The following is a 57,671-nucleotide window of genomic DNA, read 5'->3' as shown; positions in this document are numbered from 1 at the left end:
TCAACTCAAGTCAAAAGTGCTTATCTTCTCATAAACAATCTCTAACTATCCTGTATTCTTACTTGATATTAATACTGACTAATGAGTAAATAGCATCATATTATTAATCTCCAGAAATTTATAGAAATCCTATTTGATTTACAAACTACCCTTTGAGGCAGGAAACAGGGAACTCTTAACAGGGAACATATTTGTTTGGCTCTCATTTAGGATTGCTATATATGATTATCAAAGCTAATTTTGATTAATTTATGTAGCTAATATGATGCTACTAACATCAAATCAAAATTAGAATGCAATTATCAAGCACTCAAAAACTGATTTTAAAATGTATACAATAATTCTATTGGGAAAGTATAAATACTAAGTATAATATCTATATACAAATTAATCAAGAAAAATTTTTCATAAAATCACAGGATATTACTTTAATATAATTAAAAAAATCTAGAGTGTCTTGGATGTAATATATTAATCTATATTAATTTAATTATTAATAATTAATCTTAATCTGTGATTAAAAAGTTTGATGCTGCTTTACCTACAAATAGCTTTTATATCATATCAGAGGAGTTCTAGATGAGAGTTTAAGCTATCTGAAATATTTAATGAACAGTAAACTCGTATTACTTAGAAATATTCATTTAACAACCATAATTAAAAACATCTCAGTATTATTGTATTGTAATAGCATGGTAAGCCTAAATATGTGCAATATAAAAATAGTTATGTGTCTGACATATCAATAGCTGAGATATTTTTAATGCACTATTTTAGCCTTGCCACGCCACTAAGCGTATTTTAAAAATAAAATACTAGCCCTACAGCTTCTGGTTAATACTTAATCACAATTCCTCTCCTCTAAAAATATGTAAGTTAAATGTTCATCAGCCGTTCGCGGTATTTTTTAGTTTTTTGTTAATCAATAGGTACTGGTGCCAATGGCAGGAAAGATTCTTATTGTGAGACACTTCCAAGCTCCACGTAAACCCCCTGTTCTTTGCTGGCTGATAGATATTGCAAAAAAACACATTTTGTGAATTAAAGGTTGGACTTGATTTTAGTCAGTTCAATGCTAATTCTGCCACCAAAGTCTGGAATAGGTGCGGCAGGTTTGCTGAGAGTGACTTGGACTTTTGTTACACGATCGCACTCTTGGAGGATAGAATCTGCGATCGTTGTTACCAATTTCTCCACCAAAACAAATTTAGACGTTTTGATCAGATGTTGTGTCAAGCTAATGACGCTGCGATAATCTAAAGTGTCTTCGATCGCGTCAGTCTTGGCCGCTGTGGAGATATCCAACCATAACCTCACATCCACCTCAAACCATTGTCCTAGCACCTGTTCTTCTGGTAGATACCCAGTGTAGCCATAGCCGCGAATTCCCGTTAAATGAATGCAGTCCATAAAAGTTTGAGAGCAAATTGTGCATTTTGTAGAAAGTTCAGCAAGTTTGCTTGGAGATTTTCTTTCCCAGAAACTCGCGTGGCGGTGATGGAACTCAACACCGCATTGATGGATTTTAAATTGAATTTCCCTAGACAAAATCTAAAATTTAAGATTGTTTTATAGCTATGTTTGATTTAATGCCGATCGCTTATACGAATGTTAATCAACTTTGGGCTTATATTTTAACAGAGACGCTAAAGCGGTTGGGATTGACTTGTGCCATCATTTGTCCGGGATCGCGCTCTACACCCTTAGCGATCGCCTTTGCTCAACAAGCACCTGAGATTGAAGCAATTTCCATTCTTGATGAACGTTCCGCCGCCTTTTTTGCTTTGGGACAAGCGAAAGCAACCGAACGTCCTGTGGTAATTGTTTGCACCTCTGGTACAGCAGGAGCAAATTTTTATTCAGCAGTCATTGAAGCCTCGTATAGTCGCGTACCACTGTTGATATTAACTACCGATAGGCCCCCAGAATTGCGAGATTGTCACTCTGGGCAAACTGTAGATCAATTGAGATTATATGGAAACTACCCAAATTGGCAAACAGAGTTAGCTTTACCCTGTGCCGATCTGGGAATGCTAGCTTACCTGCGACAAACAGTAATTCATAGCTGGGAAAGAGCGCAAACTCCTACAAAGGGGCCAGTACATTTGAATATTCCCTTTCGCGATCCCTTAGCACCTGTTCCTGATGGAACCGACTTGAGTTATTTGCGATCGCACTTGGAATCAGAAGACTTCTTCGCAAGAATAGCAAACCCATGCCCCATACCCTATGCCCCATTCCCCATTCCCAAAGAATGGAAAGAATGCGATCGCGGTATTATTATCGCAGGTGTTGCCCAACCACAGCAACCAGAGGAATATTGTAGAGCGATCGCGCACCTTTCCCAAACTCTCAAATGGCCTGTGCTAGCAGAGGGACTCTCCCCAGTCAGAAATTATGCCGAACTCAACCCTTATCTGATTTCCACTTATGACCTGATTTTGCGAAATCAGCAACTAGCAAAGCAGCTAGCGCCGGAAATGGTGATTCAGGTGGGTGAAATGCCTACGAGTAAAGAACTACGTACCTGGATAGATGCAACCCAACCGCGACGCTGGGTAATTGACCCTAGCGACCAAAACCTCGACCCTTTGCACGGGAGAACGACGCATTTACGAATATCTGTAGAAGGAATAAAAGTAGAGGAGAGAAATTTATCTTTATCCTCAGATTATGTGCAGGAATGGTGTAGTGCAGAAGCTAAAGTCAGGTTAGTTGTTGACCAGACGATGGGGAAAATAGATGAAATAATTGAGAGTAAAGCAGCTTGGTTAATTTCTCAGATTTTACCGCCAGAAACGCCTCTGTTTATTGCCAATAGTATGCCTGTGCGGGATGTGGAATATTTCTGGAAACCGAATAATTTGGGGGTGCGATCGTACTTTAACCGGGGTGCAAATGGCATCGATGGCACATTATCCACAGCTTTAGGAATTGCTCATCGCCAGCAAAGTAGTGTGATGTTAACGGGAGATTTGGCTCTGTTACATGATACCAATGGTTTTTTAATCCGCAATAAGTTTGTCGGACATCTCACGATCGTATTAATCAATAACAATGGCGGTGGAATTTTTGAAATGTTACCCATCGCCAAATTTGAGCCACCCTTTGAAGAGTTTTTTGGCACTCCCCAGGATATTGATTTTGCTCAGTTGTGCGCTACTTATAATGTGCAGCATGAATTGATTACTTCATGGGAGCAATTGCAGCAAAAATTAAACCCGCTTCCAACTAAAGGGATATGGGTTTTAGAGTTGCGGACAAATCGTAAAGCTGATGCCAAGTGGCGACAGGATAATTTACGTAAATTTAGCGAAGTGACTTGTAATCCTTCGTAAGTTTTGTTAAGCGTTCGATCTTTCTATTTGCATCCCTCGATAGAGGAATATATAGTCCAGTAGAGAACAGTCCAGTTACTGCTGTAACATTAGCTTGAGTAGCGTTGCCTGACAGCATAAGAAAACCAGCTAATAAACTCATGCTAATGGAAGCAGTAATCGCTACACAAGATAAAATGTAGCTCAATCGAGCTTGATAGTGATGTTCTTGATAGGTTGACCATTGCATCTTGTCGTAGCTAGACATAATTTACTCCTAATTTTGCTAATACCTAGTTAAAAAATAACCTAAATTATTTTAGGCTTATTTCTTTAGGTATAAACATAATTTAGCCTAAAACTGACACCTTAACAAGTATGCCTAAGCTTTTTTAGGGAAAAGTGCTAAAATAGGAGTTGTAAGCACAATAGGTAAGTGTATGGAACACATGAAAGCAGTCTCACGACTAGCTATACTCCGTGAGAAAGAAAACTTAACCCAACGCCAACTAGCTGACCTTTTAGAGATTACTGAGAATACGGTCGCCAATTGGGAAACAGGCAGGAGTAGCGTGGAATGGATTGATAGAGTAGTCAAACTGTGCAAAATTTTTGCTTGTACACCAGAAGAGCTTATTGAGTATGTCGCAGATACCAAACCAGTAAAAACAGATTCTTTGGCAGAAATACGCGCCCGCTTAAATCCTCCTAAATCAGTCTCAGTAAACCAACAAAACCGTGACCAATCTTGGGAGTCGAGGGCGCACTAATGATGAAGGTGATACTTGATGCTGACTTGCTAATAGATTATTTACTACTACAACGAGAAGAAGCAGAAGAGTTAGGGAATATTATCGAAAATCAACAATGTCAATTTTTTATCACACTATCCGGGCTTGATAAAATTATTTCATTAGCAGAGAATATATATTCCCCAGAGATAGCTAAAAAATTGATATCTGCCATATACAAAAAGATCACAATATGCCCTATAAACTATGAATTAAGCGAGCAAGCAAACTCATTCAATCTGATAGACTTTGAATCTGCGTTAGAGATTGCCTGTGCAACATCTATAAGGGCCAGTGCAGTCCTCACACGCAACCCTCAAAATTTTGATGGGATAGACTTTCCTATCTGGTTATTAGAGAATTTTCCAACACGCTTACAGTTGGATAAATGTCTACATTTATCCTTAAGAGTTAATTATTTAGAGAGTCAATATTTATCGAATTTAGATACACCTTCGTTCCATCCTTTGGAGGTTGTAGGTATTATGGAATATAGAATTAGAAACTCAATAACTACAGTAATGGATTTTTTTGAGCTTTTAAAAAAAGAAGGTTATCAAGATATAATGTATAAAAACTTTGAAAAAAAATATAAATATTCTGAAAGCAAAATTATTAATATACTGTCAGATTTGCAATTTTTTAAAATGGTGGTAGTTAAAGATGGAAAAGCCAGCATACTACAAAACTTAGCAAATTCAGACAACATGATTATAGCTAATTATTTGGCTAAGTCTCTCACTCAACATATTGTAGTACAAAAACTTTATAAACAACTTAAACCAAATGAGGCTTTTAGTAGAGAATATTTGAAGACTTTAATAAAGGAAGTCTATCCTGAAGATAAGTATAAAAGTAAGCCAATTAAAAATTCTTTCCCACTCCTATTTGAGATATATCCTGATTCAATTGCCACGAAGTCAGCAGGAGATTATGTCAGCAGAATGCTAGGGTGGTTATTATTTACGGGGATACTAGAAAAAAACAATAAAGAGACAGTCACAATACCAATAAAGGTAAATGAAGGGAATCAGAAAGGAAAGTTATTAGAAGAAAATGCAATTCAACAGCTAGAGCTAGATATGTCTATCCAGCAGTTAAATCTGTTTTAGAATTAGGTTAAAAGTTAGGTTCAAAGTTTGGCTATTAAACAGTGTGATCGCTTTGAACCTTCTAATTGATGTTGCAACCACCCTTTCAAGTTCGCGCTCGCAATCTCAATTCCAACGTTCCTCAGCAATTTCACTAAATAGTCGTTTTAACAGTCAGAGGACGAGCGATCGCACTCTTTTTTCCACGATTTCCTGATATACCCGTGTGTCTTCCAGTCTCAGATTTGTAGCTTTGAGAATTTTAACGGGTGCGATCGCCTTTTTGCTGTGCGTGAAACTTACCCGCTTACTTCACTTTGTAACCACCCTTCCAAATCAGCAAGAGTAGAGAAATCCAACAAAGCATCACCTAAAGCTTCCAACTGTTCCACCGATAACCCTTGAATCTGGGACAGAAGCGCATCAGGAATTGTACCCACAAGTCGCTTTAACTGTCGTAAAACGACCTTTCTTTCTCCTTCTTCCTTCGCTTCCCGAATCGCCCGTGGTTCTTCCAAATTCAGTCCCAACATCGTTGCAATCTCCTCTCGACTAAGCTTAGAAAACTTGTAGACAATAATCGTCGTCACTAAATCAATTATCGCTTGCTCCGACTGTTGCCGTGCTTGCTCTAACAAAAACCGCGCCCCTTCCATTGCTTCTGTTTCAGAAGTAACATTTGTCAGCAACATCAAACCCAATCCCAAAGGTTGTTCTCGCAAATCCCCCAACTCATCCAGATAAACCCGCCTGACTTGGCCACTTTCCAACAAAGCGCGGTGAATTGTTGAGTTAGAAGGTTCTAGGCTGCGAGAAGCAAAAATTATTACACCAAACCAGTCATCGTAACGAATAGAGTTGCGGTAGAGAAACAAAAACAATTCGCTGAAGAAGCGGTGATATAAGTCTTCATCCTTCTGAAACTGCACTTCTGCAAAAAATACGGTTTTGGAAACTGCATCAGTTGGAGGTAAAAATACTCCATCAATCCGAAACGCCGTTTCTTTCACTTCAACTGATTCAAACTGGTAATTTTCTGCTTCTGGAGGTGGTTCATCTACTAATTCAAACAGCAAACCCGGAAATTGCTTAAATAATTTATAGAAAATGGTGTCGCGCCGCATTTTTATTCCTCAACACCCAGACAATTACCAGATTGTAAAGGCTTGAGACACCAATTTTAGCGTAGGCGTAGCCCACACTTCGACTTAGCTCAGTGACCACCGCAGGTATCGCTTGTCCCTACGTCCGCGATAAAATTCTTGAAGCAACAGCGCACTCCATACCAATGCAAATTAACTGGCAAACTGCCAAAACCTACGAAGATATTCTGTATCAAAAAACTGATGGCATTGCGAAAATCACCATCAACCGTCCCCATAAACGCAATGCTTTTCGTCCTGAAACCGTCTTTGAACTGTACGACGCTTTCTGTAATGCTCGTGAAGATACTACTATTGGTGTTGTTCTATTTACTGGTTATGGCCCCCACACTGATGGTAAATATGCCTTCTGTTCTGGTGGCGATCAAAGTGTGAGGGGACATGCAGGCTATGTGGATGATACTGGCATCCCTCGCTTGAATGTGCTGGACTTACAACGGCTGATTCGTTCGATGCCGAAAGTGGTGATTGCTTTAGTGGCTGGATATGCGATCGGTGGTGGACATGTCCTACACTTAATTTGCGACCTTACCATCGCTGCCGATAATGCCATTTTCGGACAGACGGGCCCGAAAGTCGGCAGTTTTGACGGTGGTTTTGGAGCCAGCTATCTTGCCCGCATCGTGGGGCAAAAAAAAGCTAGAGAAATTTGGTTTCTCTGCCGCCAATATGATGCACAACAAGCTCTAGAAATGGGTTTAATTAATTGCGTCGTTCCAGTGGAACAACTAGAAGCCGAAGGTATTCAATGGGCGCAAGAGATTTTAGAAAAAAGTCCGATCGCAATTCGATGTCTTAAAGCTGCTTTTAACGCTGATTGTGATGGACAAGCTGGTTTACAAGAACTCGCTGGCAATGCCACCCTACTTTATTACATGACAGAAGAAGGAACTGAGGGCAAACAAGCCTTTCTCGAAAAGCGTCCACCAGATTTTCGCTCTTTTCCTTGGCTACCTTAGAATTGCAAAAATCGCCCCCCTTAAATGAGGTGCGATTTTTGTAGATATCAACTTTTACAGCACTAAAAATCTTAAAAACAAATCTTATTTTAAGCAGACTACAAACTCAGTCCAGTAATAATGGATGACTAAATAACCACTGCTTTAGTTTTTACCTGTTCAGATATGGAGGCAGCTATTTCCTCTAGAGGGGCAAGAGCAGCATTATCGAAATCTGAAGCTAAAGATTGACAAGATGTTAAAACTGGAGCTGCATCTGGTAAACCCCAAGCATCTTCTAAGGTTTCCCAAGAAGGTGCAAAAGGTGGAAGCGCCAAAGAGCAAGCTTTCCAAGTCGCTTGAACTGGTGCGCCCAACTGCTGGCACGTTCCACCACGGCGACCTTCTGGCTGGTAATGACGACAATATCTACAGGCAGATGCTAAAACTTTAATGGGTTTCATTCGGATTCATCTTTAGTGTTGTTTCTGGCTGAATTTCATCTTTATATTCTGCTTCTATATATAAAGACAGAGAAAAGCCAAAAAGTCATTATTTTCCATAGGTTTCAGCGATCCCAAGTAAAAAATAAACTTCAGGATATTTTTATAATCTTGTTATATATTTAAATAATTCCTAAAGCAGTTACATATACGTATCGTCTAAAACTTATTAGGGATCAAGAGTAAAAGTAAAGCTTTTGATTTATTCAACCTTTTAAATTCCTCCTTAAGCCATCCTTAAGGCATAGAATTTCACATAAATAGTCTGCTTTACATACCACATTTGGCATATTTTAGCGGCAAATTATACTTTTTCTCAAGAATCAGAAAGATTTGATGTAATGACAGCAAGTTATTTCAGGATAAACTCTGCTCAACAAATAATCGCTCAACTATTTTGCTTTGAAAACTGTTTAGCAGCACAGACAGAACAGACTTCCCAGCGCTGGAGTTCACCGGGAGGGGTGGGAGATTGACACTGGGGACAAAGAGGTAAGCCATGCGATCGCGATCGCACAATCTTCGTCCAATGTCCAAAAGCCGCATTTACATCCTTGGTGGGTGTATCATCAGGGCGGCTAATCTCATCGCCAAGGTAACTGGGATGCTCATGAGGCGAAACCGTTTGTTGCTGTTTTCTTTCCACCGACGGATTCTGCCAGCCAGCAGTAGAGAAGCGAATATCAACCAAAGGCGTTGGCAGCTTTTTATTCAACTTTAAAAGTAGAGATGTGCGACCAAAAGTCAGGTTTTGCGCCCAAGCAGCACTAGAAGTTGCTACCGACAAAACATCACGCTGAATTGATAATGGTCTAGTATTTGCGGCAACTACTGGCCCAACAACTTCTGCCCAACACTTGAGCAGGCGTTGAAATGGTTGCTCCTGCCATTTCGACTGCTTTTCCAGAATCCTTAAAACATCATTAATTGATTTCAACGACATTATTCAAAGTGGGGAGTAGGGATTGGAAAGTGGGGGAGCAAGGGAGCAGCACTTCGGCTACGCTCAGTGACCGAGGAGAAGTTGCAGTAAGTCTTTCCCCTCTGCCTCTTGTGCCCAATGCCCCATATCCAATGCCCAATGCCCACTCTATCTATTTAAATAATTTCCGCTACTATTATCACAAAATATATCTATCTAAAAGTTGATTCCAGTAATCTACGTTTGAGGCAAAAAGGCAATGACTCAAAACTCCCTGAACGACTCCAGTACTCATCAATCGTCTAAAACACCTGGGTTGAAACCAGTACTAGCAGCAGCACTAGCAAGTTTAGAGGTGCCGCTAGATCAAGAGTTAGCTCGATACCGACGCACGCGAACTGGTTTGGTGTCATCTAAGCAGTCCCGTGTTGCAAGTTACATCAGCAAACAACCCCAACCCTTAACTACCATTTCGACAATATTGGGCGCAACTCAGTCATCAGCAACGGAAATTAAAACCAACGTATCGCCTGCATCTGTACCCGTGAATCCTGAGATGAATCCAGCGCCAGCTACGGCAAAAATTGATGTCTCACCCGCATCTGTAGCTGTGAATACTGAGATGAACCCAGCACCAACTACGGCAAAAACTGAGGAACTGAATAATCTTAATCTGCCCTCCACCGCCAATGCAGCTAAAACACAAACTCAACTTCCACCACCTCCACCCAACTTTAATAGCAGCATTGTGCCAGCGATCGTTAAAAATACTAAAAGCGAAAATCACTTGCAGACAGATGATAGCCCCAAGCACCCAGATGACTATTTAGAATCTAGTGAAGCACTGCTGCGAAGTCTGACAGAAGAACAACCAGAAACCAAGAAACCAAGCAATTCTAGCGACAGTCTGCTATCACCTTTGGGTATTGGCTCGATGTTGCTGCTATTGGTGGCTAGTCTGATCTTGGGTTATGCAGTCTTCAATCCCAAAAGCTTGCCACAATGGAATTTAGGCAACTTATTTAACGGCAACTCCTCTCCCACACCAGAAAATACTGAGGAAGTTGGGAGTAATGTCCAACCTCAAATTCAACCACCAAGCACATCTATACCCAAATATCCCAATCTAGCTACTGAAGAGTTTCCTGAAGTAAGAGATCCCAATGATGTAGTAGGCTTAAAACCCAAAGTCCAACCAACCCCCGCAGTAGTGCCCAATCCAGTTGTTCCCCAAAATCCCGTAAATCCTCAAGGGGCATTGTCTAACCCCAATACAGCCCAACAGACTAACCCGATCGCCTTAGCACCAGTACCGAGACTACAATCCTTGCCTCCTCTTTCTTTACCTTCCACTTCACCGACAAAAACCTCGCCCAAGCCAATCGCAACCTCACCAAAACCAGATGCAGAAATGAAACTAGGAATAGATGGGTTTTATCATGTAGTGATAGATAATAAAGGCGCAGCTTTTGCCTCAGCACGGCAGGTAATTCCTGATGCTTATTTATCGCCTAACAAAGAATTGATTTATCTGGGTGCTTTTAAAACTAAAGAGCAAGTAAAACAACAGATGAAACTGTTAGAAGCGAAAGGAATCAAGGCACGAGTTCAGTAACTATGAATTGCAAAAATCTACGATACCATGAAATAACAGTCCTGAGTCAATAAGTGCTGAGTTGTGTTAGCGGATAGCTAAGGTTTAGCCCGTGCTGAGTGGTAGAGACAAAATATTGTTTGTTTGCGACCCCACAACAAAAAATATTATACTCAAAACTTTTATTAGGCACTCAGCACTCCATAACTACCCTATGACAAAAAATATTACTATACTCAGGACTTTAACTAGGCACTCAGCACTCTATAACTAAATTCATTACTCAGCACGGGCTAAACGCCCTGCTAACAGCACTCAGAACTGGATTTCGTTGGAGAGCCGATATGGAATTAATCAAGCGTATCCTGCGGGTGATTCGCGCTAATCTCAATAGTTTGATCGGTGGTGCAGAAGATCCAGAAAAAATTTTGGAGCAAGCTGTTTTGGAAATGCAGGAAAATCTGGTGCAGTTGCGGCAGGGTGTAGCACAAGCGATCGCTACCCAGAAACGCACCGAACGACAAGCAGCGGCCGCTCAATCTCAAACAGAAGAATGGTATCGCCGCGCCCAATTAGCGCTGCAACAAGGCAATGAACCTCTAGCACGTGAAGCTTTGACTAAGCGCCAAGCCTATAAAGAAACCACTACAGCCCTCTTTTCGCAGATAGAGCAGCAAAACGAGATAGTTGCTAGGCTAAAAAAGGATATGCGATCGCTAGAGTTAAAAATTTCCGAGGCGAAAACTAAAAAAGATATGTATATTGCCCGCGCCCGTTCTGCTGAAGCGTCTTATCGCCTCCAAGAAATGCTCGGTGGAGTTTCTGCTACTAGCAGTCTGAGTGCCTTTGAGCGCATGGAAGAAAAAGTTTCACAGATAGAAGCTCAATCAGAAGCCATAGCTCAACTTAGTAGCGACGACTTGGAAACACAATTTACTTCTTTGGAATCTAATAATGTAGATACCGAATTGGCGGCGATGAAGGTACAGGTTTTCAAGCAGTCAGAAAACACACAGCACAAAATCCTAACTGAGGAGAGTCAAAAGACAGAGCAGCCTCCCCAACAGCAGTTACCCAAAACTCAGGATTCTTGAAGTTCTACTAATTACCCCAGTTTGGCGATATCTTAACAATTAAGAGTTGTTAGGAGGTACTGATTCAAACTGGAAAGATTACATTGAAATAGGTAGCTATAAAAAAGTAAAAAAGCTAACTGTCCAAGAAAAAGCGTAAATCACACAAGGAAAAACAAAGTTATGGGATTATTCGATCGCATTAAGCGAGTAGTTAGTTCTAACCTCAACGATCTGGTTAACAAAGCCGAAGACCCCGAAAAAATGCTAGAGCAAGCCATCCTGGAAATGCAGGAAGACTTGGTACAGCTGCGTCAGGGAGTAGCCCAAGCGATCGCCGCCCAAAAACGCAGTGAAAAACAGTATAATGATGCCCAAAATGAAATCAATAAATGGCAACGCAATGCTCAACTAGCGCTACAAAAAGGTGATGAAAACTTAGCACGACAAGCTTTAGAGCGTAAAAAAACTTATACGGATACCAGCACAGCCCTCAAAGCTAGTTTAGATACCCAAAGCACCCAAGTTGATACCCTCAAACGCAATTTAATCCAACTGGAAAGCAAAATTTCTGAGGCTAAGACCAAGAAAGAAATGCTCAGAGCGAGAATCACCACTGCCAAAGCCCAAGAGCAACTCCAAGGCATGGTGCGTGGGATGAATACCAGCAGTGCAATGTCTGCCTTCGAGCGGATGGAAGAAAAGGTCTTGATGCAAGAAGCCAGGGCCCAGGCACAAGGAGAGTTAGCGGGTGCTGATTTAGAAAGCCAATTTGCTCGATTGGAAGGTAGTAGCGATGTTGATGATGAATTGGCAGCCTTGAAAGCCCAGATGCTACCACCTGCCGCTCCACAAAATCAAGCCCAACTGCCACCGCAACAAGAAGCCACTGCTCCTAAATCTAATGAGGTGGTTGATGCTGAGTTAGATTCCTTACGCAAGCAATTGGATCAACTGTAAAATTGACAGAAAACTTATTTAAGCTAGTCCCACACCTGTTGGCTGTGGGATTTTACGTCATTAGTCAATAGTTAACAATCCTAATCACTATAAATTATTAACTATGGACTATTGACGACTTTGGGATAAAGTATTGTGTGTGCCAACTTCGATCGCCACCTGATGGAGACTGCAATGAGTAAGGCTGTAATCACCATAACCGATGCTGAGTTTGAAACCGAAGTGTTAAAAGCCGAGCAGCCTGTATTAGTTTATTTTTGGGCTTCCTGGTGTGGGCCTTGTCAATTGATGTCGCCCCTGATTAACTCAGCTGCTACCAAATATAGCGATCGCCTCAAAGTCGTTAAAATGGAAATTGACCCCAACCCACTGACTGTTAAGCAGTATCAAGTGGAAGGCGTACCCGCCCTCAGATTATTTCAAGGCCAGGAAGTTTTGATATCCACCGAGGGAGTCATCGGCAAAGATAAATTACTCGAACTCTTAGATACGTACTTAAATAGTAATTAGTCATTGGTCATTAGTCATTGGTCATTGGTCACTTGTACTGAGCGTTGCCCTTGGCGCAGCCTCTGGTAGAGAAGTATTGGTCATTCGATCAAAGGACAAAGGACAAAGGACAAAGGACAAATGACAAAGGACAAATGACAAAGGACAAATGACTAACATACAGTTTGCAAAACGTTTACAACCCCTAAAATCTAATGTATTTGCTGATATGGACAGAGCCAAGGCTGTCGCTTTGGCCGCTGGCCGAGAAGTAATTGATTTGTCCTTGGGGTCTTCCGATTTACCAGCCGAGGCCCACGTTCTTGAGGCGATCGCCCAATCTCTTGGCGATCGCAGTACCCACGGTTATCTATTATTTAACGGTACCCTTGGATTCCGCGAAGCCGCAGCCAACTGGTACGAACAAAAATTTGGGATCGAAGTCGATCCTCAAACTGAGGTACTACCTTTAATTGGTTCTCAAGAAGGCACAGCCCATTTACCCCTAGCAATACTTAATCCAGGAGATTTTGCCCTGTTGCTCGATCCAGGTTATCCATCCCATGCGGGGGGAGTCTATCTAGCCAGCGGTCAAATCTACCCGATGCCACTACTGGCAGAAAATGGTTTTTTACCAGTTTTTGCTGATATTCCTGCCCCAGTTCTGGCCCAGTCGCGGATGATGGTATTAAGTTATCCTCATAATCCTACCGCTGCGATCGCACCTTTATCTTTTTTCCAAGAAGCTGTCGCCTTCTGCCAACAACATAATCTCGTGTTGGTTCACGATTTCCCCTACGTAGATTTGGTATTTGGAGAGAGTGGGGACTGGGGACTGGGGACTGGGAGACAAGGAGACAAGGACACAAGGGGAATCATTAATTTCCAATCCCCGATACCCAATCCCCAGTACCCAATACCCAATACCCAGTCCCTAGTCCCTTCAATTCTGCAAGCCGATCCAGAAAAAAGCGTCTCGATTGAATTTTTCACCCTTTCCAAGTCCTACAATATGGGTGGCTTCCGCATTGGCTATGCCATCGGTAATGCTCAGTTAATTAACGCCTTACGCCAAGTAAAAGCCGCCGTTGATTTTAACCAGTATCGGGGAATTTTGAATGGTGCGATCGCAGCCTTAACTGGCCCTCAATCTGGCGTAAAATCTGCTGCGATCGCCTTCCAGAGGCGGCGTGATGCTTTTATCAATGCTTTACACCGTATTGGCTGGAATGTTCCTACTCCCGAAGCCACAATGTACATCTGGGCAAAATTGCCCTCACCTTGGAGTGAAAACTCCGTAGAATTTTGTACCCAGCTAGTCAAACAAACTGGTGTAGCAGTTTCTCCAGGTGCTGGCTTTGGCAAATCTGGAGAAGGGTATGTCCGTTTTGCCTTGGTGCATGAGCCACCTTTGTTAGAAATTGCTGTAGAAAGAATGGCTGAGTTTCTTCATTAAATTTCTTCTCAAGCTGAACGCCAAGGATTTTTAGTGGCAAAGTTTATCAATGGAACACGCGCTAGGGCACACATTTGTGCATTGGTGTCAACTTCAGGTAAAAGTTAGGTTTAGCAAACGTTTTGGAGTTGCCCTCATCCCCTAACCCTTTCTTCCAATTTGGGAGAAGGGGAGCTGGAGAATTTCCTCCCCCGTTCCAAATGGGGAGAATATCTGGGGGTGAGGGCAAAACTCATACAGTCAGGAGATTTCAGCATTAGTTGGCACTAATGCACATTTGTACATCTCTAATAATCACCGTATTGTACTGATCTGAAAAAGATGATACTGTATTTTTTGCAACTATATCTATCAATATAAAATACGTAATTAAACGTATAAAACTATCAAAACATTCTTCATCTTTTTATTGATAATCAGCGTTAACTTTACCCAATCAGGTCTCCTCGTTTCTTAAACTGGGTTTGTACGCTCAGATACCAAAGACGGCTAACAATGCAGGTAAGCATCTGTATAGCCAAAAAACCTGTGGTCAAGAAAGCCTAAGCCTAAAAACGACAGTAGTTTAAAACTTAACTTCCAAACTGACAGAGACTTGAAAACAATGAAAACGACTTTTCAGACACTTATAATTGGTGCCTCAATGGCTATTGGTGTGAGCGCTCTTGCCACCGCCCCAGCACACGCTACATCTTTTAGTTTCGATAATAATGGAGAAATTAACACTTACACTGGTGGCTCAAATGGTACCTTCATTAAAGGGAATGCCCAAGGTGGTACTAAAGCTGCGATCAAAGCTTTGACAGATAACGACTCCAGTTCTAACGTTGAGCTCTGGTATAGTAGCGAAACCCCAGATTCTAACGTTGGCTTCACCGCCACAAAAGGAAACTACAGTGCCACCGTTAGTAGTGTCACTGCTAATGACTGGAATAGTTTTGGTTCCCAATGGCTAGGCGATTTATTGAGTAGCTACACACCATTTCAATCAGTTTGGAACGGGTTTTCAGCCGACAGCAAATCACTAATAACTAGTTATTTTCCTTCCTTGGGAATGGGAGATCCGAACATTGGTGGTTTCCAATTCGGTCAGAATGGCGGTGTGGAACTGAAATTAGTTGGTCACTTGGATGTAAAGACTAAACTTGCAACAACTATTTCTACTAAGGTTGATGAAAAGTGGAATGCAATTAAATCACAGTTTCCTCAACAAACAACTCAACCAACCCTTTCACAACTTGAAAGTTCAATTCCACAACTACAAACACAACTGAGCGCAATTCCAGGACAGATTACAACACTACAAACACAACTCAACGCAATTCCAGGACAGATTACAACACTGCAAACACAACTCAACGCAATTCCAGGACAGATTACCACACTGCAAACACAACTCAACGCAATTCCTAATATTCCAGCCAATCAAACAAAAAGGCAACAACTGACAAGTCAAATCTCTCAACTGAATACTCTCAAAAATCAAACACTACCAGGTCAAATTTCTCAACTGAATACTCTCAAAAATCAAACACTACCAGGTCAAATTTCTCAACTGAATACTCTCAAAAATCAGCTACCAGGTCAAATCTCTCAACTCACATCATTTAAAGATGTACTGACTCTGCAAGCTGCATTAAATGCATATCAAGGTGAAATTGCGGCTAGTGAAATTGCTAAGGTAGTTACTGGTGGTCAAACTTACTATGCCTATAGCTTTAACCCCACTGCATCCGGTATTACTGCTTCTGATGATGGTGTATCCTATAGTGCAATTTATACTTGGTCGACACCTAAGTATGTCTCTCCATCCTCTGTACCAGAACCCTCAGTAGTATTTGGGATTTTAGGTGTTGCTGGTATCTTTGTTACACAACGCAAGTTAAAAAAAGTATCTGGTTGAAACTCCGGTTTCCATTCCAAAAAATAACTAAGGGAGCTAACAGCTCCCTTTTTTGATGAATAATTCTTTGCAGCTATAATAAATTTAATCTTCTAGGTTATACTATTTCTAAAAATACTTGCAACAAATGAATCGGTTGCAAAATTCTACATCTGTATGTCCCTAGAAAGTTAATTTATTTATAATATGGATTTTGCACAATAGTATTGCTTACCCTCACGGCTTCAGGAAGGACTATTACTATAATATAAGTACCAGTATTACTTAAGTAGTTTTACTCATAAAATTTAGGCAACTAAATTTGTAAAAACAGAAGTTAACTTAATACTCTAGATTATAAAAAAATTAGTAAAAAAAAGATTAATTTTTGATTTAACTACATTTAATAATACTATCATTTTAATATTGTAGTGCAGCTAAATTTAATTGATTGATATTTTTGATTTAGATTACATAAGTACAATTTATATTTGTTTCACTCTTTAAATGCCCTACTGTTTTAGTTTATGGTAATAATGACTAGCTTTTAATTAAGATAATCAGATAATAGGTTAGCAATGACAGTACAATTACTCAATATAAATCAGCCATTGCAGTCACACAAAGTTAGACGAATTTTACTAGTTGAAGACCATTACCTCAATCGGATGTTACTTAGTGACTATCTAAGTTACTGTGGTTATGAAGTCCAAAGTTTATCAGAAGGTTCTGCTTTTTTCTCAACCATAGAGAAATTCGAGCCAGATTTAATGTTATTGGACTTGAAATTGCCAGATGTTGACGGTTATTCACTCTTAAAACAAGTCCAGCAAAAACCTGATTTGTCAAAAATACCTATCATTGTGGTTTCAGCCTTTGCTTTTAAAGCAGATCGAGAACTAGCTCTGAGTTTGGGCGCACGTAACTATTTTGTCAAACCTTTAAAACTCAAGGATCTCATTCTTGCAATTGAAGAACAGTTTACTTGTCGCAACAGATAATTTTTTTGTTATGTGTGTCTTTATTCTGCTTTTTGACCAGCAATAAATTCTTCAACGCACTCACTAAGAGTTTGTACAGAACTGCCGATTGTTGAAATTTTCTGTTGTACTTGCGCTAATAACAAAACTGCTGTTTGCAATTCATTGAGAGTCTCAGCCATAGCCTCACGATACTGGACTTCAAAATCTTGTAAATTCATAGTTTAGCTCTTGTCCAAAATTATTATAATAACTATATTATCAATCATAATCGTAAATTTAACTGACTAAATCCGTTAATTCGCTTAAGGTTATAAATTCAACAAATAAACACAAATAGTATCAATAGATAAAATTTTAATTGAATATTTATTTAACCAATATACAAGTATATTCTTTATTAAGAAAAACACAAATTAATCCAAGATATTATCATCTAATCTAAAATATAAAATTTCAGATAATAAAGTATTATCAATTGAAAAATGTTAATTATAGATTCAAAAAGCAAAGTTTTTATTCTGACAGTAGCAGCCAATGACTAAGAATTGCAGTCACTTTTCTAGCAAGGCTCTAGCTTAGAAGCCGACGACCCTGCGAGAAGGCAAGGAACTAGCTACAGCAGACTTATGTTTGTGCAAACTAAAAGCCTACCTGACTTGAGAGTGCTGTTAATGGATAGCTAGGGTTTAGCTCGTGCTGAGTTAGGAGTTATATCATGTCCGCCTAATCAGTTATAATTCGCGCATCTGTGCAAAAACCAGGAAATCCTCTTTCCCCCAGCTAAGAGCTCCCAGCAAGAACTGCGGTCTTAATGATAAGTCTTTAACCGGACACGATATTATTATTTTCCCCAGTCCCTCATGACTGCTACTTTGTATTTACTTGATAAATAATTTATTAAATCGGCACGAAAAAATAATTTTTCTTAAAATAGAGAAAGATTACCTAATTTTGGTTGTGACAATATCTACTCAAATATTACCACTGGTTAAAGAGCCAGAACGACTAGAAAACCGTCTAGCCGAAATTCCACCGGAACCGGGGGTTTATTTCATGCGGGACAGGAGCGATCGCATTATCTATATAGGTAAATCGCGTAAGTTGCGATCGCGTGTCCGTTCCTATTTCCGGGATGGCTACAACAAGACTGAACGTATCGCCACGATGGTCAAGTTGGTGACAGAAATTGAATTCATCGTCACTGATACTGAAGCCGAAGCTTTAGCGCTAGAAGCCAATTTGATCAAGCAGCACCAGCCATACTTTAACGTGTTGCTCAAAGATGATAAAAAATATCCTTATCTCTGCATTACTTGGTCAGAAGATTATCCGCGAATTTTTATTACCCGTAAACGCCAATTCGGTAAAGAAAAGGATAAATTTTACGGGCCTTATACTGATGCTGGTTTATTGCGAGAAATTGTCCGCATCTGCAAGCGCATTTTTCCCCAGCGACAACGACCCCAACCACTTTTTAAAGATCGCCCTTGCTTGAATTTTGATTTAGGGCGTTGTCCTGGTGTGTGTCAACAGATGATTTCACCAGAAGAATATCGCAAAATTGTCCAAAAAATAGCGATGGTTTTTCAAGGTCGAACCCAGGAACTGATTGATATTTTGACCCAACAGATGAATGCAGCCGCTGAGAACTTGAATTTTGAGTCAGCGGCGCGGATTCGCGATCAAATTTCTGGGTTAAAGTCGCTGACAGCTGACCAGAAAGTTTCCTTACCAGATGATACTGTTTCGCGGGATGCGATCGCACTGGCAGCCGACGAACAGCACGCCTGCATTCAACTATTCCAGATTCGCGCTGGGCAATTGGTAGGACGTTTAGCCTTTGTGGCGGATACTCACGCGGAACCAGGAGCTATTTTACAACGAGCTTTGGAGGAACATTATCAAACTGCTGATTCCGTAGAAATCCCTTTAGAGATTTTGGTACAGCATGATTTACCAGATACGGAAATATTGGCAGATGTTTTAACTCAACGTAAAGGCAAAAAAGTCACAATATTGACTCCTTTGCGCCAAACTAAAGCAGAATTAATTGAGATGGTAGAGCGAAATGCTCAGTATGAATTGCAAAGAATGCAAAAATTTGGCGATCGCAATCACCAAGCAATGCAAGATTTAGCCACCATTCTCGATTTACCAGATGTACCTCACCGCATCGAAGGTTATGACATTTCCCACATTCAAGGGTCAAATGCTGTAGCTTCGCAAGTCGTGTTTATCGACGGATTACCCGCAAAGCAGAACTATCGCCACTACAAAATTAAAAATCCTACGGTGACAGCAGGACATTCAGATGATTTTGCTAGTCTTGCTGAAGTCATCCAGCGGCGGTTCCGTAAATATGCGGAAGATCAGCAATTAACACGTTTGGGTAATCCTGACTGGCCTGATTTAATCATGATCGATGGTGGTAAAGGTCAGTTATCATCAGTTGTCGCTGTCTTGCAAGAAATGAATTTATTAGAAGACTTGCGAGTGGTAAGTTTAGCAAAGCAGCGAGAAGAGATTTTTTTACCAGGAGAATCTAAACCCTTAACAACTGATGCAGAACAACCAGGGGTACAGCTGTTACGGCGGCTGCGGGATGAAGCGCATCGGTTTGCAGTCAGTTTCCATCGTCAACAGCGTAGTGATAAATTGAAGCGATCGCGTTTAGATGAAATTCCTGGCTTAGGACATCATCGACAAAAGCAGCTACTAGGGCATTTTCGCTCAGTTGATTATATTCGCCAAGCGACAACCCCACAACTTGCTGAGGTTCCAGGAATCGGGCCGCGTTTGGCTCAAGAAATTTACGATTATTTTCATCCTGCTTGAGGAGATTAGTAGTCTGTCAAATTTCAATTTATGTATGAATAAACAAGTTTGTAGTAAGAGCTAAAGTCCTTACTACACACACTTAAAACTAGCTTGAAAAAGTATTATTTCCACTCTCACAGAGGATTCTGTTAAGTTTGTCTGCGAGAATTTAAGATGTGTATATACCGTAAATTTACGGGATCTCGTAACTATATCTCGTAACTATGGTAATTTTGATTAAATTTTCACACCAGAATTCCACCTCATAAATCTTGCCAGCAAAAATTAACTAATCCTTAAGATAACTATTTTGTTACTAAATATACAGTATTTTCTGTAGTTTAACTTTTGAATACAAGAACGGCTATTTTTTGTATCTGTCCAAGATGACTATAAATAAGCCTCTCTCAAAGCATTCGTCATAGGGATCAGTAAATATCTAAGCGTCATTTAATTAAAAAAGAATTTATGTACCTAAAGTAAGAGGGTAAAATCACTTAAATTATAGGATAGTATAGAGAGAAATCGAAGTTTTTTCAAATCTGAAATTTTGTTTAAAATAATTAGCCAATATTAAAGTCGTTTGTTAAGTTGGGTCAAACCAAAATCTTTTCTACTTTAACTGGCAGTTTTCTCAAATAAAAAATAAATTACAACCAGGGGTTTTAAAATGCAGACAGTACAAAAAATTTACTGCCCAAATTGCGGCAGCCAAGCAGAACGTTATTATATTTCTGATAGTCAATTAACTCGAACACAATGCTCTAGTTGTGACTACTTGATGATTAGTTGCACTCGCACTGGCAAAGTAATTGAGGCTTATGCACCAGGAATTTATGCACAGCGCTAAATAATAAAAATCAAAAAAAATTAGAGAATATATTCTCTAATTTCTAATAATAAATTTACTTGTCATAAATTTTCAAGACTTTACAGATTATTCTGTTGTCTGAGTTGTTGCTGTCGGATCTGTTCTTGTAACCTAAATTGTTGCTGTTGTCTAATTTGTTGATCTTGTCTAAGTTGTTGCTGTTGTATTCTCAGTTGTTGCTGTTGTGAAAAGTCCTGCTGTTGTAGTCTTGTTTCTTCCTGTTGTAGTCTCAATTGTTGCTGACGCAACATTTCTTGCCGTTGTCGTGTAAATTCTTGTTGTTGGATTATCTGTTGTTGTTGTAGTTGTTGTGGTTGTTGAAAATTTTGCCGTAGCCATGTTTCGTTCATTCGTTCTTGTGTTTGCTGATTTTGCTGTTCTTGTTGTTGTCTGATTCTTTCTTGAAGCGAATCTTGTGTCTGGGGATTCGTCCGAATTATTTGTTGGGGATTTGTCCGAATTATTTGTTGGGGATTCGTCTGAATTATTTGTGCAGATGCAGGAAAATTAATCGATAAAGCTTTGGCAAGCACAATCAATGGTAGCCATACTTTAACCAACGATAAGCGATTCAACATATAATTATTTCCTCAATTGTTATAGGTTGGGTTGAGCGATCGCTAAACCCTTAAAATGTCAACAGAATTTTCCTATACATCAATATAGGGGCTTGCAATAGTTAACTGAAGCTAATGTCTTATTTACCGTTATGGGCTTACGCGCTACTTACGGCTGACTACGCCAACATTCTTCAGTCGGCGACGTGTTCTAAATATTAGTGCGTTGGGAATAGCTTTCTAAATCAAGGTTATATCCAGTGCATTCTCTTGATTTTTCATAAAACTCTTGCTTCTTAGATATTCATCTTAATTAAATTATATATTTAAATTTTTTACATGATTTGCCGGATTCCCGTAAATCTACCTGCGGTAGGTAAGTTAACAAAGGGATCTCAAGCGGTTTTACGCCAGAGATAAACAGAGATGTATCTGAAGACATATCTCTGTTTATCTGCGGTTTGATATTCATTCATAGAATTGATTGCAACAAGTTTAATTTTTACTTGCTCTTAGTTGCCCGCAAGCAGCATCGGCTTCTAAACCACGGGAATAACGGACACTCACAGCAGTATTTTGTTGCTTAAGAACGTTGACAAATGCTTGAATGCGATCGCGGTTGGGACGTTTGTAGTCTACTTCTTGAATGGGGTTGTAAGGAATCAAATTCACATGACTTTGGAATCCTCGCATACATTTTGAAAGTTCTAATGCGTGTTCTGGTAAATCGTTGACACCAGCTAGAAGAACATACTCAAAAGTAACGCGGCGGCCAGTGATTTCTACATATTCTCGACATTCAGCCAGTAAATCTTCTAGAGGATAGGCGCGGGCGCTAGGGATGAGTTTTTCTCGTAGTGCTTGGTTGGGTGCGTGGAGACTTACAGCCAAAGTGATTTGCAAATTATTTTGCGCGAACTGACGGATGCGATCGCGAATCCCCACTGTAGAAACTGTAAGCGATCGCTGCCCAATACCGACATCTTGATTCAGGGATTTTAGGGCTGCTAAGACATTCTCAGTATTCAACAACGGTTCGCCTAGCCCCATAAACACCACATTGCTAACCCGTTGTTGAAAATCTTCTTGCACAGTCAACACCTGATCGACAATTTCATGCCGTGCTAGATTGCGTTTGTAGCCTCCCTTACCAGTAGCGCAGAAATCACACGCCATTGGGCAACCCACCTGAGTAGAGACGCAAACTGTCAAACGGGCTTTTGGGCCTTCTCCCCTTTCTGCAAAGGTGGGGATACCAACAGTTTCAATAATTTGCCCGTCTGTTAATCGTAAAAGATATTTCACTGTACCATCGGGAGCCTCAGAGCGGTAATGTAAAATTGAGCGCCCAATGGGAACTTCTGCTACTTCTTGCCGCCATTGCTTGGAGAAGACAGAAATATCAGCTAGCGATCGCACCCCCTTGTCATAGATCCATTCATGCAGCTGCTTTCCTCTGTAAGCAGGTTGTCCTTGTTGCTGCACCCAAGTAGTTAACTCTGCCAGAGAAGCACCTAGAAGGGGAGGGATTAATTCTGATTTTTCTGAGTTGAAGTCAACCTGAGATACAAGAGGCGTAGCAGACATAAAAAAATCGCGAGTTGATGTTGGATCTCTATCCTACACCTGCTAGATCGAGTTAGTCTTGACCAAAGAAAACAAGAAATTAACCAAAAGTTGTGCTGTTCCACCCCCACATTGCACCTTTTGCGTCTGCAAACTCTATATAAATTCGATTTTTCGGCACGCCTAGAGTTTGGTTAATCTGCTGGCAAAAGTCTTGACTCATTGCTACGGTTTGCTCTGGCTTCATCGTGCCAACGCTCTTAATTTCAATGTAGCAAACTGGGTCTGTATTCCCTGCAAAAGTCATCGGAATTCCTGATTCAAAAGCAGTCATTACATAAGATTCTGGTTTTCCCAAATGTTTCGCTAACTTGGCTGAGAGGTTTAAAAGCATTGACTCAATTTCAGCTTTTTGAGGAGCAGACGCAGAAGTTTGCACTTTAATTAAAGGCATAGTACCGAATTGGAATTTTGGATTTTATTACACTGTTAAGTTTACCGAAACGCAGAGGAAATGAGGGAATGGGGCGACAAGGGAGATGAGGAGAATAACCCATGCCCAATGCCCAATGCCCAATGCCCAATGCCCCACTATTTAGTAATGAGATGAGCGAAATAGGTGATTATGTTCGGGATGATATAAACGCGATCGCCCTTTTGGTGTCGAGGCTGTCGAGAGGGCTGGACTGATTATATAAAGTGTAGTGCGAATTAGTTTTTCTTGATGAGTGCAGTCTGCCATTTGATTTAGGGGGACAACCCTGATTTTTTCATCGGGCCATCCGATGCGAAAGCAAATCGCAATGAGGGTTTCGGCTGGATAGTGTTCGAGTAGTTTAGCTTGGGCATTTTCGACATGACGCGCACTTAAATACAGGCAGAGGCTAGCCTGATGTGCTGCAAGAGTGGCTAATTCTTCAGTGGCGGGGACTTCTGTACGTCCGCTGATGCGCGTCAAGATAATGGTTTGAACTAAACCGGGTACAGTCAGTTCTACTTTGAGTTTGGCAGCAGCAGCTTGAAAAGCGCTGATCCCAGGTATGATTTCAAAAGGAATATTTGCCTCTGCCAAGAGGTGCATTTGCTCGTGGATAGCGCTGTAGAGACTAGGATCGCCAGAATGGAGACGGACTACAGATTTGTGCTGCGATCGCACTCTATCGATCATAATTGGCAAAATCTCTTCTAAAGTCTGATTCGCAGTTCTAATTATCTCGGCATCTTTTCGGCAAAGTTCTAAAATTTCTTCAGGTACTAAAGAATCAGCAAATAAAATTACATCAGCAACAGCCAGTAATTTCTGCGCCTTCACCGTTAATAAATCAGGATCTCCAGGGCCAGCTCCGACAATATACACAGATGAGTCTATGGCATACAGTGTTTTTTTATAGCTTAGGTCTTCTGTACATTCACTTTGAAAAGAACCCACGACAATCCCTCAAAAAACTTTTTTGATATTTTCTCAGTATCTTTCCGGATTCCCCCTCTTTCCCTAGTAGAGAGTAATGGTAGATGCACCCTGGTTAAGCCCTAGAGAATACTCTGGGGCATTTTTTATTTTTTAGTCATTGGGAATTGAGCATAGGGCATAGTTATTCTCCTTGTCCCCTTGTCCCCTTGTCCCCTTGTCCCCCATTTCCTTTAGCAGTAGGAACTACATCGGGTAAAGGGCGTTTGAGTAAGTAAAGCCAAGCTAATCCAACTAATCCCAATAAAATTCCTAGACTACTGACTACTTGCGCCATCCGTAATGGCCCCAGCATCAAGCTATCAGTGCGAAAGCCTTCAATCCATAAGCGTCCTAAGCTATAGGCTGGCCAGTAAATGAGAAACAGTGTGCCTACCTTCAGACGCGGCTTACCGGATAAAGACCGGAAAAATAACGTTATTAGTAGCGTAAACACCATTAAATCCCATAGAGATTCGTAGAGGAAGGTGGGATGAAAGTAATCGAAACTAACATACTCTAAAGGACGATGGTCTGGTGGAATATACAGCTTCCAGGGTAAATCAGTCGGATCGCCAAAAGCTTCAGAATTAAAGAAATTGCCCCAACGTCCGATCGCTTGCCCTAAAATCAGCGAAGGTGCTACTAAATCTGCCAGTTGCCAGAAAGAAACCTGCTTGATTTTGGCAAAGATTAACGCAGCCACAACGCCACCAAGAATCGCTCCATGAATGGCAATACCCCCTTCCCAAATCGCAAAAATTTTTCCTGGAGTTGGAGCATATTTTGACCACTCAAAAAAAACGTAATATAGCCGTGCGCCAGGAATTGCCCCAATCAACAACCAAAAGAACAAATCGCCTAGCAACTCAGGATTAACATTGCGCCGCTTTGCCAAATTCTGGGAAAGGATGACGCCAATTAAAACTGCTGTGGCAATCAACAAGCCGTACCAACGAATACTTAGTGGCCCTATTTTCACCAGAATCGGTCCTGGAGAAGTAAATTGAAACGCCAAGGGCAAAGTGGGAAAATCCAGTGCCATGAAAAATTACCTAGAAAAGTTCGTTAACTACCCGCGCACTTTGCTAAGTACGGAGTTTCTTGTGTCTCGAATACTGTAACTACACTTAAATCTTCCACAACATTGTGGGGACGTAGGTAAAAATCCAGTATTCATATTTAGGAGTCTAGTGGAGTGTGGTAGAAATAACTATGCAGTCAACAATAATGTAAAGGCTTATGCTATAAGCTTTCTTTCCTTCTGCCTCCTGCCTCCAGCAAGAACTGCCTTCTGCCTTCTTGCACTAGTTCCTAACGCTTAGTTGAGCATAACTTGTACCACTAAAACAATTGAGTTTACCATCATTACCGAGAGCGCAAGATGGTAGATTTGAGTAAGTTACACAAAATGATTTCAATATAATCACCTAAACAACTTTGATATATTTAAAATTGTGATTGCTATTTATCCTGGTAGCTTCGACCCCATTACTTTGGGACACCTCGATCTCATCGGGCGCGGTAGTCGGCTGTTTGAGCGGGTGATTGTCGCTGTACTACGGAACCCTAACAAGATGCCACTTTTTAGTGTGGAGCAACGGCTAGATCAAATCCGTCTTTCTACAGAACATTTACCTAATGTAAAAGTAGACAGCTTTGATGGTCTTACTGTCAATTATGCTCAAATGCAACAAGCACAAGTTTTGATCCGGGGTTTACGGGCTGTGTCAGATTTTGAAGTGGAACTGCAAATGGCTCACACCAACAAAACTCTTTCTACCCAAATAGAAACAGTTTTTCTCGCAACCTCAAATGAGTATAGTTTTTTAAGTAGTAGTGTGGTAAAAGAGATTGCAAGGTTTGGTGGCTCTATCGATCATCTCGTTCCCCCACACATTGCCCTAGATATATACCAATGCTACAATCAGAAATCTCCAATGTTGAACCCAATCTCAACGGAAGCAATCCCCCCCCTCAAGAATATCTCGGTGGAGAGGGAAGCATAGATATTCAGCAGGAACTCAACCGCCTAGAGGAAATGGTTCTCTCTAGTCTCAGGATTCCGCTAACGGGACGCACACTCATAGATGAGGAAAAGTTGCTAGATCAGCTTGATTACATCCGGCTGGCTTTACCATCACTTTTTCAAGAAGCAGCAGCAGTTCTTGACCAAAAGAACGAAATTCTGCTGGAAGCGGAAGAGTATGGACAGCAGGTTGTTGAGGCTGCACAAGCAAAAAGAGCGCAAATTTTAGCTGAAAGCGATATTATTCACCAGGCGGAACAAGAAGCTGAACGATTGCGGCGACAAGTGCAACAAGAGTGTGAGGGAATAATGCAAGAAACTCTCGCCGAGATTGACCGCAAGCGGTATGCTTGTCAGCAAGAGTTAGAGCTGATGCGACAAAATGCGATCGCTCAAGCTCAAGAAATTGAAGATGGTGCTGATGCTTATGCCGATGGCATTTTGGGAAATATCGAGCAGGATCTCAAAGATATGTTGCGAATTATCACCAATGGACGGCAACAATTGCAAATTGATAACCTCACCCAGCGTAATTCACCTCCTAGCAAAAAACGATAAAGGCTCTAATAAGAGATGATGAAAAATTATAAGTTGGGTTTTAAGCAATAGTGAAACCCAACTATTTTTATTAGGGAAGTTTTTTGGGAAATCTACCGAGAAATAGATTTAAATTTGTGGATTGTAATTAAACAGGATCTCTAATAAATGATTACTTTCGCTCAAGTTAATTTTGGATTAAATTTAGCTGGTTTAATTGGAATTATTTATTTTCTTTTGGCAGTTATTTACTTTATTTTAACAGTAGTTTGGCTTGCCCAACGTGTAACTAGGCTTACAGGTTGGGCTTTAGCCCTTTACATTATTCAAGTGATATTTACACCAATTATAATGTTAATATGCGGAGTAATCTTGTTTTTTCAAGGTTGGCGTTTAGATCCAATTCTTCAGTTTGAGCAATTTTTATCGTTGCTTTTAATTATTTATTTCGCTATTAAAGATATTGTAATTAATGCCGTTTACAGAGATAGATAATTTTATAATTTTTTGGTAGAGACGTGAACTGTGCGTCTCTACCAAAAATAAATATTTATACAGAAGAAAACTACAAAGTGTAAGTAAAATCTTCCACCAACATACCAGGAACTAAACTACCTCCAAGTTGGCGACTTTCATAAGTACCTACTTCGGGAATGAATTCTTGAAAAGTAGTCAAATCTATTAGATTTTCTCCCCAGAAGCGATAGAGACTTTCATCAAAACGTAAGTTTTCAATGGGGGCAGTAATTTCTCCGTTTTCTACCCAAAAACAAGCATAACGGGTCATACCTGTGATTCTACCAGTGTGGCGATCGCTCCAATTCAAGTAATGCAAATTTGATAAATATAATCCTGTATCCAATCTCGGAAGAATCTGCTCAAATATTAAATTTCCGGGACTGATTTCTGGCGCGCGCAGAGTCTCTGAACCATTAGCGCCGTTGGCAATTTTTTGATATTCCTTAGCAGTGCGAGAATTCACCAGAGTATTTACCAAATATCCTTTTTCTATTACAGGTAACTCTGGTGCTGCCATTTCTCCCAATTCATTAAATCGCGGTACTAATCCGCGCTGAAAGTTTTCTTTCAAACTAAATGCCGTCGAAAGTTGTTTTTCTTGACGCGATAAAGCAGCTAAAGCACTGTTCCCTTGTTGAATATCAGCTTCGCTTACTGCTCCCCAAGAAAGCATTACTAATAAATCTGCAACAGCAGCAGGTGCAAAATAAGTTTTGTATTGTCCTCGTGGTAATTCTTTAATTGGACGAGCTAGCAATTCAAGTTGCTTTTTAGCTTCGCTGATTTTGGTTATATAAGCAGATTCATCCCAATCACTTCCGGCAAATGTGCCCTTAACTGCTTGCCCAGAGGTAGAAAATAAAGAATAATCTAAACTAAAAGAATCAGTAGCAAACCAGTGTTTTTGACCACTGGAATCACCATAACCTTTAATTACTATTCCTCCAGCATATATACCAGTAAAATCTAATTCAGGAACTTGTTCTAATACACTTGTTACTACTGCTTCCTCTGGTAATAAATTTCCAGAATGTATTTCCCGGCTGGTATTATTGCCTGATGGTAAAACTAGATATGGATCGATGGGTAATAAAATCAGTTCGTCGCGTAGTTCCTGCAAAGCAGGATATGCTAATTGCCAGTCTAACTCCCAATTTCCAGTAAAGGGAAACTGCCTAATACTGCTGCGTTGATCTGCCATCAGAGTCAGTTCTATCCAACCATCAGCAACACAACCAGTTTGTCGCACTTTCGCATGGTTGAAACGAGTAAATTGACTTCTTTCACTACTAAGTCTCACAGTGAATTGTTCATTTTCAGCTTTTTTAATCAGCAGACTTTCAATCAGTCGATTAAAACTGACTTCTAATGCAGATAATTCCTCAATTTTCATAGAAATTAAATATCAATAGGGAATAAAGAGGGGGAAAAAGTTAAACCAATTCGCAATTCGCAATGGGCTACGCCCCGCTGCGCTAACGCAATTACGTTTTGTGACGTGGATTTAGACCTCGACACAAAACCTGCTGCCTGTAGAGACAGGGGACTTGAACCCCCACCACTTGTTAAAAGTTATGAGTTGAAGAAATTGTTAACTTCTAACTCCTAACTTCTAACTGCTGTATTTGCACTTTTTCAACTTCCTCCACCAAAAACTTCGACATTAGCAAATACACAAACAGGTGAACCGTGTCCTACCGAAATGGCCTGATTTGGTTCTCCTTTACCACAATAAGGAGTACCATACATTTGCCAGTTTGTTGCATCTCCTACTTGGATTAAGCTATGCCAAAATTCTGGTGTTGTGGCGCGATAGTTAGGATTACGAAGGGTTTTGGTGAGTTTGCCGTTTTCAATTAATTTAGCGTACTCGCAACCAAATTGGAATTTGTAGCGGCGATCGTCAATTGACCAAGAACGGTTAGATTCCATGTAAACGCCGTGTTCTATCCCGCCAATAATGTCTTCAAAAGTGCCGTTTAAAGGCTCTAAATTCAAGTTTGCCATACGATCGATCGCTGGTCGATTCCATGAGCAAGCACGGGCACAAGCAACTCCTGATACACCTGCTCTTGCTTGACTTTCCAGACTGCCTAAACCCCGTTGAAGTACTCCTTCTTTAACCAAGTATTCCTTTGTTGCTACAGCACCCGTATCATCAAAGCCATAGCTAGAAAATTCACCAGGCACGGTAGGATCAAAGGTAATGTTCATCAACGGCGAACCATATACTAGGTTGCCAAAATCACTTTTATTAACAAAGCTGCCCCCAGCATAGTTACGCTCATCTCCCAAAATTCGGTCAATTTCTAGGGGATGCCCAACACTTTCATGGATTTGCAGCATCATTTGGTCTGAGGCTAAAACTAAATTGGTACGGGTGGTTGGGCATTCTTCTGCTGTCAAAAGTTCTACTGCTTGTTCGCCTATTTGCCGCACCCGATGCCATAAGTTTTCTTGTTTTAATAGTTCGAGTCCGCCTTGGTAACAGTTTGCTTGCGAACCGTTATTGCTGCGCTGTTGTACAACCGCTCCATCTTGGGCAGTAGCTCCGTAATTTGTGCCTATAGATAGTATTTTTTGATAGACTTCTGAGCCATTGCTGCTAATAAACCAAGATTCTCGCTCAGTTGTGCTAGCACTGGCTATGGTTTGCACAATCTTGTCATCAACTTTGAGTGTTTGGCAAATACGAACCAGTAAATCGTTGATTTCTCCTGGACTCAGAGCATCCAATGGCTCAATAAATGGAGATTTATATTCACCAACAACTTTAGGACGCTCACTTTCACGGAAGGGATGTATCCACCATTCACTGGCTGCTAGTGCCTGTTTATAGGCTGTTTGGGCAGCGGCTTCTAGAGAAGACAATTCTAGAGAGTTAGTAGCTGCATAACCCAGACAGCCATTGACTAAAACTTCCAGCATGGCTCCAACAGTGAAGGATTTGCCATTTAGTTGGGGTAAGGCGTCACGGACTAAACGGGTAGTAGAAGTTTCCTTTACGGCTCTAATACCGATCCAATCTGCGGGAATATCGAAACTAGCGATCGCTTTTTTGAGTTCAGACCACATAAAGAATGGGGAATAAAGAATGGGAAATGGGGAATGGGGAATTTTCTACCTACTCCCCATTCTCCTCTAATTCCGGTGCCAGCGTGTGCCATCACGGCTATCAATTAGCGTAATACCTTCTGCTTGGAGTTCATCACGAATGCGATCGCTTTCGGCAAAATTCTTGGCAATACGTGCTTCTTGCCTTTGCTGAATTTTCACTTCAATTTCTGCATCGCTAAAACCATTACTTGTTTGAGTTTCCGCTTCTATCTCGGCTTCTAAACCCAAAACTCCAGCTAAGGTAACGAGTGTTTGCCATTGACGCTGTAACTCATCTGCTGATGTTTCGGTTTTCCCTTCATGCACAAGAATATTTCCCTCACGGCGCAGTTCTTTGGCTAATTCAAACAGCACTGTTAACCCACCAGGAAAATTAAAGTCGTTATTTACGGTTTCTTGAAAGCGTTCAATATAGGGATTGGGTACTGGGTATTGGGTACTGGGTATTGATATATTCCCAGTCCCTAGTCCCCAGTCCCCAGTCCCTAAATCCCAGCCTAGTAATTTCCCGTATTGGTAGCCGAAGAGTAAACCTTCTTTAATGGTGTGCCAGCCATTGGTTGCTGCGGCGATCGCTTCGTCGGTAAAATCAATTGGTGTACGATATTGAGCGGTCAACACGAACAACCGTACTGCCATCGGGTCAACGCCTCGATCCAGTAAGTCTCTAATAGTGGTAAAGTTGCCCAAAGATTTGGACATTTTTTCACCATCTACTTTCACCATGCCGTTATGCAACCAATAACGCGCTAAAGGTTTTCCGGTTACAGCCTCAGATTGGGCAATTTCGTTTTCGTGATGGGGAAAAATTAAGTCAGCACCACCAGCATGAATATCTATGGTATCACCCAAGCGATCGCGCACCATTGCCGAGCATTCTATATGCCACCCCGGACGACCTGCGCCCCACGGTGATTCCCAAGCAGGTTCTCCTGGTCTTGCTGCTTTCCACAAAGCAAAATCAAAGGGGTCTTTCTTTTTTTGGTATTCTGGATCTTCTACGTTAACGCGATCGCTTTTGCCAGCTTGCATATCCTCTAACTTGCGTCCCGAAAGTTTCCCATATTCAGAAAACTGCCGCACTGGATAATACACATCACCATCAGTAGGGTAAGCAAAACCTTTATTTTCCAACTCATGAATTAACCGCAAAATGCCATTCATAGTATGAGTAGCACGGGGATATTCATCAGCTTCTTTGATTCCCAATCGCGCCATATCCTCAAAATATGCTTTGATAAAGCGATCGGCCACAGCTTCCATTGAAGAATGTTCAGCACAGGCTCGATTGAGAATCTTGTCATCAATATCAGTAAAATTTTGGATATATCGCACTTCATAACCGATAAACTGGAGGTATCGGCGTACTACGTCCCAAACGATGCAAGCTCTAGCATGACCCAAATGGCAGTAATCGTACACCGTCACGCCGCAGTAATACATCTTAACCTTGCCTGTTTCGACTGTTTCAAACGGTTCTTGACGACGGGTGAGGGTATTGTAAAGGGTTAGGGTCATAACAGAGTAATGCTGAAATAGGGAGATACGTAATAATAGGGTAAGGCAGCTGGGATGACAGTCCAGCATCCCTATGCTAGTGTTTTCTGGACTATCTGCGCTACATTACTATTTTTTGACTATTTGATAACAGCGCTATGCAATCAGCAGTTACACCCGAATCTTCGGCAATGGATACGCCCAAACAAGGAATGCCAGTAACAATTATTACGGGTTTTCTCGGTAGTGGCAAGACGACTTTACTTAATCATATCCTCAACAACCAACAGGGGTTAAAAACCGCTGTTCTCGTAAATGAATTTGGCGAAATTGGCATCGATAACGAGCTAATTGTTTCCACTGGTGAGAACATGGTGGAGCTAAATAATGGTTGTATCTGCTGCACTATTAATAATGATTTAGTAGATGCAGTTTACAAAGTTTTAGAACGCCAAGAACATCTAGATTATCTAGTAGTGGAAACAACTGGATTGGCAGATCCGCTACCAGTAGCTTTAACATTTCTGGGTACAGAATTGCGGGATTTAACTCGCTTAGATTCGATTATTACCGTGGTAGACGCGGCTAATTACAGCCTAGATTTATTTAACTCTGAGGCAGCATACAGCCAAATTGCTTATGGCGATGTCATTGTGCTGAACAAGGCAGATTTGGTTGATGAAGCCACTTTGAACGAGTTAGAAAGAAAAATTAACGAAGTCAAGGAAGGAGCAAGGATTATCCGCGCTACGCGATCGCAAGTGCCACTTCCTTTAATTCTGAGTGTTGGTCTGTTTGAGTCAGATAAATATTTTGACACAGTGGTGGATGAACACGACCATCACGATCATCACGACCATGACCATGACCATGACCATGACCACTCAACATGCGGTCACGATCATCACGACCATGACCACGACCATCACGATCATCACCATCATTCTGACCATTTAGAAAATGATGGTTTTACTTCCATCTCTTTCCAAAGTGACAAGCCTTTTTCTATTAGGAAGTTTCAGTATTTCTTAGATAACCAGCTACCCTCAAATATCTTCCGAGCCAAGGGGATTATGTGGTTTGATGAAAGCCCGAAGCGTCATATTTTCCACCTTTGCGGTAAACGCTTCACCTTGGATGATGATGAATGGAAAGGCCAACTGAAAAACCAGTTAGTACTGATTGGTCAAAATTTGGATCGTGAGACTTTAATTAGTCAACTCGAAAAATGCATTTGTCTACCTTCAACCTCTCGCGGTAAAGGGTTTGGCAAATAAAAGTTAGAAGTTAGAAACTTACTACTCGTTCCCAGGTGGAACCTGGGAATGCATTCTCAATGGCTCCGCCATCAATTTTGAGCAATGGAAAATCGTTGTTTTTAGTTTTTATATATTGCTCTAAAATCAAAACGTTGATAAATGTTCTGATTAAAATGCGCGTTGTTATCCAGCGAGTTAAATCATCTCAAGTTACAGTGAATGATGAAATTGTCGGTAAAATTGGGCAGGGGCTAAATTTGCTCGTAGGTATTGCTAATACCGATACTGATGCTGAAATCGACTGGATGGTGCGTAAATGTTTAGAATTGCGGCTTTTTCCTGACGAAGGAGGAGACGACCGATGGCAAAAATCTATACAAGACATTGGTGGTGATTTGTTAGTAGTCAGTCAGTTTACCCTTTATGGTGACTGTCGTAAAGGTCGCCGTCCTTCTTTTGACCGTTCAGCGCCTCCCCAATCGGCAGAAGATTTGTATAATTGTTTTGTTAGTAAGTTAAGAGCTAGCGGGTTGCAGGTAGAAACAGGTAAATTTGGTGCAATGATGCAAGTTATCATCGAAAACGATGGCCCCGTAACTTTGTTACTTGAAAAAGAAGCAATTTAAGTATATACACTAAAAAGTGAATCACAGTAGCTTCTAGACTGTGGTGTTCTAATTGATGAGAGAATATTAAATTAACCATCAGCAAAGTTTAAATTCATTCATCATGGCGAAAATCCAGTTTTCTAGAGGTCTTGACGAAGAGGTAACTCCAGATGTGCGCTTGACGCGATCGCGTACTGGGGATAGTGGTACAGCGACGTTTACTTTTACGAATCCGAAAATTTTAGATCAAGGTACTACCGAAGATATTACCGGAATGTACTTAATTGACGAAGAAGGCGAGATAATTACCCGTGAAGTTAAAGCTAAATTTATTAACGGGAAACCGGAAGAATTAGAAGCATTTTATGTAATGAAATCTGCCCAAGAATGGGATCGCTTTATGCGCTTCATGGAGCGGTATGCTGAAGAAAACGATCTGGGACTGAGTAAAAATGAGTCATAGGGCTTAGGGCTTAGGGCATAGGGCATCGGTAATTGTCATGTTCAATGAATGCGCCATTTACCATGCCCAATTATCCATTATTAAAAGTTCATGAGTGACATATAATGCCACAACCCCATCCAGACTTGCCTGGAGTTTTAGTAACTTGTGCTGTGGTTACTGTCAGCGATACACGCACTTTGGAAACAGACAAAAGTGGCCAGCTAATTCAGCAGTTACTCCTTGGTGCAAACCATGCTGTAGGAGCCTACACGATTATCAAAGATGAACCAACACAAATTCAAGGGCAGATAGAAAATCTGGGCAAAAGCTCAAATTTGGATGCTGTAATTTTTAATGGTGGTACAGGTATTGCACCAAGAGATACCACCTATGATGCTATTGAGAAGTTACTAGAGAAAACTTTGCCGGGATTTGGTGAGTTATTTCGTTTTTTAAGTTATCAAGAAATTGGTTCACGGGCGATCGCTTCTCGTGCCGTTGCTGGTGTTTATCAAGATAAATTAATCTTCTCGCTTCCTGGTTCTAGTAATGCTGTGCGACTGGCGATGGAAAAACTGATTTTACCCGAACTCACTCACTTGGTAAGTCAGGTTGCTAAGGGGGTAACATGAGCAGCCGTTCAAAAAGTTACCATGATAACTTTTGTAAAACTAAGCCATGAGGCACTGAAATCATCCTTTATCTACTTACATATTGAGGCTACCCAGAATTATAGTCAAACGAATGAAATATTAATACCAGATCAGTAATGGAACCTATTTACTGGAATTGCATAATTGCTCATAGCATTACTGCATTTTCATACTTTGGTATACCCATAGTAATAGGGGTTTTCTTTGGCAAAACTAAGGCAACTATCCCTCCTAAGTTTTGGCTAGCCTTTTTCTTATCGGGTGGATTCGTACTATTTTGCGGATTTCATCACTTTCTGGCAATCTTTGAGCCATATATGGCAGTTTCCCTGCTGCATTTAGGCGTACTTGATGTAATGGCGTTTATTTCTTTATCTGCTTTACTCTACCTAATGCCAACCGCTTATCAAATTGTAGAGGCGATCGCTAGATATCAAGAAGATACCCGCGAACTGCAACGTAGCCAGCAGATGCAACGGCTATTCCTAGATCGGGGCCCCTTTGCAGCATATATCAAAGATGAGCAATCTAGACTGCTTTACTACAACCAGGAAATACAGTCTAGATTTTCTATAAATTCACAAGAATGGTTGGGAAAAACTGATAGTGAATTCTTGCCAGATCCAGAAGAGGGACGGCAGGTTATGGAGAACGATCGAGTTGTTTTGAAGACTCTACGTCCTTTGAAGCTAATTGAAGAGGTAAAAGTATCTGGTAACAATCAGCCGTGCTATTGGCTATCGTTTAAGTTTCCGTTTAGCGATTACGCAACGGGCGCTTACCGTATCGGTGGGATCAGTATTGATATTACAGAATCTATAGAAGCACAGCGATCGCTAACTGACTTAAATCGGCAGCTAAAAGAAAAAACACTGGAATTGGAAGCAAAAAAACGAGAACTTATATATCTCTCAGATATGGCGGATATGCTTTATTCCTGTGAGTCTGAAGATGAGGTCTATCAAGTAGTAGCTTTAACCTGTTCCAAGCTGTTTCCTACAATGAGTGGTTGTATCTGTATAATTGCTAATTCCAAGAATTATGTTCAAATTAATAGGATTTGGGGAGATGAAATAAGCAGTAAAGAAATATTTTCACTATCTGATTGTTGGGCATTGCGGAGAGGAAAATTCAACCTTTTATCGTCTCGGAATTCAGGATTAATTTGTAGTCACTTAATACAGCCAGTTAGCGGCGCACATTTGTGCGTTCCATTGTTTGGACAAGGCGAAATAGTTGGGATTTTACACCTCGACGCACTTGATGAAATCAGTCCAGAAGATCGACAAACTTCTGAGATTATTGCTAGAACATTAGGCATTGCACTGAATAATTTATCGATCAAACAACGTCTAACCCATGAAAACTTGCGGGATGGGATGACTCAACTATTCAATCAAAGCTATATGGAAAGCATAACGGAACAAAGGCTAGCTGAAGCTGAACGATTGGGACAACCTCTTAGTATTATTTTTCTTGATATCGATAACTTCAAATCTTACAATTCGCGCTATGGACACGTGACTGCCAACATTGTTCTCCAGGGATTAGCACAGTTACTGTTAAAATCTATTCGCTCCTTTGACATTGCTTGCAGATGGGGTGGTGAAGAATTTGTAATTGTCATGCCTAATATGACACTGGAAACGCTCAGAAAGCGAGTAGAACAATTAAGGCTAGATATTGAACAAATGCAATTGAAGGACGGCGATCGGCTCCTCGAAAGCATCACCGCTTCTTTTGGAATAGCTGTATCAGAACCAGGGATTACGGTTAAGGATTTTCTAAATCGGGCGAATCAAGCGATGCTTGAGGCAAAGCGAACAGGGAAGAATCGAGTTAGGGAATATGTAAATACTTATAATTGAAGAATAAAAAATTTAGAATACCTCAAGCAGTCAAACAATTTGAGATTTGAGATTTGAGATTTGAGATTTGAGATTTGAGATTTGAGATTTGAGATTTGAGATTTTACATTAGACTTCTTGCAGAAGTCGGGAAAAGGGGGAAAGGTTTGTTATTTTCCCTTTCCCCTTTAACCTTTTCCCACCTCTTGCAAAAATAACTTTTGCAAGAGGTCTATTGACTCTATGACTATCCTTTGCGCTTCAGTTGCCATAGAAATCAGAAACTTATAAATTTACTCTATAAAAAAACAACTCCCTGAAGATATGGGAGTTGTTTTTTATATTCAAGCAGTTTTTAAAACATTTAGAATGGAGCGATCACTAAACAAATAGTAGCCAAAATAGCAGCGATTATATAAAATACTCCAACTACTTGTAATTCTGACCAGCCAGTAAGTTCTAAATGATGGTGTAAAGGTGCCATTTTCAAGAGACGTTTACCTTTGCCATCGGGGCCCTTCGTGGCTTTGTAATAACTTACCTGCGCCATCACCGACAAGGTTTCTACGAAGAATATACCACTGAGAATAAACAGACCTACTAAGCTGTTTGTTAATAGTGCTACAGCAGCTAAAGCTCCTCCCAGTGCCAGGGAACCAGTATCTCCCATGAAAACGCGGGCTGGGTTGCGATTATGGGCTAAGAAACCTAAACACCCGCCACTTAAAGCAGCACAGAAAACCATCAATCCTGGTGCTGTTGGGGCGACTAAAGCACCTAATGCCAAAAGTGCGATCGCTACTGTTCCTGCTGCCAAGCCATCAATACCATCTGTTAAATTAGTCGCATTACTTTCTGCAACTAGTACAAAACCTGCTAAAGGCCAAAATAGGAATCCTAATGGTAGTGTGAAGCTCACCCAAGGCAAAGCAATATTTGTAATATTAGAAGGTTGATTAAACATCAGCCATAGACAAAACATAGCCGCAAAACTCACCTGCAAAGCCAGTTTTGTTTGTGGAGATATACCTTTATTTGATTTCCGGCGCAGAATTTGCCAATCGTCGAGCCAGCCAATCAATCCATAGCTGATTGTCAAAGCCGAAACTGCAAGCACCTCTTTAGAAAAGTTAGACAATATGCAGGCAAGCAACACAGATACAGGTATAAAAAATATACCGCCCATTGTGGGAGTGCCTGCCTTTTTGAGATGAGCTTGAGGCCCATCTTCACGAATTATTTGTCCAGTTTTAAGTGCTTGAAGTAAAGGTATTACCCAATAGCCCACCAAACCTGAACCCAACGCACACAACAGTAATGGCAGGGTTAACGACATACTTTGCCAAGGTAGCCGATTGGCCATCGAATCCAAGAAAAATGCTGTTGTACCTAACCCTACGGCTAATAAAGAGGCTAGAGCGATTCCAGAAATGTTTAATCCTTGCTCAGGAGATAATTTAGCGTCCACAGAAGTTTCCCTTCACTCCACACTTATAAAATTGAATAACAGTAACTAGGGATACTACCAAGTCCCTAGCCTGAAAAGGCTAATTTTCAGCGATTCCTATATCATCATCGTCATCATCATCGAGGTCGTAGCCAATTCCATCATCTACACCCATTAGGGAGTCTATTCCTTCTTCGTCAGCTTGAAAATCCGGTTCGTGAACGTCACGGGCGATGATGCGACCGTTGTTTTGTAACCAGTCCAACAAAGAGGACTCTGGCTTTAGGGGGATGACATCGGCTCGTTGGTTACGGGCTGCTTCACGTAATGGAGAGTTCAACATATCGAGTCAGGACAAGAAAAGGTTTACGTAAGTTGACATTTAGAGTCTATCACTTGGCACGGATTAATTTAGTTATCTTTTCAACCCTTTAGTTGATAAATCCGCATTCAGATAGAAATTTTTTTATTTAATAAGCATAAGGCTTAAGTCAAGCGATTCTTAGTAATTTTTATGGCTCTACATATATGTCATTAATATCTTGTTTATGCTGATGGAAAGTGAGTGATTTTTGAGGTGACAGGCGATGATGGCAAAAGCGGCTCTTATGGATGCGATCGCACTTACTAATCGCGGTCTAGTGGCGACCGAAGAACAGAAACAGGCTATCTTAATCGCGATCGCCAATTTAGAAGACTTTAATCCTACACCCCGTCCGGTGGAAGCTAGTAATTTGCTAGATGGCAATTGGCGATTACTATACACCAATAGCAAGGCTCTTTTAAACTTAGATCGTCTACCCTTATGTAAACTGGGTCAAATCTATCAGTATATCCGGGTAGAGACTACCAGTGTTTACAACATAGCTGAGATTTATGGCTTACCTTATTTAGAAGGATTAGTCAGCGTTGCTGCTAAATTTGAGCCAGTTTCAGGTCGGCGTGTCCAAGTGAAATTTGAACGTTCTATTATCGGCTTACAACGTTTAATAGAATACAATTCTCCGGTAACTTTTATCCAACAAATTGAAGAAGGTAGAAAATTTCCCGGAATTGATATTCCCATAAAGAGTGACAAACAGCAAGGCTGGTTAGATATCACTTATATAGATAACGACCTACGGATCGGCAGAGGTAATGAGGGAAATGTGTTTGTCTTAACTAAAACATAAGCTTTTACAAAATAGCTCTTTGCGAATGAAGGTACACTAAAACGTCTACCTTGTCAAGTGGAGTTTAATACCTTTTCCAATTTTGGATGTGGTATGTAACTGGGGAGCAGGGGAGCAGGGGAGCAGGGGACAAGGGGACAAGGGGACAAGGGGACAAGGGGACAAGGGGGAATTATTGAACAAGTCTTTTCCTTTTTTCTTGTCTACCTTGTCTCTTCCCCATGCCCCATGCCCCATGCCCCATGCCCCATGCCCCATGCCCAATGCCCAATGCCCCATGCCCAATTCAGACAAATAACTTAACAAAGACTCTTGCTGCGACCTTGAGGTTGTAGAGTGAAATCAATTAGCCCTCTAGATTGGCGATTGATAACTAAAAGGGAAAATAATCATGGTTCAACGTGGTTCTAAAGTACGTATTCTCCGCCCTGAATCCTACTGGTTTCAGGATCTAGGAACTGTGGCTTCCATCGACCAAAGCGGCATCAAATACCCTGTAATTGTCCGCTTTGAAAAGGTCAATTACTCTGGTATCAATACCAACAACTTTGCCCAGGATGAATTAGTCGAGGTTGAAGCACCAAAGGCTAAAGCACCGAAAAAATAGCTGCAAAGCTACAAGGGAGTTGTTTGATGCGATGATGAAGGGTAGTCTTAAAGTCTGAAGTATGAAGTCTGAAAATTTCAGTTCATTCTTTGTCCTAGCCTACCCTAATCTACGAGAGCCGCCCTGCGGGTATTTACGGTTTCTTTTGGGTAGTAATACGAGCTATCTACGGCTATGTAAGTTACTACCCCATCTTTTCTTCCTCGAACCCTCAAATAAATCACAATTGCCTGCTTAACTCAGCTTGAATGCCCGAACTGCCTGAAGTTGAAACAGTCCGAAGGGGTCTAAATCAATTGACCCTCAACCAAGAAATCACGGGTGGAGATGTGTTGCTCGATCGCACCATCGCCTACCCGTTTTCTATTGGTGAGTTTGTTAATGGAATTAAAAATAATGCGATTGCTACTTGGCATCGTCGCGGTAAATATCTCCTCGCCGAACTCTCCTCATCTTCCGGCTGGCTAGGAGTTCATCTGCGAATGACTGGTCAACTATTATGGCTGGATAGAGATGAACCATTACACAAGCACACGCGGGTTAGATTATTCTTTGGCGATCGGCAGGAATTGCGTTTTGTTGACCAGCGAACCTTCGGTAAAATATGGTGGGTTCCGCCTGGTGTTGCTGCAGAAAGTATTATGACTGGTTTGGCAAAACTGGCAGCAGATCCATTTTCACCGGAATTTACTGTTGAATATCTAGCAAGCAAACTCCAAAACCGCCGCCGTCCAATTAAAACTGCGCTACTAGATCAATCGGTGGTGGCGGGATTAGGTAACATCTATGCTGATGAAGCATTATTTAAGAGTGGGATTTTACCTGAAACCTTGTGTATAAATTTGCAACTAAAGCAAATTGAACGTTTGCGAACCGCCATCATTCAAGTGTTAGAAACTAGCATTGAGGCTGGTGGTACGACATTTAGTAATTTCTTAAATGTTAAAGGTACTAACGGCAATTATGGTGGTGTAGCCTGGGTTTATAACCGCGCTGGAGAACCCTGCCGAGTTTGTGGTACAGCAATTCAACGGATCAGGTTAGCTGGGCGATCTAGTCATTTTTGCTCCGAGTGTCAAACGTTGCCGGGAGTCATGAGACGGGATTAATTGCGTCTGTACAAGAGTTAGGAATTTTAACTCGAAACTCTTTTAAAATGCAGGTGAAAGACGTTACAAATTTGAGAGAGGAACTCATGGCAGTCAAAAAAGGAGATATGGTTCGCGCTGTGCGCGAAAAACTAGAAAACAGCCTGGAGGCTAAAGCCAGTGATGCTCGCTTTCCTTCTTATTTGTTTGAAAGCAAGGGCGAAATTGTAGACATCAAAGGTGATTACGCCTTGATTAAGTTTGGGAAAGTGCCAACACCTAATATTTGGTTACGTGTGGATCAACTCGAAGAATTTAAATAAGTAACAAGAATTCAGGAGTCAGAAGTCAGAATTCGGCATTTATTCTGACTCCTGAATTTTTGCTGAGAAAAATCGCATCTTAATTTATGTCTTCTTTCCCTAACTCCTCAATTATCTGTAATTTACCCCGTGTTACCATCGTGGGTGCGGGTAGGGTTGGCAGTACTTTAGCTCAACGCGTTGCAGAAAAAAATCTGGCAGATGTAGTTTTACTAGACATTATTGCGGGAATGCCTCAAGGTTTGGCGCTGGATTTGATGGAAGCTAGGGGAATTGACGCTGACTGATGAAGAAAGAAAGGGTTTGCATACTTCGGCTCGATCTGTGCGTCAAAATATTGAGCGATCGCAAGAAATCATTCGTAATTCGTAATTTGTATCAATATAGCAGGGGACAGAGAACAGGGAACTCTTAACAGGGAACAGGGCCGAAAGCCGCTTGTTGTCTAGGTTTTATATTAGGTTTATGTCCTAAACTACTTGGCGACAGCTATAGCAGCCAAAATAAAAGACAGTAGGTTCTAATCCCACTGCCTTATTTGTTATTCCAAAATTCATCACCTTATGAAAACCAATATCACCAGATTGGTTTTGCGTTAACGGCGGTAATCTTGATCTGCGGGGTCGCCGTAGGGGTCTTCGCTGGCTGGGCGGACATCACCAAATTCCCCTGTGTCTGCGGGGTCGCCGTAGGGGTCTTCACTAGCTGGGCGAACATTGCCGTAAGACGAGATATCTGCGGGGTCGCCGTAGGGGTCTTCACTAGCTGGGCGAACATTGCCGTAAGACGAGATATCTGCGGGGTCGCCGTAGGGGTCTTCACTAGCTGGGCGAACATTGCCGTAAGATGCTGGGTCTGCGGGATCGCCGTAGGGATCTTCGCTAGCTGGACGTACATTGCGATCGCGGAATTCGGCATCTTGATCGGCTTGATCGCTGTTCGATCCCAAAAGTAAGTCTTTCGCCTTTCGGAAAAATTCATTTACCATAATCTGTCTCCTGATTTAAGTTCGTGTTTCCGACGGGCGCGATCGGCGTTATCCTCCAGGAAACCCGCTTTGTACACACGCTTCGCCGATCTAGAGTGCTGGAGCTGCGGATGAAGTTATACCAGTTAGATCGCGACCTGTAGCACTCCGGTTATAGCCTTGGAATTCCCGATACTTTTGTGCTTCAGATTCCGGTACTCGAATTCCTTCTGCTGGTGGCGTTACCCAGTGAGCGCGATGTTCAGCATCACGGTAATATACACGTCCGTTCTTGGAAAGATAGTACTTACCTTGCGCTCCTTCTTGGGGAGCATTTTTATGTTGGTTGTAGAGGTAATAAAGTCCCGCAGCACCTGCCAAAATAGCAACTTTCTGCCCTGTAGACAAGCCCTTCTTCGCTTCGGTTTGGCGATCGCTCACTGTTCTACCGACGGTATCATCAACAGGTGGTGGTGCTGAAGCTTTTTGGGAACCGCCTCCACAGCTACTCAGCAAGGGTACCATTAGCAATGCCGAAAGCAGCACTGCAAATAGACGCGAAACTATTTTACGTTCTTTATATATTGTGTTCATTGGATTTCTTCATCACCTGTATTTGCTAAAAGCCTTGCTGTTGCAAAAACCAAGTTAGAAATCCTGTTATTTCACCTGGGATTGAAAAAACATATTTCACTTAATTTGTAACTGCACCAGCTACAGCGTTTCACTTTCATGATCATCGGTTTTTTCAAGTCTTCCATCCTGCCTTTGAGAGAAACTGCATTCATCCCAAAGAAATATATTGTTGATTTTTTATAAATCTATTTAGCTGAAATATTCAGCAATTTCTCGGTTATTTTTTCTATGTAAATATCTTAGAAAGATACAGTTACTATGATACTTTTTGTCAAAAAGTATACTCAATATGACATCAAAAAATACTAGCACTCGTCTTCTTTTGGCTTTGTGGGATTTGGGAGGAACGCAGCAGGAAGTTAAGAAGGGTCAACTCACTAAGCGAATTGTAGCCAAAAGCCAGAAGGTGGCAGATTATCAGGGCATATTCGAGGAATTACAGAAGCAGGGTGCGATCGCAATCTCCAAAAAAGGATATTCTCTGACATCTCCCAAGGGTTTAGAGGTGTTGGGTGAGGGTTTGAAAAGTGGCGAGTTTAAGTTTGAAGGGACGATTGTCGGTACTTGGGCAGCGAATGCGTTGGTGAAGTGGATTAGTCAGATTGATGTTGCGGTAGTTGGTGCAGATGTACCAGTTAATGGGAAAGGTGCGTTAGCCGAGCTTTCTATTCGCGTAGCGTCTCGAAGAGAAGGAATCGCATCTTACGACGAGTTTAAATCTGTGGCGTTGGAAGTATACGACAAGCTGAACCAAAACTATAACCTAGATGATCTTGTGCCAATTTATCGTATCAGGAGAGAAATAGGCGATCGGGTTAGTCGTGAAGATTTCAATACATGGCTGCTAGAAATTCAGGAGAAGGACATTTTGCAACTTCAGGGTGGAAGCATAGAAGATAGCGCCCCCGACAAGATTGAAGATTCCATTACTACTAAAGTCAGTGGATTACGCTGTTATGCTAAACGCCTCAATTTTTAAACTAAGTTACTCGATTTTTTCCCCTTTTATTTCTTAGTAATTATTTTCAGAAGATGCACAATCATGATTAATTCTTTCTCTTCATACTCAGACATCAACAAAGCTATTACAAGCCATAACCCATTTGATAGATCACTAGTAGTCAGAAATTATGATATCTGGAACAAAACTTTTCCTGATGTTCCTTCCATAAATGCTCATGCATCAGATGCTGTTTATCAGGCAATAGAGCAAATCAGTACAGGAAAACGTTCAGTTATTGGTATAACTATTAAAGCTGAAAAAGGACTAGGTAAAAGTCACTTAATGAGTAGAATTCGTCGCCATATTCAGTATGAAGGTGATAGTTTTTTTGTCTATATGAGCGAAGTTGATTATGGTGACTCAAACAAAATACATTCTAAATTTTTAAACACATTGGCATCTAGTCTAAAACAGACTGGTAATCAAAATGTGATGCAATGGCAAGAGATCGCAACTACTTTAGTCAATGAGGTATATAAGTCAAGCTACACTCCTCAAGAGTTAATGAAGCGATTTCCTGGGGTTTTAGCTCAACATCCCAAAATCGTTGATGCTTTGACTGCTAAAGTACTGAAACTTAAGTCAAATATTGAAAATCCTTATTTGATTCAGGCTATCCTATGGACACTTTCTTTAGATAAAGTTTCATTTGCAATTAATTGGCTTGCTGGCAGAGACTTAGCACAGTCACAAGCTGACTCTATGGGATTACCAAATACTAGTCAAGACGATAAAGAAGCTGAAGCATTCCAAACAGTATGTCAAATTCTAGACTTAATTGGTGATTACAGGACAATAGTCATCTGCTTTGATGAGTTAGAAAGCGTCAATTGTAATGAGCAAGGTTTTACAAGGGCACAGGTTATTGCTCTGTTTGCAAAAGATATATATAGCAAAATTAAACGTGGAGTCTTAATTCTAGCTATGTTCGATGAAACTTGGACGCAACAAGTTAAAGTTGTACCACAAGCAGATTCAGTTATTGATAGAATTGGTGAAAAGAAATTTGATTTAAGGCATCTTAATAGTGATGATGTAGTAACTCTTGTTTCGCACTGGCTGAAAGATTTTTATGATACGAATAACTTAACTCCACCTCATCCTGTCTATCCTTTTGATGAGAATAATTTACGAGAGCTTGGTAAAGAAAAACCAATAGTTAGAAAGGTTTTACAGTGGTGTACAAATAATTGTAATTTGCCGGGTGTACCACTGGTGCAAGTAGATCCACTACATAAAATTGAAAAAGCTTTTAATAAAGAACTTACAGCACTTGATAATACAATAGACAATTACTTTGAAGACAGTAATACCATAGCTGATGCTATACGTTTTTGTTTATTAACTCTGAAAGGCGAAACTGTAGAGAGAGTAACAATAGATGAGGTTGAGGAAGTTATAGTCAAAAATGTAGACAAAGGCTACCTCAACTTTAGAGTTATTGGTAAGGAAGATGGAAGAGTTATCAAAATAGTAGTAGCAGTGGTGCAAGAATCTAGCAATAAATTTGTGAGTGCTGCCTTGAGGAGATTAATAGATTATAAAAAATTTGATATGACTCGTGGCTGCTTAGTTCGTGCCAAAGACGTGAAAACTAATACTAAAGGAAAAGAACATTTAGATGAACTGCTTTCTAAAAATTTAGGAGGAGAATTCGTAAAACTTAGTATTGAGGATATTAAGCCTCTTTTAGCAATTTTATTTGTTCAGCAAGCTTGCAAAGATTATGAAGTTAGTGAAGAAGAAATTTCTAAGTTTGTAGTTAAACACAAAATTGCAGTTGACAACTACTTAATACGTGAAATTTTAAGTGATCCATCTGGTCAAATTCCCAGTGGCTTAATAAATGAAGAATGTGTTCCTGAAACTCAGCCTATACAAAATCAAAATGTAACGAAAGAACTAGACGCTATGCTTGATAATTTAATGGTTAAACTTGGTTTATGAGTAATCTAATTTTGCTTAATACTGCCTTATGTCTACCTTCTCCCGATGTTGAAGGTTTGCTACAGGGTCGAATAATTATAGCTCTACCCCGGACATTTATTCATCCGGGGCGTTCCTTTGCTCTCTATCCGTCTGCAAACTCAACCAATGTATTACCCGATGAACAATACTACAAATCAAACTTCTTGACGGTTATACAGAAAGCTATTACTCAAATAAATTCTGAAACAGTCTGGATTCAATCTTGGGGTAAGTGTGAACTGTGCCAAATCGTAAATAACTCAGAATCGTTAAAAGCTTTGTCACAATTAAATATTTGGACAACAAAAGGATTACAAGAGATTTTGCTGCGAAGGAAGCATATCTTTCTTGCTTATTTGCGTGTCTATTTGTTGTCTGAGCCAATTGAAATATCTGTGAATCCACAAAGCCAGTTTATAGGTTTACCTGATCCGTTGAAGGTATCTGTTGATTTACCAGTATTAAACGATCGCACCTTCGCCCAACGGAAACACCAATTAGAAAAGCTAGAACCCCCGCTGCATCCTGAATTAGAACAATTGCAGAGTGCGATCGCATCCTTAACCATTAGCCAACCAGCAGCGAAACAATTAGACGACGATATCAAAGCATTTTTGGGTTGGAGTAGTGACAAGCTCATTAAGCAACCCAATGCAAATTTAGCTTGGATAAATGATATTGCAAAATTGGGCGATCGCAGTATTGAGCTAGAGGAGAAAAAAACTAACTATCAAGCTGGTACAGATTTTGAAAATGTAGTGCGTGATAGTTTAGAACTTCTGGGATTTACGATTGATTATGCTCACAAAGGCGGTGCAGGTGGTTTAGATTTATTTTGTTCCAAACCATACCCATTATTTGGTGAATGCAAAGCAGGTAGAAAGATTCCCAATGATACCGCAGTGCAACTATTGAATTTGGGAATGTTACGCCGACCAGACCTTTTTAATCAGGCTGCTAAATTAATTATTGGCCCTGGTGAACCAACAACCCAACTACAAGACGCTGCAAAAATACAAGGTATGGCTATCATTAAACCAGAAACGCTTCAGAAGTTAGTCAAATTGCAAAGCAACCATTGCAACTCGGTAGACTTATTTAAGCTAAAAGAATATTTAAAAGCAGGTCAATCTGATGAGGAAGTAGAAAAATATATTGACCAAGTTTATACAGATATTAGTCTGCGAGCGCAGATTATCACAGCAGTCAAAGAACTTTCTGAACAAGACAATGAAAATGCAAAAACTATACATCCAAGTTTCACAGTTACAGAAATTCGCGTTCATTACAATGCTACTCATAATCCCCGATTAAATGATGAAGTAGTTCATGATTTAATAATTGAACTTTCCTCACCTTTAACAGGCTACTTAGGACGAATTAAAGGTAGTGATTGGAAGAGCGATCGCTTTTACTTTCTCCGCAATTTATCTATTAACTAAATATAGTAAAATATATCTCTTTTCTTACCTTCGCGCTCTTGGCGTACTTTGCAGTTCGTTTAAAAATAACTGAAGTGCGATCGCATTTATCTTAAAGTTGAGATATAAACCTAATAATTCACTAACCCCATTTTTTAGTGCTGCCTTAACTTTAGTTAATAGGAAGATACAGGCGATCGCTGGAACTTTCTATGTAATTTTACTATTTAGATGGCTATAAAAAAAACCTCAATTAACCTCTTACCTTCTCTACAATACGCTATACTTAGCTTTCTTCTCCGTAGAAATATGCAGTTTTTTTAAAAATAACTAAACTACAGATTGCTTTACAATTAATTACTTCATGAATAATTAATACTATTTATTGACTTAATTTTATTTTATGAGAAGCAATAAAAATCTTAGTTGCAACCCACCACAAGGCATCGCAATCTTTCATATTTTTCTCAGTAACTATTATTTATAGTTACAAACTTTACAAAAGTTTTATACTTAACTACTGTGTGACTTCATTTACATGAGATAAAAATTTAGTACTGTCGAAGAAACACATTATACTTACTACACTGGTGTTCATTAATCATAAACCTCTACCAAGTTTACAACTTAGGCAAGATGACCCATGTATTATCAAATTTGGAATTTCTTTCTTAAAGAAGATAAATACATTTATTGGAAAGAAAAAATAAAATTTAACAAAAACTTTGACAAAGTGACATGGCAAAAGATTATTGATTTCTTGTCACTAGTAGAGCAAACTTTCCAGTTGAAAAGTCAACTAGCAGAAACAGATAGCCTTGAGCCGTTTCTCAAGTTAGCAAGAGAAAACGGTTATAATTTGACCGCAGAAGAACTTGCCTGGTTTCTAGTTACGAGAAGACAGATTTGGGATCTTTTCGATATTGCCCAAAAAACGCCATCTCTCAAAGAAGAATTACTAATAGCTAAAGAGCCACAACAGTTCATCGACATCGCTGCCGAAAATGGCTATTACTTTTCTATAGATGAGTTAGCATGGCTATTAATTGACATCAAATCATCATCAGATTTAGTATCTATTAACAACAGCGTTGGAGAAATTCTCACAGTATCAAGCTACGGCAGAATTGAAACAGGATACTGGATTTGGCTAGCAGAACATTGGGGAATCGTGCCACCATTTTGTCATCGGGATAAACCCAGCACTTTCTTATGTCAAAATCTCAACAATCCTTTTTTACCCGATCGCTGTTTTTTACCCAAGAGTTACTTTAATCAACGCCTGATGGCAATTCATAATTAAAATAATTCGTAATTAGGCAAAGGAAGAGAAGAAAGCAACATTTAGACGAACGATATTGAGCGATCAAACTTAATTACGAATTACGAATTACGAATTACGAATTATACAGTGAAGCATCCTAGACAGAAGATATATCTTCTATTTAGGATGCTTCACAATAAAAAATTGTTGTTGAGACAACAATTTTGGACAAAATCTAAGATTTAGATTAGAGCTATCAGCTAGCAGAAACGGTCAAACTACCGGGTTTCTGAAGATTGCCTTGTAAAACTACACCCCGCTGATTGGCATGGATGTGACGCAAAATCTTGTAAATTGCCTCAACTTGGTCTGATGCGCCTGCCTTCTCGGCGAGTTCGTCAAGAGAAAGGGGAGTTTTTTCTTTTTGTAGCACCGCTACTACTCGTGTTTGTAAATCGAGAATGGAGGCGGCAGCTTTTTTGCCAGCTTCTACACCTGGTTGATGGTAGGCGTTAACGTTGACCAAACTAGCATATAAACCAACAGCACGTTCATACAAAGCAATTAATGCCCCTACAGTTCGGGGATTAACTTGGGGAATCGTGACTGTAATCGAATCGCGGTGATTTTCATAAAGCGCTTGTCGGGTTCCTTGGAGAAAACCGGAAAGATAATCGCCTGATGTAACTCCAGGATCTATTTCAGTAGATGGCCCTTGACGATCTTCCAACACTTCAATAAAGGTAGCAAAGAAATTCGCTACACCCTCGCGTAACTGCTGGACATAAGCGTGTTGATCTGTTGAGCCTTTGTTGCCGTAAACGGCGATACCTTGATGGACTACATTGCCGTCTAAGTCTTTTTCCTTACCCAAGGATTCCATCACCAGCTGTTGCAAATAGCGACTGAATAAAAATAAGCTGTCCTTGTAAGGTAGGACAACCATATCTTTTTCGCCCTTTCCATTGCCTGCAAAGTACCAAGACAAAGCAAGCAAGGCTGCTGGGTTATTTTTTACATCTGGGACGCGGGTAGCGTCATCCATCTCTTTTGCGCCATCTAGGATAGCGTGGACATCAATGCCCTGTAATGCCGCTGGTACTAGCCCTACAGCAGACATTTCTGAGGTGCGTCCTCCTACCCAGTCATACATGGGAAATCTCGCCAGCCAGCCTTCTTCTTTGGCCAGTTTATCGAGGTTGCTATCAACGCTGGTAATTGCTACCGCATATTGGGCAAACTCCAAATTATGTCCGGCGTATGCTTTTTTAACTTCAATCATGCCGTTGCGAGGTTCCGGCGTTCCCCCAGATTTGGAGATTACCAATACCAAAGTGCTGGCAAGGCTATTCCGTAGATGATTGAGAACGCGATCGATACCTGCGGGATCGTTGTTATCGATAAAGTGAAGTTTCAGGGGCGGGAAATCAGGAGCAAGAGCTTCCGCGACGAATTGGGGGCCAAGAGCGGAACCACCAATGCCAATGGAGATAATATCCGTGAATCGGCTGGCTCTGGGAGGATGGATAGCACCTGTTTGGACTTTTTCCGCAAAAGCTTCGATTTGTTCTAGGGTTTGAACTATTTCTTGTGTAAGTTCTGGAGCTGGTGCTAAATCAGGATTTCGCAGCCAGTAGTGTCCAACCATGCGGTTCTCGTCGGGATTTGCGATCGCACCCTTCTCTAGTTGAGCCATATCCGCAAACGCCTTGTCAAACTTCGGCTGCAACGAATCCACAAAGGCATCATCGAACCGTATCCGACTCACGTCTAAGTACAATCCCAATCCCTCGTGGAAATATAACCAGTTTTGGTATCGTTGCCAAAGTGCCCTAGCATCCATAGGGAAATCTCAAATAAAGTGTTTTTCAAAAACCAGTTTAATGTAAGGTTATAGCGATCCCTGCCTAGCCTTATACAGTTTACAGTTTTCAGTGTTCCTTTGACCGTGCCAATTTTAGATTTTAAATTTTAGATACTTCGACTCCGCTCAGTACAAGTTTTAGATTAAAAATTATTTCGGTTGATGCCCCGCACTTCTTTACCAGACGCTACCGCGAACGTGCCAAGAAAGCGAACGTAGGTGGAACAAATCCAAAATCCGCAATTCCAAAATCCAAAATTGATTGACTCTTGACTTTAAACATCTGGCATAGGGATGACACGCAGAAATTTCACAATTTCACCCCTAATTTCTATACCAATCAGATAATTGTCTAGGGTGAAGCGGTGAAAAATGCCTTCACTATCAAGCTGTCGCAGTTCTTTTAGATCGCTCAACTGCCACTTTTGGGCTAACTCAATAAAAACAAAATCATGTACCCGCTCGTAGGCGGCAGGTTCTAAATTCTTCAGGTCTAGCAAAAAAGACCTGGCATAGCGCATTTCCAGACTCACTGGGCGTTACCTTCACCAAAACTTGAGGGGCCACTGGCACTAGTACCGCTTTGCGTAATTCGTAATTCGTAATTCGTAAGTCGTAATTCGTAATTACTATTGCGTAAGGGTTTTAGACATTTCAAATGGGTGGCTTATTTACGCCAAACTTATGCTATCAAAAGCGCTGCTGAATCAGAAAAACATCAACAGTCTGACCGCTTCTTCATGGGTTAAGATATCCCACGGTTGCTGCGATCGCTTGACTTTTTGTATCGCTTTGAGCATATAAAAGTCATAATGTAAAGCTTCAAGAACATTCCAAATGTCTTGCAAATCGTCATCGCCTAATTGCTCGATTAAGTGATGCATTCTAAGTCGCAGCAAATTCATACGTCAATTATTCCCTACCACCAAACACCAACAATAAATAGTATTCCCATAAAATTAGCTACGCTCAAGCTACGCTAAAATTTATTCGCCCAGCGCGGGGGGCAGAGGGGCAGAGGGGCAGGGGAGCAGGGGAGATGAGGGGACAAGGAGATAAACAAAACTCTTAACTCCTAACTCAGCACTCAGCACTCCTAACGCCCAATGCCCAATGCCCAATGCCCAATTCCCAATTCCCAAATAATTTAATATGGTTGACTATCTCATTTTCTTAGCAATTTCTACAGCACTTTTTGCTTTATTCGCACTAGGACTGAATTTACAGTGGGGCTTTACGGGATTAATTAACTTTGGTCATATTGCTTTCATGACTCTGGGAGCATATACAACGGTATTGTTAAGCTTAAAGGGCGTACCCTTACTTGTATCAGCACTGGTTGGGGCAATTGTCGCTGCTTTGTTGGGTTTGATAATTGGTTTTGTAACTCTCCGCTTACGAGAAGATTATCTAGGAATTGTCACCATTGGTACGGGCGAATTAATTCGTTTGGTGGTAAATAATCAGGAATTACCTGTGGGTGACACTTGGGTTTCTGGGGCGTTTGGTGTGCAAAGTTATCCCATACCCCTATCCACAGAACCAAGTTTGTTTGTCAGATTAATAATGATTGGGCTTTTAACGCTGCTGGCTGCTGTAACTTTCTTTACTTTGTGGCAATGGATTCGCACCACTCAAATATCTCGAACTACTGATTTGGGCAAAAGGACGACTAGCAAGCAAGAATTTGCATCACGCTTGGGTGTGGGAATTGTGTTAGCACTTTTGGCGGCAGCGATTTATATTTCTGGGGTAATCGGATTGTATAACTACAACCCAAAAGCAGGTTTAATGCTGGTGTTGCTTTTGGTTTTAGCATTTGTATACTGGCGCTTAGAAATTTTGGTGCGATCGCCTTGGGGTAGAATTCTCAAAGCCATCCGCGAAGATGAAGAAATTCCCAAAGCGCTGGGAAAAAATGTTTTTTGGTATAAATTACAATCTCTCATGTTAGGCGGTGCGATCGCGGGTATCGCTGGTGCTTTCTTCGCTTGGCAACTGGGAGCCATTTACCCTGATAATTTTCAACCGCAGATCACCTTTGACACTTGGATTATGGTGATTTTAGGCGGTTCTGGGAATAATGTCGGCACAATCTTAGGTGCGGTAATTTTCTTTGCCTACGATGCACTAACGCGGGAAGTCTTACCCAGAATCGTTACCCTTGATGAAGCGCGTTTGGGTGCATTTCGGATCATGGTAATCGGACTAATTTTGATGGTACTGATGATTTGGCGTCCTCAAGGTATCTTAGGGAAAAAAGAGGAACTCACCCTTGGTAAATAACTATTCATCTCCACTTCCCCTTCTAGCAGCCACTGGACTTTCTAAAAGCTTTGGTGGTGTCAAAGCAGTTAATGAGGCGAAAATCGAAGTTGCTAAAGGCAGCATTACGGGCTTGATTGGCCCCAATGGTGCTGGTAAAACTACTTTATTTAACTTACTCTCAAACTTCATCCGCCCCGATAAGGGACGAGTGATTTTTGACGGCGAACCGATTCACAATTTGCAACCATATCAAATCGCCCAGCAGGGGGTAATCCGCACCTTTCAGGTTGCACGGACTCTCTCGCGGTTATCGGTGTTAGAAAATATGCTGCTGGCGGCGCAAAAACAAACGGGTGAAAATTTTTGGCAGGTGCAGTTGCAACCGCACATTGTCGCTAAGGAAGAAAAGCAATTGCAAGAGCGAGCAATGTTCCTGTTAGAGTCAGTAGGCTTGGCCAAAAAAGCACACGATTACGCAGGTGGCTTGTCTGGTGGACAACGCAAGCTGCTAGAAATGGGGCGAGCGCTGATGACTAATCCCAAGTTGATTTTGTTGGATGAACCGGCGGCTGGGGTGAATCCGAAACTGATTGATGATATTTGCGATCGCATTATCACCTGGAACCGTCAAGACGGGATGACCTTTTTGATTATCGAACACAATATGGATGTGGTTATGTCCTTGTGCGATCGTGTTTGGGTACTTGCCGAAGGGCAAAATTTAGCTGACGGTACGCCAGCAGAAATTCAAACTAATCCCAAAGTTTTAGAAGCTTATTTGGGAAAATAGAGTGTGATTGACTTTCTGTTTATGCAATGTATTTAGCGATCGGACTTTGGACAAATAAAAGTACATAAATACTGTGACTTGTCCAAAGTTAAAGTGAACACTATTAATGGTGTTTAGATTAGAGTAATCGCTAAACAATTTCAAGTTAATTTTTTTGACTGAATCAGCATTCGGGGTGAATCAGAGATTTATTTTTTAATCTTCGTTATTTTCTGCAAAATTTACTTGCTCATAAAGGTCGCGCAATTCAATTTGAAAATCAACCGTTTGCAGTGATAAAATTGCAGATTCATGTTCAAGTTCAGTGAATGACCATTGACTTTCCGCAGTTTTTACATATTGCATCACATGATACTGATATTGGTCAATTAAAATATATTCCTTGAATTCGGGAATAGAGCGATAATAAAGAAACTTATCGCCTTGATCATAATTTTTAGTCGATTTAGATAAAACTTCAGCAATTAACATCGGGTTCATAACCGTTGTTGTGCTGGTTCCTGTATAAATAGGTTGTCCCTCAATCACCATCACATCAGGATATGTATGTTGACGATAACGGGGTATCCATAAACGCACATCACCAATATAAACATCATAATTTTTACGCCTTAAAGTAATTTTTAAGGATGCAGCTAAATTTAAAGCAATTTTATTATGATTTGTAGTGCCACCCGTCATCGATACAATTTCTCCATCACGGTATTCGCTTTTATATTCTGCTTTTTCTTCAAGTTCTAAATACTCTTCAGGTGTATAAGAAAATTTTTGTGTTTCTAACTGCATAAAAATACAACCTATGATTGTGCGGTTTGCTCATCTCTCATATCAATGATGAGATACCGTCGGTTCCTTCAGTTGCAGTAGCGCCGCCAATTCTTCAACGCTGCACTCCTGATTTGCCAGGATACCTACAATCTTCAATCGGCTATCATCCGCTAATGCCTTGAAAAAGCGGAGTAAGATGTTAAATTGCTCTGGTTGCATAACTTACTTCTAATTAGACATCTATCTAATTAGAAGTATATCTAATTGAAAAGCTCAAATCCCCAACTTCTCACAGAAGCCGAGGATTTTGTTGTTAAATTTAACTAAATTGTTCCTCTGCATCCAGGTTGAACAGCATTTGCAGAGTTTGCATACAGCGCCTTCTGGCTTCCACATCTTGCTGCGATCGCAATTGCACCATCGGGTCATGTAAAATTTTATTGACAATTCCCCGTGTTAATGCCTCTATTATTTCTTGATGTTTGTCAGCGAATTCCGAACCCAATCTCGACAAAGCTTTTTCTAACTCTTGTTCGCGGATGGTTTCGACTTTATTTCGCAGACAGCTAATAGTAGTAACAGTTTCCAGACTGCGCCACCAAATATCAAAGGCTTCCACTTCTTCTTCTAAAAGTCGCTCGGCTTCCTGTGCAATCTTCCGACGGCTTTCGTAGTTTTGCGCTACAACAGCCTTCAAATCATCCACATTAAACGCTTGCACATTTTCCAGTTCATTTACATCCGCATGGACATTACGCGGCACAGAAATATCAAATAACATTAAAGAGCGCTGAACTTCTAAAATCATTTCTAACTTGGCACGGTCAAGTATTGGCTCTGTTGCCGAAGTACTTGTAAATACTAGATCGCTATCGGCAATTACGCTCATCATTTCCGATAGTGGATGAATTTTGATCGGTTGTTGAGGGAACAGCTTTGCTAATTCTTGGGCGCGATCGCGAGAGCGATTTACAATACTAATTTCCACAGCACCTTTAGAAATGAGGTGTTGCACCAACAGCCGCGACATTTTACCAGCACCCAAAATTACCACTCGGCAAGCTGCCAAATTTGCCACTTTTAGCTGTGCTAACTCCACAGCTGCCGAACTGATAGAGACAGCGCCAGTACCAATACTAGTTTCAGTGCGAACCCGCTTCCCAGCTGTCAGCGCTTGTTTAAATAATCGATTCAAAATGGTTTTTATACCGCTATATTGCTGTCCCAGTTTGTGAGTAGTTTTCACCTGAGCCAGAATTTGACCTTCTCCGAGTACCAGACTATCTAAACCACCTGCTACCCGCATAACGTGCATTACTGCATCATCATGTAGCAGCATAAATAAGTGTTGTCGTAGAGAAAGCACGGGTAATTTACTATATTCCGCAAGAAACTGCGTTACTTCCCGAATACCTTGGTCTGCTTCACTGGCAACAATATAAATTTCTAGGCGGTTACAAGTGCTGAGAATTGCAACTTCGTCAATATGGGGATAGCTGGCCAGTTGAGCGATCGCACTTTCAATTTGTGGTTCTGGAATGCTCAGTTTTTCCCGGACTTCTACTGGGGCTGTTTTATGGCTTAACCCCACCACTGCTATATTCATTTGCTAAATGTAGTTACTAGTTGGTAGTTGAAAATAGGGCATTGAGTGAGAATAGGGAATGGGGAATTTTTGTTTATTGGTTGATAATTTTTCCAACTAATAAACAATAACTAATCACTAAATACTAACTACTAACTAGTGTAACGATGAAGCATTTGGTTAACTATTTTTCCATTTCATAGAAAGATTTATTTCCTAATGCTTCACCTCTACTTTTACCATTCCCCATTCCCTAAAAATTAGTTCAGTTGGAGAGTCTTGGGTTTACCAAACATGTGAATTGTATCAACAAATCGAGCCGTATTCGATTGGTTGGAAATTACCAAGCTTTGAGTTCTTGCTCCACCGCTGAAGAAACGTACACCTTCCATGAGATTACCACTGGTAATGCCGCAAGCAGCGAACAGAACAGTTTTACCAGATGCCAGTTCATGAGCATCATAGACCTTATCAGGGTCATTGATATTCATAGACTTTAAGCGATCGATGTTGGCTTCTCTGCTTTCTCCAATCAGACCTGTTTTTACTACTGCTGGATCGTAGATCAGTTGACCTTGGAAATGTCCACCCAAGGCACGCATTGCTGCTGCCGAGATTACACCTTCAGGAGCCGCACCGATACCCATCAGCGCGTGGATATTAGTTCCAGCAAAGCCACAGCTAATGGCTGCACCCACATCACCATCTGAAATTAGAGCGACTCTTGCTCCAGCCTCACGGATTTCTTTAATTAAATCGTTGTGGCGTTCGCGCTTCATGACCACAACTACGAGTTCTTCAATCGAGCGCTCTAGACACTCAGAGAGAATCTTCAGGTTTTCTGTTGCTGACTTGTTGATGTCTACCTTGCCCTTAGCTGCGGGAGGTGCTGCTAACTTTTTCATGTAAAAGTCAGGAGCAGCAAATAATCCACCCTTTTCAGAAATTGCCAAGACAGCCATCGAACCAGGTTGTCCATAAGCTACCAAGTTCGTACCTTCACAAGGGTCAACGGCGATATCAATTTCAACTAGTTCATCAGGATTACAGAGAGCTTCGGCATTTGGTTGAGTACAGATACCAACTTCTTCCCCGATGTATAACATAGGCGCGTCGTCGCGTTCGCCTTCCCCAATCACAATGCGACCGCGCATATAGATTTTATTCATCCGTTCCCGCATAGCTTCCACAGCTACCTGGTCAGCGATGTTTTTTTCGCCTTTACCCATCCACTTTGCGGATGCGATCGCCGCTTGCTCTACTACTTCAATAATCTCTAACCCAAGTGTATTTTCCACAGAGTCTGCCCTCTCAACTGCTTGAATTTCCGCCGCTTTATCTGGCCATTTCAGTTTTCAAGTCTACCAAAGGGCGGATACACGTGGAAGAAAGTTAAGTTTTACTGCTAACTGGTTACAAAAGTGCCAGTTAACACATCTTTATTTTTTACTCTTAACTACTCCAGTATAAAGCGTGTTTAAAAGCAACTAAGTTAAGAACTTGCACAAATGGGTAGCTGACTTTTCCCGTTAAGTCTCTTTTGCAAGCAGCCAACCTTCACAAAGGTCA

General features: G+C 40.9%; 55 protein-coding genes and 3 pseudogenes. 32 read left to right on the top strand and 26 right to left on the bottom strand.

Going from position 1 to position 57,671, the window contains the following annotated elements:
• Nucleotides 1-1,041: 1,041 nt before the first annotated feature.
• Nucleotides 1,042-1,410: a dihydroneopterin aldolase gene (gene folB / locus RMX89_RS20650; protein ID WP_322674934.1), complete on the bottom strand. Its 369-nt coding sequence runs from the start codon at nucleotides 1,408-1,410 to the stop codon at nucleotides 1,042-1,044.
• A gap of 167 nt (nucleotides 1,411-1,577) precedes the next feature.
• Between folB and menD the strand changes: the two genes are divergently transcribed.
• The gene (gene menD / locus RMX89_RS20645) at nucleotides 1,578-3,338 is read left to right on the top strand and encodes a 2-succinyl-5-enolpyruvyl-6-hydroxy-3-cyclohexene-1-carboxylic-acid synthase (RefSeq protein WP_322690247.1); all 1,761 of its coding nucleotides are present in this window, start codon (nucleotides 1,578-1,580) and stop codon (nucleotides 3,336-3,338) included.
• Here the strand turns inward: menD and RMX89_RS20640 are convergent.
• Nucleotides 3,310-3,585: a TRADD-N-associated membrane domain-containing protein gene (locus RMX89_RS20640; protein ID WP_322690246.1), complete on the bottom strand. Its 276-nt coding sequence runs from the start codon at nucleotides 3,583-3,585 to the stop codon at nucleotides 3,310-3,312. The two genes, menD and RMX89_RS20640, sit on opposite strands and share 29 nt — an antisense overlap.
• Before the next feature lie 172 nt (nucleotides 3,586-3,757).
• On the opposite strand from RMX89_RS20640, the gene RMX89_RS20635 reads away from it, so the two are divergent.
• Nucleotides 3,758-4,087 carry a helix-turn-helix transcriptional regulator gene (locus RMX89_RS20635; RefSeq protein ID WP_322690245.1) on the top strand — a complete coding sequence of 110 codons (330 nt, stop codon included), beginning with the start codon at nucleotides 3,758-3,760 and terminating at the stop codon, nucleotides 4,085-4,087.
• Complete coding sequence (locus RMX89_RS20630) at nucleotides 4,087-5,220, top strand: PIN domain-containing protein (protein WP_322690244.1); 1,134 nt, start codon at nucleotides 4,087-4,089, stop codon at nucleotides 5,218-5,220. The genes RMX89_RS20635 and RMX89_RS20630 overlap by 1 nt, the downstream gene beginning before the upstream one ends.
• A 278-nt stretch (nucleotides 5,221-5,498) precedes the next feature.
• Here the strand turns inward: RMX89_RS20630 and RMX89_RS20625 are convergent, their stop codons facing one another.
• Nucleotides 5,499-6,323: an Rpn family recombination-promoting nuclease/putative transposase gene (locus RMX89_RS20625; RefSeq protein ID WP_322690243.1), complete on the bottom strand. Its 825-nt coding sequence runs from the start codon at nucleotides 6,321-6,323 to the stop codon at nucleotides 5,499-5,501.
• 164 nt (nucleotides 6,324-6,487) lie between these two features.
• Between RMX89_RS20625 and menB the strand changes: the two genes are divergently transcribed.
• A complete protein-coding gene (gene menB, locus RMX89_RS20620; protein ID WP_322690266.1) occupies nucleotides 6,488-7,321 on the top strand; it encodes a 1,4-dihydroxy-2-naphthoyl-CoA synthase in 834 nt (277 codons plus the stop codon).
• A 128-nt stretch (nucleotides 7,322-7,449) separates the two neighbouring features.
• Here the strand turns inward: menB and RMX89_RS20615 are convergent, their stop codons facing one another.
• Together RMX89_RS20615 and RMX89_RS20610 are read right to left on the bottom strand one after the other, a co-directional pair.
• Nucleotides 7,450-7,764 carry a hypothetical protein gene (locus RMX89_RS20615; protein WP_094349568.1) on the bottom strand — a complete coding sequence of 105 codons (315 nt, stop codon included), beginning with the start codon at nucleotides 7,762-7,764 and terminating at the stop codon, nucleotides 7,450-7,452.
• A 427-nt stretch (nucleotides 7,765-8,191) separates the two neighbouring features.
• Complete coding sequence (locus tag RMX89_RS20610) at nucleotides 8,192-8,746, bottom strand: DUF721 domain-containing protein (protein ID WP_322683588.1); 555 nt, start codon at nucleotides 8,744-8,746, stop codon at nucleotides 8,192-8,194.
• 238 nt (nucleotides 8,747-8,984) lie between these two features.
• On the opposite strand from RMX89_RS20610, the gene RMX89_RS20605 reads away from it, so the two are divergent.
• From RMX89_RS20605 to RMX89_RS20575, 7 genes are all read left to right on the top strand, one after another.
• On the top strand, nucleotides 8,985-10,340 hold the full coding sequence (locus RMX89_RS20605) for a hypothetical protein (RefSeq protein ID WP_322690242.1): 1,356 nt from the start codon (nucleotides 8,985-8,987) through the stop codon (nucleotides 10,338-10,340).
• Between the two features lie 323 nt (nucleotides 10,341-10,663).
• Complete coding sequence (locus RMX89_RS20600) at nucleotides 10,664-11,413, top strand: PspA/IM30 family protein (RefSeq protein WP_322690241.1); 750 nt, start codon at nucleotides 10,664-10,666, stop codon at nucleotides 11,411-11,413.
• A 162-nt stretch (nucleotides 11,414-11,575) separates the two neighbouring features.
• Nucleotides 11,576-12,352, top strand: coding sequence for a PspA/IM30 family protein (locus RMX89_RS20595; protein WP_322674924.1), 777 nt, complete (start codon nucleotides 11,576-11,578; stop codon nucleotides 12,350-12,352).
• Nucleotides 12,353-12,526: 174 nt separating this feature from the next.
• Entirely contained in the window at nucleotides 12,527-12,862 is a 336-nt protein-coding gene (locus RMX89_RS20590) for a thioredoxin family protein (RefSeq protein ID WP_322683631.1), read from the top strand.
• 148 nt (nucleotides 12,863-13,010) lie between these two features.
• Nucleotides 13,011-14,297, top strand: coding sequence for an LL-diaminopimelate aminotransferase (locus tag RMX89_RS20585; RefSeq protein ID WP_322690240.1), 1,287 nt, complete (start codon nucleotides 13,011-13,013; stop codon nucleotides 14,295-14,297).
• A gap of 604 nt (nucleotides 14,298-14,901) precedes the next feature.
• Nucleotides 14,902-16,200 carry an NF038130 family PEP-CTERM protein gene (locus RMX89_RS20580; RefSeq protein WP_322690239.1) on the top strand — a complete coding sequence of 433 codons (1,299 nt, stop codon included), beginning with the start codon at nucleotides 14,902-14,904 and terminating at the stop codon, nucleotides 16,198-16,200.
• Between the two features lie 557 nt (nucleotides 16,201-16,757).
• On the top strand, nucleotides 16,758-17,180 hold the full coding sequence (locus tag RMX89_RS20575; protein ID WP_322690238.1) for a response regulator: 423 nt from the start codon (nucleotides 16,758-16,760) through the stop codon (nucleotides 17,178-17,180).
• 20 nt (nucleotides 17,181-17,200) lie between these two features.
• On the opposite strand, the gene RMX89_RS20570 is transcribed toward RMX89_RS20575, so the two are convergent.
• A complete protein-coding gene (locus tag RMX89_RS20570) occupies nucleotides 17,201-17,380 on the bottom strand; it encodes a hypothetical protein (RefSeq protein WP_322674919.1) in 180 nt (59 codons plus the stop codon).
• Nucleotides 17,381-18,119: 739 nt separating this feature from the next.
• Between RMX89_RS20570 and uvrC the strand changes: the two genes are divergently transcribed.
• Entirely contained in the window at nucleotides 18,120-19,997 is a 1,878-nt protein-coding gene (uvrC, locus tag RMX89_RS20565; RefSeq protein ID WP_322690237.1) for an excinuclease ABC subunit UvrC, read from the top strand.
• 267 nt (nucleotides 19,998-20,264) lie between these two features.
• Here uvrC and RMX89_RS34555 read toward each other — a convergent pair.
• Nucleotides 20,265-20,354 (bottom strand): annotated as a pseudogene (locus tag RMX89_RS34555) (hypothetical protein); the annotation flags it as partial.
• A gap of 295 nt (nucleotides 20,355-20,649) precedes the next feature.
• On the opposite strand from RMX89_RS34555, the gene RMX89_RS20560 reads away from it, so the two are divergent.
• On the top strand, nucleotides 20,650-20,829 hold the full coding sequence (locus RMX89_RS20560) for a replication restart DNA helicase PriA (RefSeq protein ID WP_118168842.1): 180 nt from the start codon (nucleotides 20,650-20,652) through the stop codon (nucleotides 20,827-20,829).
• An 80-nt stretch (nucleotides 20,830-20,909) separates the two neighbouring features.
• Here RMX89_RS20560 and RMX89_RS20555 read toward each other — a convergent pair whose 3' ends face one another.
• The 5 genes from RMX89_RS20555 to lgt all read right to left on the bottom strand — a co-directional run bounded on the left by RMX89_RS20555 (nucleotide 20,910) and on the right by lgt (nucleotide 25,465).
• Nucleotides 20,910-21,428 (bottom strand): hypothetical protein, encoded by a 519-nt coding sequence (locus RMX89_RS20555; RefSeq protein WP_322690236.1) that lies wholly within the window; start codon nucleotides 21,426-21,428, stop codon nucleotides 20,910-20,912.
• A 474-nt stretch (nucleotides 21,429-21,902) separates the two neighbouring features.
• Nucleotides 21,903-22,994, bottom strand: a complete 1,092-nt coding sequence (rlmN, locus tag RMX89_RS20550; RefSeq protein WP_322690235.1) for a 23S rRNA (adenine(2503)-C(2))-methyltransferase RlmN — start codon at nucleotides 22,992-22,994, stop codon at nucleotides 21,903-21,905.
• A gap of 79 nt (nucleotides 22,995-23,073) precedes the next feature.
• Complete coding sequence (locus RMX89_RS20545; RefSeq protein ID WP_322683597.1) at nucleotides 23,074-23,427, bottom strand: phenylpyruvate tautomerase MIF-related protein; 354 nt, start codon at nucleotides 23,425-23,427, stop codon at nucleotides 23,074-23,076.
• A gap of 141 nt (nucleotides 23,428-23,568) precedes the next feature.
• On the bottom strand, nucleotides 23,569-24,351 hold the full coding sequence (gene cobM / locus RMX89_RS20540) for a precorrin-4 C(11)-methyltransferase (protein ID WP_416211995.1): 783 nt from the start codon (nucleotides 24,349-24,351) through the stop codon (nucleotides 23,569-23,571).
• Between the two features lie 214 nt (nucleotides 24,352-24,565).
• The gene (gene lgt / locus RMX89_RS20535; RefSeq protein WP_322674914.1) at nucleotides 24,566-25,465 is read right to left on the bottom strand and encodes a prolipoprotein diacylglyceryl transferase; all 900 of its coding nucleotides are present in this window, start codon (nucleotides 25,463-25,465) and stop codon (nucleotides 24,566-24,568) included.
• Between the two features lie 412 nt (nucleotides 25,466-25,877).
• On the opposite strand from lgt, the gene coaD reads away from it, so the two are divergent.
• From coaD to RMX89_RS20520, 3 genes are all read left to right on the top strand, one after another.
• Nucleotides 25,878-26,429: a pantetheine-phosphate adenylyltransferase gene (gene coaD / locus RMX89_RS20530; RefSeq protein ID WP_322674913.1), complete on the top strand. Its 552-nt coding sequence runs from the start codon at nucleotides 25,878-25,880 to the stop codon at nucleotides 26,427-26,429.
• Nucleotides 26,339-27,007, top strand: a complete 669-nt coding sequence (locus RMX89_RS20525) for a DivIVA domain-containing protein (protein ID WP_322674912.1) — start codon at nucleotides 26,339-26,341, stop codon at nucleotides 27,005-27,007. Before coaD ends, RMX89_RS20525 begins: the two co-directional genes overlap by 91 nt.
• A gap of 147 nt (nucleotides 27,008-27,154) precedes the next feature.
• Nucleotides 27,155-27,481: a Ycf66 family protein gene (locus RMX89_RS20520; RefSeq protein ID WP_322690233.1), complete on the top strand. Its 327-nt coding sequence runs from the start codon at nucleotides 27,155-27,157 to the stop codon at nucleotides 27,479-27,481.
• 70 nt (nucleotides 27,482-27,551) lie between these two features.
• Here RMX89_RS20520 and RMX89_RS20515 read toward each other — a convergent pair whose 3' ends face one another.
• The 3 genes from RMX89_RS20515 to cysS all read right to left on the bottom strand — a co-directional run bounded on the left by RMX89_RS20515 (nucleotide 27,552) and on the right by cysS (nucleotide 32,140).
• On the bottom strand, nucleotides 27,552-28,898 hold the full coding sequence (locus RMX89_RS20515; protein ID WP_322683599.1) for a TldD/PmbA family protein: 1,347 nt from the start codon (nucleotides 28,896-28,898) through the stop codon (nucleotides 27,552-27,554).
• Between the two features lie 242 nt (nucleotides 28,899-29,140).
• Nucleotides 29,141-30,580 (bottom strand): TldD/PmbA family protein, encoded by a 1,440-nt coding sequence (locus RMX89_RS20510; protein ID WP_322690232.1) that lies wholly within the window; start codon nucleotides 30,578-30,580, stop codon nucleotides 29,141-29,143.
• A 66-nt stretch (nucleotides 30,581-30,646) separates the two neighbouring features.
• On the bottom strand, nucleotides 30,647-32,140 hold the full coding sequence (gene cysS / locus RMX89_RS20505) for a cysteine--tRNA ligase (protein ID WP_322690231.1): 1,494 nt from the start codon (nucleotides 32,138-32,140) through the stop codon (nucleotides 30,647-30,649).
• Nucleotides 32,141-32,277: 137 nt separating this feature from the next.
• On the opposite strand from cysS, the gene RMX89_RS20500 reads away from it, so the two are divergent.
• The 5 genes from RMX89_RS20500 to RMX89_RS20480 all read left to right on the top strand — a co-directional run bounded on the left by RMX89_RS20500 (nucleotide 32,278) and on the right by RMX89_RS20480 (nucleotide 36,952).
• On the top strand, nucleotides 32,278-33,396 hold the full coding sequence (locus RMX89_RS20500) for a GTP-binding protein (RefSeq protein WP_322683602.1): 1,119 nt from the start codon (nucleotides 32,278-32,280) through the stop codon (nucleotides 33,394-33,396).
• A 155-nt stretch (nucleotides 33,397-33,551) separates the two neighbouring features.
• Complete coding sequence (dtd, locus tag RMX89_RS20495) at nucleotides 33,552-34,004, top strand: D-aminoacyl-tRNA deacylase (RefSeq protein ID WP_322674941.1); 453 nt, start codon at nucleotides 33,552-33,554, stop codon at nucleotides 34,002-34,004.
• Between the two features lie 103 nt (nucleotides 34,005-34,107).
• Nucleotides 34,108-34,449, top strand: a complete 342-nt coding sequence (gene psb28 / locus RMX89_RS20490; protein WP_322674906.1) for a photosystem II reaction center protein Psb28 — start codon at nucleotides 34,108-34,110, stop codon at nucleotides 34,447-34,449.
• 101 nt (nucleotides 34,450-34,550) lie between these two features.
• Nucleotides 34,551-35,063 carry a MogA/MoaB family molybdenum cofactor biosynthesis protein gene (locus RMX89_RS20485; protein WP_322683632.1) on the top strand — a complete coding sequence of 171 codons (513 nt, stop codon included), beginning with the start codon at nucleotides 34,551-34,553 and terminating at the stop codon, nucleotides 35,061-35,063.
• Between the two features lie 137 nt (nucleotides 35,064-35,200).
• The gene (locus tag RMX89_RS20480; RefSeq protein ID WP_322690230.1) at nucleotides 35,201-36,952 is read left to right on the top strand and encodes a diguanylate cyclase; all 1,752 of its coding nucleotides are present in this window, start codon (nucleotides 35,201-35,203) and stop codon (nucleotides 36,950-36,952) included.
• Between the two features lie 343 nt (nucleotides 36,953-37,295).
• Here the strand turns inward: RMX89_RS20480 and mraY are convergent, their stop codons facing one another.
• Together mraY and RMX89_RS20470 are read right to left on the bottom strand one after the other, a co-directional pair.
• Nucleotides 37,296-38,399: a phospho-N-acetylmuramoyl-pentapeptide-transferase gene (mraY, locus tag RMX89_RS20475; RefSeq protein WP_322690229.1), complete on the bottom strand. Its 1,104-nt coding sequence runs from the start codon at nucleotides 38,397-38,399 to the stop codon at nucleotides 37,296-37,298.
• A 79-nt stretch (nucleotides 38,400-38,478) separates the two neighbouring features.
• Nucleotides 38,479-38,721: a DUF3134 domain-containing protein gene (locus tag RMX89_RS20470; RefSeq protein ID WP_094349539.1), complete on the bottom strand. Its 243-nt coding sequence runs from the start codon at nucleotides 38,719-38,721 to the stop codon at nucleotides 38,479-38,481.
• Nucleotides 38,722-38,965: 244 nt separating this feature from the next.
• Here RMX89_RS20470 and RMX89_RS20465 point away from each other — a divergent pair, with 244 nt between their 5' ends.
• The 5 genes and pseudogenes from RMX89_RS20465 to RMX89_RS20445 all read left to right on the top strand — a co-directional run.
• Nucleotides 38,966-39,550, top strand: coding sequence for a PAP/fibrillin family protein (locus RMX89_RS20465; protein ID WP_322690228.1), 585 nt, complete (start codon nucleotides 38,966-38,968; stop codon nucleotides 39,548-39,550).
• A 391-nt stretch (nucleotides 39,551-39,941) separates the two neighbouring features.
• The gene (locus tag RMX89_RS20460) at nucleotides 39,942-40,157 is read left to right on the top strand and encodes a photosystem I reaction center subunit IV (protein ID WP_094349537.1); all 216 of its coding nucleotides are present in this window, start codon (nucleotides 39,942-39,944) and stop codon (nucleotides 40,155-40,157) included.
• 248 nt (nucleotides 40,158-40,405) lie between these two features.
• Nucleotides 40,406-41,266, top strand: a complete 861-nt coding sequence (locus tag RMX89_RS20455) for a DNA-formamidopyrimidine glycosylase (protein WP_322690227.1) — start codon at nucleotides 40,406-40,408, stop codon at nucleotides 41,264-41,266.
• Nucleotides 41,267-41,352: 86 nt separating this feature from the next.
• On the top strand, nucleotides 41,353-41,568 hold the full coding sequence (locus RMX89_RS20450) for an NAD(P)H-quinone oxidoreductase subunit O (protein ID WP_322663474.1): 216 nt from the start codon (nucleotides 41,353-41,355) through the stop codon (nucleotides 41,566-41,568).
• 86 nt (nucleotides 41,569-41,654) lie between these two features.
• Nucleotides 41,655-41,846 (top strand): annotated as a pseudogene (locus RMX89_RS20445) (lactate/malate family dehydrogenase); the annotation flags it as partial.
• Nucleotides 41,847-42,163: 317 nt separating this feature from the next.
• Here the strand turns inward: RMX89_RS20445 and RMX89_RS34550 are convergent.
• A complete protein-coding gene (locus tag RMX89_RS34550; protein ID WP_322674975.1) occupies nucleotides 42,164-42,556 on the bottom strand; it encodes a translation initiation factor in 393 nt (130 codons plus the stop codon).
• A 90-nt stretch (nucleotides 42,557-42,646) separates the two neighbouring features.
• On the bottom strand, nucleotides 42,647-43,129 hold the full coding sequence (locus RMX89_RS20440) for a hypothetical protein (protein WP_322674976.1): 483 nt from the start codon (nucleotides 43,127-43,129) through the stop codon (nucleotides 42,647-42,649).
• A 331-nt stretch (nucleotides 43,130-43,460) separates the two neighbouring features.
• On the opposite strand from RMX89_RS20440, the gene RMX89_RS20435 reads away from it, so the two are divergent.
• The 4 genes from RMX89_RS20435 (at nucleotide 43,461) to RMX89_RS20420 (ending at nucleotide 48,866) form a co-directional block, all read left to right on the top strand.
• Nucleotides 43,461-44,150, top strand: coding sequence for a hypothetical protein (locus RMX89_RS20435; RefSeq protein ID WP_322690226.1), 690 nt, complete (start codon nucleotides 43,461-43,463; stop codon nucleotides 44,148-44,150).
• Between the two features lie 63 nt (nucleotides 44,151-44,213).
• Entirely contained in the window at nucleotides 44,214-46,121 is a 1,908-nt protein-coding gene (locus tag RMX89_RS20430; protein ID WP_322690225.1) for a P-loop NTPase fold protein, read from the top strand.
• Nucleotides 46,118-47,584, top strand: a complete 1,467-nt coding sequence (locus RMX89_RS20425; RefSeq protein WP_322690224.1) for a DUF1802 family protein — start codon at nucleotides 46,118-46,120, stop codon at nucleotides 47,582-47,584. The genes RMX89_RS20430 and RMX89_RS20425 overlap by 4 nt, the downstream gene beginning before the upstream one ends.
• Nucleotides 47,585-48,206: 622 nt before the next feature.
• Nucleotides 48,207-48,866 (top strand): Nif11-like leader peptide family natural product precursor, encoded by a 660-nt coding sequence (locus tag RMX89_RS20420; RefSeq protein ID WP_322674982.1) that lies wholly within the window; start codon nucleotides 48,207-48,209, stop codon nucleotides 48,864-48,866.
• 217 nt (nucleotides 48,867-49,083) lie between these two features.
• Here RMX89_RS20420 and RMX89_RS20415 read toward each other — a convergent pair whose 3' ends face one another.
• The 3 genes from RMX89_RS20415 to RMX89_RS20405 form a co-directional block, all read right to left on the bottom strand.
• On the bottom strand, nucleotides 49,084-50,670 hold the full coding sequence (locus RMX89_RS20415; protein ID WP_322690223.1) for a glucose-6-phosphate isomerase: 1,587 nt from the start codon (nucleotides 50,668-50,670) through the stop codon (nucleotides 49,084-49,086).
• A 296-nt stretch (nucleotides 50,671-50,966) separates the two neighbouring features.
• The gene (locus RMX89_RS20410; protein WP_251959737.1) at nucleotides 50,967-51,224 is read right to left on the bottom strand and encodes a cytotoxic translational repressor of toxin-antitoxin stability system; all 258 of its coding nucleotides are present in this window, start codon (nucleotides 51,222-51,224) and stop codon (nucleotides 50,967-50,969) included.
• Nucleotides 51,225-51,398: 174 nt separating this feature from the next.
• Nucleotides 51,399-51,596, bottom strand: a complete 198-nt coding sequence (locus tag RMX89_RS20405) for a hypothetical protein (RefSeq protein ID WP_104907481.1) — start codon at nucleotides 51,594-51,596, stop codon at nucleotides 51,399-51,401.
• Between the two features lie 247 nt (nucleotides 51,597-51,843).
• On the opposite strand from RMX89_RS20405, the gene RMX89_RS20400 reads away from it, so the two are divergent.
• The gene (locus RMX89_RS20400; protein WP_322674984.1) at nucleotides 51,844-52,977 is read left to right on the top strand and encodes a branched-chain amino acid ABC transporter permease; all 1,134 of its coding nucleotides are present in this window, start codon (nucleotides 51,844-51,846) and stop codon (nucleotides 52,975-52,977) included.
• Nucleotides 52,967-53,749 carry an ABC transporter ATP-binding protein gene (locus tag RMX89_RS20395; RefSeq protein ID WP_322690222.1) on the top strand — a complete coding sequence of 261 codons (783 nt, stop codon included), beginning with the start codon at nucleotides 52,967-52,969 and terminating at the stop codon, nucleotides 53,747-53,749. The genes RMX89_RS20400 and RMX89_RS20395 overlap by 11 nt, the downstream gene beginning before the upstream one ends.
• A gap of 195 nt (nucleotides 53,750-53,944) precedes the next feature.
• Here the strand turns inward: RMX89_RS20395 and RMX89_RS20390 are convergent, their stop codons facing one another.
• The 4 genes and pseudogenes from RMX89_RS20390 to glpX all read right to left on the bottom strand — a co-directional run bounded on the left by RMX89_RS20390 (nucleotide 53,945) and on the right by glpX (nucleotide 57,400).
• A complete protein-coding gene (locus RMX89_RS20390; protein WP_322690221.1) occupies nucleotides 53,945-54,535 on the bottom strand; it encodes a Uma2 family endonuclease in 591 nt (196 codons plus the stop codon).
• A gap of 45 nt (nucleotides 54,536-54,580) precedes the next feature.
• Nucleotides 54,581-54,736 (bottom strand): annotated as a pseudogene (locus RMX89_RS20385) (ArsR/SmtB family transcription factor); the annotation flags it as partial.
• A 100-nt stretch (nucleotides 54,737-54,836) separates the two neighbouring features.
• Nucleotides 54,837-56,123, bottom strand: a complete 1,287-nt coding sequence (locus RMX89_RS20380; protein ID WP_322690220.1) for a glutamyl-tRNA reductase — start codon at nucleotides 56,121-56,123, stop codon at nucleotides 54,837-54,839.
• Between the two features lie 239 nt (nucleotides 56,124-56,362).
• Nucleotides 56,363-57,400, bottom strand: a complete 1,038-nt coding sequence (glpX, locus tag RMX89_RS20375) for a class II fructose-bisphosphatase (protein ID WP_322690219.1) — start codon at nucleotides 57,398-57,400, stop codon at nucleotides 56,363-56,365.
• Between the last annotated feature and the right edge of the window lie 271 nt (nucleotides 57,401-57,671).

This window comes from Nostoc sp. DedSLP04 (assembly GCF_034530775.1).
Taxonomy (GTDB): Bacteria; Cyanobacteriota; Cyanobacteriia; order Cyanobacteriales; family Nostocaceae; genus Nostoc.
Note: the sequence above shows the minus strand (reverse complement) of the source record. Positions and strands in the feature narration are given on the sequence as shown.

Coding starts and splice junctions, on each gene's coding strand:
- folB (WP_322674934.1), bottom strand. CDS start 1,410: ATGGACTGCATTCATTTAACGGGAATTCGCGGCTATGGCTACACTGGG.
- menD (WP_322690247.1), top strand. CDS start 1,578: ATGTTTGATTTAATGCCGATCGCTTATACGAATGTTAATCAACTTTGG.
- RMX89_RS20640 (WP_322690246.1), bottom strand. CDS start 3,585: ATGTCTAGCTACGACAAGATGCAATGGTCAACCTATCAAGAACATCAC.
- RMX89_RS20635 (WP_322690245.1), top strand. CDS start 3,758: ATGGAACACATGAAAGCAGTCTCACGACTAGCTATACTCCGTGAGAAA.
- RMX89_RS20630 (WP_322690244.1), top strand. CDS start 4,087: ATGATGAAGGTGATACTTGATGCTGACTTGCTAATAGATTATTTACTA.
- RMX89_RS20625 (WP_322690243.1), bottom strand. CDS start 6,323: ATGCGGCGCGACACCATTTTCTATAAATTATTTAAGCAATTTCCGGGT.
- menB (WP_322690266.1), top strand. CDS start 6,488: ATGCAAATTAACTGGCAAACTGCCAAAACCTACGAAGATATTCTGTAT.
- RMX89_RS20615 (WP_094349568.1), bottom strand. CDS start 7,764: ATGAAACCCATTAAAGTTTTAGCATCTGCCTGTAGATATTGTCGTCAT.
- RMX89_RS20610 (WP_322683588.1), bottom strand. CDS start 8,746: ATGTCGTTGAAATCAATTAATGATGTTTTAAGGATTCTGGAAAAGCAG.
- RMX89_RS20605 (WP_322690242.1), top strand. CDS start 8,985: ATGACTCAAAACTCCCTGAACGACTCCAGTACTCATCAATCGTCTAAA.
- RMX89_RS20600 (WP_322690241.1), top strand. CDS start 10,664: ATGGAATTAATCAAGCGTATCCTGCGGGTGATTCGCGCTAATCTCAAT.
- RMX89_RS20595 (WP_322674924.1), top strand. CDS start 11,576: ATGGGATTATTCGATCGCATTAAGCGAGTAGTTAGTTCTAACCTCAAC.
- RMX89_RS20590 (WP_322683631.1), top strand. CDS start 12,527: ATGAGTAAGGCTGTAATCACCATAACCGATGCTGAGTTTGAAACCGAA.
- RMX89_RS20585 (WP_322690240.1), top strand. CDS start 13,011: ATGACTAACATACAGTTTGCAAAACGTTTACAACCCCTAAAATCTAAT.
- RMX89_RS20580 (WP_322690239.1), top strand. CDS start 14,902: ATGAAAACGACTTTTCAGACACTTATAATTGGTGCCTCAATGGCTATT.
- RMX89_RS20575 (WP_322690238.1), top strand. CDS start 16,758: ATGACAGTACAATTACTCAATATAAATCAGCCATTGCAGTCACACAAA.
- RMX89_RS20570 (WP_322674919.1), bottom strand. CDS start 17,380: ATGAATTTACAAGATTTTGAAGTCCAGTATCGTGAGGCTATGGCTGAG.
- RMX89_RS20560 (WP_118168842.1), top strand. CDS start 20,650: ATGCAGACAGTACAAAAAATTTACTGCCCAAATTGCGGCAGCCAAGCA.
- RMX89_RS20555 (WP_322690236.1), bottom strand. CDS start 21,428: ATGTTGAATCGCTTATCGTTGGTTAAAGTATGGCTACCATTGATTGTG.
- rlmN (WP_322690235.1), bottom strand. CDS start 22,994: ATGTCTGCTACGCCTCTTGTATCTCAGGTTGACTTCAACTCAGAAAAA.
- RMX89_RS20545 (WP_322683597.1), bottom strand. CDS start 23,427: ATGCCTTTAATTAAAGTGCAAACTTCTGCGTCTGCTCCTCAAAAAGCT.
- lgt (WP_322674914.1), bottom strand. CDS start 25,465: ATGGCACTGGATTTTCCCACTTTGCCCTTGGCGTTTCAATTTACTTCT.
- RMX89_RS20525 (WP_322674912.1), top strand. CDS start 26,339: ATGCTACAATCAGAAATCTCCAATGTTGAACCCAATCTCAACGGAAGC.
- RMX89_RS20520 (WP_322690233.1), top strand. CDS start 27,155: ATGATTACTTTCGCTCAAGTTAATTTTGGATTAAATTTAGCTGGTTTA.
- RMX89_RS20515 (WP_322683599.1), bottom strand. CDS start 28,898: ATGAAAATTGAGGAATTATCTGCATTAGAAGTCAGTTTTAATCGACTG.
- RMX89_RS20510 (WP_322690232.1), bottom strand. CDS start 30,580: ATGTGGTCTGAACTCAAAAAAGCGATCGCTAGTTTCGATATTCCCGCA.
- cysS (WP_322690231.1), bottom strand. CDS start 32,140: ATGACCCTAACCCTTTACAATACCCTCACCCGTCGTCAAGAACCGTTT.
- RMX89_RS20500 (WP_322683602.1), top strand. CDS start 32,278: ATGCAATCAGCAGTTACACCCGAATCTTCGGCAATGGATACGCCCAAA.
- dtd (WP_322674941.1), top strand. CDS start 33,552: ATGCGCGTTGTTATCCAGCGAGTTAAATCATCTCAAGTTACAGTGAAT.
- psb28 (WP_322674906.1), top strand. CDS start 34,108: ATGGCGAAAATCCAGTTTTCTAGAGGTCTTGACGAAGAGGTAACTCCA.
- RMX89_RS20480 (WP_322690230.1), top strand. CDS start 35,201: ATGGAACCTATTTACTGGAATTGCATAATTGCTCATAGCATTACTGCA.
- RMX89_RS20470 (WP_094349539.1), bottom strand. CDS start 38,721: ATGTTGAACTCTCCATTACGTGAAGCAGCCCGTAACCAACGAGCCGAT.
- RMX89_RS20465 (WP_322690228.1), top strand. CDS start 38,966: ATGATGGCAAAAGCGGCTCTTATGGATGCGATCGCACTTACTAATCGC.
- RMX89_RS20460 (WP_094349537.1), top strand. CDS start 39,942: ATGGTTCAACGTGGTTCTAAAGTACGTATTCTCCGCCCTGAATCCTAC.
- RMX89_RS20455 (WP_322690227.1), top strand. CDS start 40,406: ATGCCCGAACTGCCTGAAGTTGAAACAGTCCGAAGGGGTCTAAATCAA.
- RMX89_RS20450 (WP_322663474.1), top strand. CDS start 41,353: ATGGCAGTCAAAAAAGGAGATATGGTTCGCGCTGTGCGCGAAAAACTA.
- RMX89_RS34550 (WP_322674975.1), bottom strand. CDS start 42,556: ATGGTAAATGAATTTTTCCGAAAGGCGAAAGACTTACTTTTGGGATCG.
- RMX89_RS20440 (WP_322674976.1), bottom strand. CDS start 43,129: ATGAACACAATATATAAAGAACGTAAAATAGTTTCGCGTCTATTTGCA.
- RMX89_RS20435 (WP_322690226.1), top strand. CDS start 43,461: ATGACATCAAAAAATACTAGCACTCGTCTTCTTTTGGCTTTGTGGGAT.
- RMX89_RS20430 (WP_322690225.1), top strand. CDS start 44,214: ATGATTAATTCTTTCTCTTCATACTCAGACATCAACAAAGCTATTACA.
- RMX89_RS20425 (WP_322690224.1), top strand. CDS start 46,118: ATGAGTAATCTAATTTTGCTTAATACTGCCTTATGTCTACCTTCTCCC.
- RMX89_RS20420 (WP_322674982.1), top strand. CDS start 48,207: ATGTATTATCAAATTTGGAATTTCTTTCTTAAAGAAGATAAATACATT.
- RMX89_RS20415 (WP_322690223.1), bottom strand. CDS start 50,670: ATGGATGCTAGGGCACTTTGGCAACGATACCAAAACTGGTTATATTTC.
- RMX89_RS20405 (WP_104907481.1), bottom strand. CDS start 51,596: ATGAATTTGCTGCGACTTAGAATGCATCACTTAATCGAGCAATTAGGC.
- RMX89_RS20400 (WP_322674984.1), top strand. CDS start 51,844: ATGGTTGACTATCTCATTTTCTTAGCAATTTCTACAGCACTTTTTGCT.
- RMX89_RS20390 (WP_322690221.1), bottom strand. CDS start 54,535: ATGCAGTTAGAAACACAAAAATTTTCTTATACACCTGAAGAGTATTTA.
- RMX89_RS20380 (WP_322690220.1), bottom strand. CDS start 56,123: ATGAATATAGCAGTGGTGGGGTTAAGCCATAAAACAGCCCCAGTAGAA.